This is a genomic window from Priestia megaterium, assembly GCF_009497655.1.
Taxonomy (GTDB): domain Bacteria; phylum Bacillota; class Bacilli; order Bacillales; family Bacillaceae_H; genus Priestia; species Priestia zanthoxyli.
Genome location: NZ_CP023319.1, coordinates 5,001 through 62,671, shown reverse-complemented (window position 1 = coordinate 62,671; position 57,671 = coordinate 5,001). Strand labels below are relative to the sequence as shown.

At 36.0% G+C, this 57,671-nt stretch carries 47 protein-coding genes, 1 rRNA gene and 1 pseudogene (2 of these 49 cut by a window edge); 19 read left to right on the top strand and 30 right to left on the bottom strand.

Features of this window, described 5'->3' with window-relative positions; all coding sequences use genetic code 11:
- Together CEQ83_RS26775 and CEQ83_RS26770 are read right to left on the bottom strand one after the other, a co-directional pair.
- On the bottom strand, positions 1–154 hold the 5' end (the start) of the coding sequence (locus CEQ83_RS26775; protein WP_228123076.1) for a tyrosine-type recombinase/integrase. It extends 788 nt beyond the left edge of the window; only the first 154 of its 942 coding nucleotides appear in the window; it begins with the start codon at positions 152–154; its stop codon lies off the left edge, out of view.
- Between the two features lie 169 nt (positions 155–323).
- Entirely contained in the window at positions 324–1,712 is a 1,389-nt protein-coding gene (locus CEQ83_RS26770; protein ID WP_049166423.1) for a replication initiation protein, read from the bottom strand.
- Positions 1,713–2,704: 992 nt separating this feature from the next.
- Between CEQ83_RS26770 and CEQ83_RS26765 the strand changes: the two genes are divergently transcribed.
- The 3 genes from CEQ83_RS26765 to CEQ83_RS26755 all read left to right on the top strand — a co-directional run bounded on the left by CEQ83_RS26765 (position 2,705) and on the right by CEQ83_RS26755 (position 18,266).
- Entirely contained in the window at positions 2,705–3,598 is an 894-nt protein-coding gene (locus tag CEQ83_RS26765; RefSeq protein ID WP_049166422.1) for a transcriptional regulator, read from the top strand.
- A gap of 176 nt (positions 3,599–3,774) precedes the next feature.
- Positions 3,775–17,586 (top strand): tandem-95 repeat protein, encoded by a 13,812-nt coding sequence (locus CEQ83_RS26760; protein ID WP_155017646.1) that lies wholly within the window; start codon positions 3,775–3,777, stop codon positions 17,584–17,586.
- A gap of 152 nt (positions 17,587–17,738) precedes the next feature.
- Entirely contained in the window at positions 17,739–18,266 is a 528-nt protein-coding gene (locus CEQ83_RS26755) for a P-loop NTPase family protein (protein WP_049166418.1), read from the top strand.
- 420 nt (positions 18,267–18,686) lie between these two features.
- Here the strand turns inward: CEQ83_RS26755 and CEQ83_RS26750 are convergent, their stop codons facing one another.
- The 3 genes from CEQ83_RS26750 to CEQ83_RS26740 all read right to left on the bottom strand — a co-directional run bounded on the left by CEQ83_RS26750 (position 18,687) and on the right by CEQ83_RS26740 (position 20,591).
- Positions 18,687–19,175, bottom strand: coding sequence for a spore coat protein (locus CEQ83_RS26750; RefSeq protein ID WP_033580849.1), 489 nt, complete (start codon positions 19,173–19,175; stop codon positions 18,687–18,689).
- A gap of 108 nt (positions 19,176–19,283) precedes the next feature.
- Entirely contained in the window at positions 19,284–19,985 is a 702-nt protein-coding gene (locus tag CEQ83_RS26745; RefSeq protein ID WP_049166417.1) for a DUF1796 family putative cysteine peptidase, read from the bottom strand.
- 201 nt (positions 19,986–20,186) lie between these two features.
- Positions 20,187–20,591 carry a DUF4183 domain-containing protein gene (locus CEQ83_RS26740; protein ID WP_028412740.1) on the bottom strand — a complete coding sequence of 135 codons (405 nt, stop codon included), beginning with the start codon at positions 20,589–20,591 and terminating at the stop codon, positions 20,187–20,189.
- A gap of 318 nt (positions 20,592–20,909) precedes the next feature.
- Between CEQ83_RS26740 and CEQ83_RS26735 the strand changes: the two genes are divergently transcribed.
- Complete coding sequence (locus CEQ83_RS26735; RefSeq protein WP_028412741.1) at positions 20,910–21,194, top strand: DUF4183 domain-containing protein; 285 nt, start codon at positions 20,910–20,912, stop codon at positions 21,192–21,194.
- Positions 21,195–21,279: 85 nt separating this feature from the next.
- On the opposite strand, the gene CEQ83_RS27530 is transcribed toward CEQ83_RS26735, so the two are convergent.
- Positions 21,280–21,546 carry a DUF4183 domain-containing protein gene (locus CEQ83_RS27530; protein WP_223546856.1) on the bottom strand — a complete coding sequence of 89 codons (267 nt, stop codon included), beginning with the start codon at positions 21,544–21,546 and terminating at the stop codon, positions 21,280–21,282.
- An 11-nt stretch (positions 21,547–21,557) separates the two neighbouring features.
- Between CEQ83_RS27530 and CEQ83_RS27710 the strand changes: the two genes are divergently transcribed.
- From CEQ83_RS27710 to CEQ83_RS26715, 3 genes are all read left to right on the top strand, one after another.
- Positions 21,558–21,914, top strand: a complete 357-nt coding sequence (locus tag CEQ83_RS27710; RefSeq protein ID WP_265589656.1) for a hypothetical protein — start codon at positions 21,558–21,560, stop codon at positions 21,912–21,914.
- 704 nt (positions 21,915–22,618) lie between these two features.
- Positions 22,619–23,095, top strand: coding sequence for a hypothetical protein (locus tag CEQ83_RS26720; protein ID WP_033580848.1), 477 nt, complete (start codon positions 22,619–22,621; stop codon positions 23,093–23,095).
- A gap of 428 nt (positions 23,096–23,523) precedes the next feature.
- On the top strand, positions 23,524–24,036 hold the full coding sequence (locus CEQ83_RS26715) for a hypothetical protein (RefSeq protein WP_048019995.1): 513 nt from the start codon (positions 23,524–23,526) through the stop codon (positions 24,034–24,036).
- A gap of 200 nt (positions 24,037–24,236) precedes the next feature.
- Here the strand turns inward: CEQ83_RS26715 and CEQ83_RS26710 are convergent, their stop codons facing one another.
- The 6 genes from CEQ83_RS26710 to CEQ83_RS26685 form a co-directional block, all read right to left on the bottom strand.
- Positions 24,237–24,797 (bottom strand): hypothetical protein, encoded by a 561-nt coding sequence (locus CEQ83_RS26710; RefSeq protein WP_049166416.1) that lies wholly within the window; start codon positions 24,795–24,797, stop codon positions 24,237–24,239.
- A 140-nt stretch (positions 24,798–24,937) separates the two neighbouring features.
- Positions 24,938–25,993, bottom strand: coding sequence for a phosphotransferase (locus CEQ83_RS26705; RefSeq protein WP_028412743.1), 1,056 nt, complete (start codon positions 25,991–25,993; stop codon positions 24,938–24,940).
- A 5-nt stretch (positions 25,994–25,998) separates the two neighbouring features.
- Positions 25,999–27,174 (bottom strand): carboxylate--amine ligase, encoded by a 1,176-nt coding sequence (locus CEQ83_RS26700; protein ID WP_014462109.1) that lies wholly within the window; start codon positions 27,172–27,174, stop codon positions 25,999–26,001.
- 3 nt (positions 27,175–27,177) lie between these two features.
- Complete coding sequence (locus CEQ83_RS26695) at positions 27,178–28,482, bottom strand: glycosyltransferase family 4 protein (protein WP_049166414.1); 1,305 nt, start codon at positions 28,480–28,482, stop codon at positions 27,178–27,180.
- Complete coding sequence (locus tag CEQ83_RS26690; protein WP_033580846.1) at positions 28,479–29,135, bottom strand: PIG-L deacetylase family protein; 657 nt, start codon at positions 29,133–29,135, stop codon at positions 28,479–28,481. Before CEQ83_RS26690 ends, CEQ83_RS26695 begins: the two co-directional genes overlap by 4 nt.
- Positions 29,136–29,375: 240 nt before the next feature.
- Positions 29,376–29,525, bottom strand: a complete 150-nt coding sequence (locus CEQ83_RS26685) for a hypothetical protein (protein WP_014462112.1) — start codon at positions 29,523–29,525, stop codon at positions 29,376–29,378.
- Positions 29,526–29,694: 169 nt separating this feature from the next.
- Between CEQ83_RS26685 and CEQ83_RS26680 the strand changes: the two genes are divergently transcribed.
- A complete protein-coding gene (locus tag CEQ83_RS26680) occupies positions 29,695–30,438 on the top strand; it encodes a hypothetical protein (RefSeq protein ID WP_099331506.1) in 744 nt (247 codons plus the stop codon).
- Between the two features lie 142 nt (positions 30,439–30,580).
- On the opposite strand, the gene CEQ83_RS26675 is transcribed toward CEQ83_RS26680, so the two are convergent.
- The gene (locus CEQ83_RS26675) at positions 30,581–31,402 is read right to left on the bottom strand and encodes a YncE family protein (RefSeq protein ID WP_099331507.1); all 822 of its coding nucleotides are present in this window, start codon (positions 31,400–31,402) and stop codon (positions 30,581–30,583) included.
- A 296-nt stretch (positions 31,403–31,698) separates the two neighbouring features.
- Here CEQ83_RS26675 and CEQ83_RS26670 point away from each other — a divergent pair, with 296 nt between their 5' ends.
- The 3 genes from CEQ83_RS26670 to CEQ83_RS26660 all read left to right on the top strand — a co-directional run bounded on the left by CEQ83_RS26670 (position 31,699) and on the right by CEQ83_RS26660 (position 33,067).
- Positions 31,699–31,914, top strand: a complete 216-nt coding sequence (locus CEQ83_RS26670; protein WP_014462115.1) for a spore coat protein — start codon at positions 31,699–31,701, stop codon at positions 31,912–31,914.
- A gap of 138 nt (positions 31,915–32,052) precedes the next feature.
- Positions 32,053–32,613: a spore coat protein gene (locus CEQ83_RS26665; RefSeq protein WP_014462116.1), complete on the top strand. Its 561-nt coding sequence runs from the start codon at positions 32,053–32,055 to the stop codon at positions 32,611–32,613.
- 25 nt (positions 32,614–32,638) lie between these two features.
- On the top strand, positions 32,639–33,067 hold the full coding sequence (locus CEQ83_RS26660; protein WP_014462117.1) for a spore coat protein: 429 nt from the start codon (positions 32,639–32,641) through the stop codon (positions 33,065–33,067).
- A gap of 206 nt (positions 33,068–33,273) precedes the next feature.
- Here CEQ83_RS26660 and CEQ83_RS26655 read toward each other — a convergent pair whose 3' ends face one another.
- Positions 33,274–33,708 carry a hypothetical protein gene (locus tag CEQ83_RS26655; RefSeq protein ID WP_014462118.1) on the bottom strand — a complete coding sequence of 145 codons (435 nt, stop codon included), beginning with the start codon at positions 33,706–33,708 and terminating at the stop codon, positions 33,274–33,276.
- A gap of 243 nt (positions 33,709–33,951) precedes the next feature.
- Here CEQ83_RS26655 and CEQ83_RS26650 point away from each other — a divergent pair, with 243 nt between their 5' ends.
- Positions 33,952–35,268: a glycosyltransferase family 2 protein gene (locus tag CEQ83_RS26650; protein ID WP_034327521.1), complete on the top strand. Its 1,317-nt coding sequence runs from the start codon at positions 33,952–33,954 to the stop codon at positions 35,266–35,268.
- Position 35,269: 1 nt separating this feature from the next.
- On the opposite strand, the gene CEQ83_RS26645 is transcribed toward CEQ83_RS26650, so the two are convergent.
- The 3 genes from CEQ83_RS26645 to CEQ83_RS26635 all read right to left on the bottom strand — a co-directional run bounded on the left by CEQ83_RS26645 (position 35,270) and on the right by CEQ83_RS26635 (position 36,890).
- The gene (locus CEQ83_RS26645) at positions 35,270–35,488 is read right to left on the bottom strand and encodes a hypothetical protein (RefSeq protein WP_014462120.1); all 219 of its coding nucleotides are present in this window, start codon (positions 35,486–35,488) and stop codon (positions 35,270–35,272) included.
- A gap of 15 nt (positions 35,489–35,503) precedes the next feature.
- On the bottom strand, positions 35,504–36,028 hold the full coding sequence (locus tag CEQ83_RS26640; RefSeq protein WP_014462121.1) for a hypothetical protein: 525 nt from the start codon (positions 36,026–36,028) through the stop codon (positions 35,504–35,506).
- A gap of 145 nt (positions 36,029–36,173) precedes the next feature.
- Positions 36,174–36,890 carry a glycosyltransferase family 2 protein gene (locus tag CEQ83_RS26635; protein WP_034327523.1) on the bottom strand — a complete coding sequence of 239 codons (717 nt, stop codon included), beginning with the start codon at positions 36,888–36,890 and terminating at the stop codon, positions 36,174–36,176.
- Positions 36,891–37,044: 154 nt separating this feature from the next.
- Here CEQ83_RS26635 and CEQ83_RS26630 point away from each other — a divergent pair, with 154 nt between their 5' ends.
- On the top strand, positions 37,045–38,127 hold the full coding sequence (locus tag CEQ83_RS26630; RefSeq protein WP_014462123.1) for a glycosyltransferase family 4 protein: 1,083 nt from the start codon (positions 37,045–37,047) through the stop codon (positions 38,125–38,127).
- Positions 38,128–38,161: 34 nt separating this feature from the next.
- On the opposite strand, the gene CEQ83_RS26625 is transcribed toward CEQ83_RS26630, so the two are convergent.
- From CEQ83_RS26625 to CEQ83_RS26615, 3 genes are all read right to left on the bottom strand, one after another.
- On the bottom strand, positions 38,162–39,406 hold the full coding sequence (locus CEQ83_RS26625) for a glycosyltransferase family 4 protein (RefSeq protein ID WP_049166413.1): 1,245 nt from the start codon (positions 39,404–39,406) through the stop codon (positions 38,162–38,164).
- Between the two features lie 572 nt (positions 39,407–39,978).
- Positions 39,979–40,710, bottom strand: a complete 732-nt coding sequence (locus CEQ83_RS26620) for a glycosyltransferase (protein WP_049166412.1) — start codon at positions 40,708–40,710, stop codon at positions 39,979–39,981.
- A gap of 277 nt (positions 40,711–40,987) precedes the next feature.
- Positions 40,988–41,878, bottom strand: coding sequence for an NAD-dependent epimerase/dehydratase family protein (locus tag CEQ83_RS26615; protein WP_014462127.1), 891 nt, complete (start codon positions 41,876–41,878; stop codon positions 40,988–40,990).
- A 215-nt stretch (positions 41,879–42,093) separates the two neighbouring features.
- Between CEQ83_RS26615 and CEQ83_RS26610 the strand changes: the two genes are divergently transcribed.
- The 4 genes from CEQ83_RS26610 to CEQ83_RS26595 all read left to right on the top strand — a co-directional run bounded on the left by CEQ83_RS26610 (position 42,094) and on the right by CEQ83_RS26595 (position 45,608).
- Positions 42,094–43,317 carry a glycosyltransferase family 4 protein gene (locus tag CEQ83_RS26610; RefSeq protein ID WP_049166411.1) on the top strand — a complete coding sequence of 408 codons (1,224 nt, stop codon included), beginning with the start codon at positions 42,094–42,096 and terminating at the stop codon, positions 43,315–43,317.
- 114 nt (positions 43,318–43,431) lie between these two features.
- Positions 43,432–44,349: an NAD-dependent epimerase/dehydratase family protein gene (locus CEQ83_RS26605; protein ID WP_028412738.1), complete on the top strand. Its 918-nt coding sequence runs from the start codon at positions 43,432–43,434 to the stop codon at positions 44,347–44,349.
- 137 nt (positions 44,350–44,486) lie between these two features.
- Positions 44,487–45,110 (top strand): DUF1796 family putative cysteine peptidase, encoded by a 624-nt coding sequence (locus tag CEQ83_RS26600; protein ID WP_033580840.1) that lies wholly within the window; start codon positions 44,487–44,489, stop codon positions 45,108–45,110.
- 309 nt (positions 45,111–45,419) lie between these two features.
- Positions 45,420–45,608 carry an SPOR domain-containing protein gene (locus CEQ83_RS26595; protein WP_033580839.1) on the top strand — a complete coding sequence of 63 codons (189 nt, stop codon included), beginning with the start codon at positions 45,420–45,422 and terminating at the stop codon, positions 45,606–45,608.
- 204 nt (positions 45,609–45,812) lie between these two features.
- On the opposite strand, the gene CEQ83_RS26590 is transcribed toward CEQ83_RS26595, so the two are convergent.
- The 6 genes from CEQ83_RS26590 to CEQ83_RS26565 form a co-directional block, all read right to left on the bottom strand.
- Positions 45,813–46,637: a dTDP-4-dehydrorhamnose reductase family protein gene (locus CEQ83_RS26590; protein WP_033580838.1), complete on the bottom strand. Its 825-nt coding sequence runs from the start codon at positions 46,635–46,637 to the stop codon at positions 45,813–45,815.
- The gene (locus tag CEQ83_RS26585; RefSeq protein WP_014462133.1) at positions 46,638–47,624 is read right to left on the bottom strand and encodes a polysaccharide biosynthesis protein; all 987 of its coding nucleotides are present in this window, start codon (positions 47,622–47,624) and stop codon (positions 46,638–46,640) included.
- Positions 47,617–48,708 (bottom strand): non-hydrolyzing UDP-N-acetylglucosamine 2-epimerase, encoded by a 1,092-nt coding sequence (gene wecB, locus CEQ83_RS26580; RefSeq protein WP_033580837.1) that lies wholly within the window; start codon positions 48,706–48,708, stop codon positions 47,617–47,619. Before wecB ends, CEQ83_RS26585 begins: the two co-directional genes overlap by 8 nt.
- A 403-nt stretch (positions 48,709–49,111) precedes the next feature.
- Complete coding sequence (locus tag CEQ83_RS26575) at positions 49,112–49,762, bottom strand: DUF1796 family putative cysteine peptidase (protein WP_309301333.1); 651 nt, start codon at positions 49,760–49,762, stop codon at positions 49,112–49,114.
- A gap of 185 nt (positions 49,763–49,947) precedes the next feature.
- Entirely contained in the window at positions 49,948–50,628 is a 681-nt protein-coding gene (locus tag CEQ83_RS26570) for a DUF1796 family putative cysteine peptidase (protein ID WP_049166409.1), read from the bottom strand.
- A 212-nt stretch (positions 50,629–50,840) separates the two neighbouring features.
- A complete protein-coding gene (locus CEQ83_RS26565; protein WP_033580835.1) occupies positions 50,841–52,088 on the bottom strand; it encodes a S8 family peptidase in 1,248 nt (415 codons plus the stop codon).
- A 567-nt stretch (positions 52,089–52,655) separates the two neighbouring features.
- Here CEQ83_RS26565 and hepT point away from each other — a divergent pair.
- Positions 52,656–53,059 (top strand): annotated as a pseudogene (gene hepT, locus CEQ83_RS26560) (type VII toxin-antitoxin system HepT family RNase toxin).
- A gap of 152 nt (positions 53,060–53,211) precedes the next feature.
- Here the strand turns inward: hepT and CEQ83_RS26555 are convergent.
- The 4 genes from CEQ83_RS26555 to CEQ83_RS26540 form a co-directional block, all read right to left on the bottom strand.
- Positions 53,212–53,400 carry a hypothetical protein gene (locus CEQ83_RS26555; protein ID WP_014462141.1) on the bottom strand — a complete coding sequence of 63 codons (189 nt, stop codon included), beginning with the start codon at positions 53,398–53,400 and terminating at the stop codon, positions 53,212–53,214.
- Between the two features lie 208 nt (positions 53,401–53,608).
- Positions 53,609–53,851: a hypothetical protein gene (locus CEQ83_RS26550; protein ID WP_014462142.1), complete on the bottom strand. Its 243-nt coding sequence runs from the start codon at positions 53,849–53,851 to the stop codon at positions 53,609–53,611.
- A 72-nt stretch (positions 53,852–53,923) separates the two neighbouring features.
- Positions 53,924–54,205 carry a hypothetical protein gene (locus tag CEQ83_RS26545; protein ID WP_014462143.1) on the bottom strand — a complete coding sequence of 94 codons (282 nt, stop codon included), beginning with the start codon at positions 54,203–54,205 and terminating at the stop codon, positions 53,924–53,926.
- Positions 54,206–54,699: 494 nt separating this feature from the next.
- Positions 54,700–56,040, bottom strand: a complete 1,341-nt coding sequence (locus CEQ83_RS26540) for an FAD-binding oxidoreductase (protein ID WP_049166408.1) — start codon at positions 56,038–56,040, stop codon at positions 54,700–54,702.
- 1,029 nt (positions 56,041–57,069) lie between these two features.
- Between CEQ83_RS26540 and CEQ83_RS26535 the strand changes: the two genes are divergently transcribed.
- A 16S ribosomal RNA gene (locus tag CEQ83_RS26535) occupies positions 57,070–57,671 on the top strand; it runs 950 nt beyond the window's last position.

The window sequence follows — 57,671 nt, the reverse complement described above, 5'->3', positions numbered from 1 at the left end:
TTTCTGAAGGGATATTGGGATGAGATTCATTTAACCATTCAAAAAACTGTTTTAGATCATGCTTATACATTGATATTGTAGAAGCCTTTTTTTTAGATTCAACTAAATGAGATAAGAAATCTCCAAGCAAAATAAAGTTATTCAAATAAGACACACCCGATCTTTTAGGTAAATTTAATATACTATTATTATAACAAAAATGTTAAACAAGCTTGCTAAAATGATTTTTTCTTTATGTATATTAAATTTACCTAAGCGCAAAAAAAAAGACGTGTAAAAGCCATCTCTGCAAGGCAAGGTTTTACACGTCTTTTTTTCTATAGCTAATTTCTATTTAAAACTTTACTTTGTAAAAAGTTTTTATACATTTTTTTTAACTCTTTATTTTTAAAATCCTTAACAATTCTTGGTTCTAAGCCTAATTTTTCACGTTTACTATAATCTTCTTCCATATTTCGAATGACTTCTTGTAAGCCTGCTTCTTGGGCTTTTTTTATTTCTTCTTGGGTAGGTTGATCTGAACTTAGAATCAGCATTCTTTTTAATTCTTGAAACTGCAAGAGCTTTTCTTCAAATTCTATTTGAGTTCCATTTTCTTTTAAAAATGATTCTTGCTTCTCTTTTAAAGTTGCATCCTTAAGAATTTGTTCTTTATCTCTAGCTTGTGCTATAAAATCTGGAACTAATTCTTTTTTTGCACCCTTTTTAGAGTTAATGCGTTTTGATTCCTGTGAGACCTGGGCATAATCTTTTTGAATCGCTTTTACTACGTAGGAATGAGGGTGAGTCACATCTCCTGTAATCAAACGATCTTGCGTGTATCTTATATTTCTTTCTAGGTGTTCTTGTGTAAATTCTGATAAAAGCCACTCTATTTTTTCTGGCTTAACCCCTAAGCCTGCTAAATCATTCTCAAGGCTGTTTGTGTTGTCTTCTAATTTCGAGAAGGATTGATTTAATTCTAGTTTTTTCTCTTGAGTAGAGCTAGAACCACTCAATGCAGGCGAACTGGTAATAATAAATTCTATGGACGTTACTTTTCTACCAGTTTTTATTTCCACGAATTCAAAGTGGATATCCGTTTTATTATTGATTTCTTTTTGAGCTACTGCTAATACTTTGCTTTTAAAATGGCCATACTGTTTATACTTGGTAGGTTCAATAGCTAAAAAATGACGTAATTCTTCAAGAGTGAGTTCCCTTTTTCGCAGACGCTCATATTGCTTAAGCAACTCATATATACGAATGGAATAGACCGAATTGAGTCTCACTACATTCTCTAATTGATACGATGTAAATTTTTCCTTAAGCTCTAAAAACAGATACTTTAAGCTAGGATGAAATTGTAATGTTATGTATCCTTCGTTTTCTTCATAAATAGACGTAATTACCCAGTTGTAATTTCTTTGTCTGCCTTTTTCTTTTATCGTAAGAATTTTTGTTTGAAGGCCATTCACGATTTCTTTTAAGTAAGAGTAAAAACCTGTTCCTTTTTTATTGCCTACGATTTCGATAAAGTCTTTAGCTCGAAATCTATAGGTCTTCAACGTTTCATCATTAGGCTGCACTTTAGATGCCATGATTAAAAGAATTCTTTGCTCTTGTAAAGACAATTTATATGTACTCTCAATGAGGATGTTTGATTTAGTTACCCAATTTTTTATATTTATACTTTCCAGATCATATGGTTGAACGACAGTCGTTTTCTTCATAAAATCCCCCATATTTTTCTAAACTATCACTAAAATATCATAAAAGTGATACTGTGTAAATTGCATGTTGAAGAGCAACTTGTCCTTATAATTTAAATATCACGCAAAATTAGTGATACTTCATGAAGGTTTTAAACTCTGAAAACCTTATATATTCTTAATTTATTACGCTCAGTCTGCACTTCAATGCGCAAAATTGGTGATACTTGAAGCGTGTCTGCATTTCCAACGCAAAATTAGTGATACTTAAAGCATTTTTATATTGTCCACGCAAAATTGGTGATAGTTAAGCCATAATTGCATTTCCAACGCAAAATTAGTGATAGTTCGCGCAAAATTAGTGATAGTTTCACGCAAAATTAGTGATAGTTTTGCGCAAAATTAGTGATAGTTCGCGCAAAATTAGTGATAGTTCGCGCAAAATTAGTGATAGTTTAGGCTTATAAACCTTGTAATATCAGTGTCTATAGGCCCTCTAAAACAATAAAACAATAAAACAAATATATAAAACAATATATAAAACAGTAAAACAACATAAGAGAGTAGTTGTTTTTTTACTTTATAACTTCAAAGATTAATAATTAAGTAAAGGAATCCATTTGGAGTGAGGTTTTTAGAACATTAGCAGTATATCCAAGCGAAGACATTTTTAATCATAAGTAAAGAGATCTACAGAGGTTTTATGAGGAGTTCACGAATTCTTATTGAATTATAAGATTAATAGACGGTATAATAGAGTCACCAAAACAGTGCGGAATATAAAAAGACTCCAACGTGTGCAAGTGGTGCGCCAACACCCTTACACCGTTCACCCTAAAACAGCTAGGGAAAACACCTGTCGAAGTCCTAATACATAAATTTAGTTACGCCTTTATTTTATCGGATAATTAAATTTATTTCAAGGGCGTAGTCTATCAAAAAATCCGACATCGTTTTCCTATTTTCTGGGATGCGATGTCTTTTTTTGTTCCTAAAAAGGAGAGGATAGACTAATGTCTACTACGCGTATGCTTACGACAGAAGAATTTGATTATATGAAAAATTATCAGAGTTTCATAGAAAACCGTTCTCAACATCAATCAATGAAACGAAAATTACTTAAAGAAATTATCAACCTTTACGGAGAGAAATTTTACCGTCTCCACGAAGGAACTAGAAAAGCTTTAGACCGGTTTTGTTGGTTTGCTGCAGAAAAAGGATTTTGCTTTCCTGGTAGTACATATTTAGGTAAAACCTACGAAAAGTCAAAAGGAACAATCGATCGTCATTTAAAAGAACTACGAAAACAAGGACAAATTATTACTGTATATCGTCGTTGCCCTCGTAACAATGGAAAGGGAAATCCAGTGCACTTATTTGTGAACCACCCTTTTTTTAATCACTGGGTTAAGTATTTACAGCTTGACTTAGAGTCTAATGTTGAAGCAGATGTTAAAACAGAAAATACTGAGAACGCTTGGGAGAGTAAGAGTAAAGACACAAAAAAACAGTCTACCTATAATTTATCTTTAAAAGATTTAAATAAATATATACGTAGTGATGTTAATTTTAAACTCTCGTCTGATTATGTACCATCTTACATACCAAAATCTTTTAAAAATGCTGTAACACCTTTTTTTTCATGTGCAGATGATATTTATGATTTATGGAGAAAAGTCCGATTAGCTTACAAAGCGAGTTGTTTAGAAAAGCCCCTGGAAGATTTAAGTTTCCTTCCTGTTCAAGCGTTTAAAGAGACTGTTTTTGCTTATAAAAGCAATCGTATAAAAACTAACTTTGCAGCTTATTTTTTTGGAACGATTAGAGGAATATTTGTGATTGAGCGTAGAAAAGAAGTTCAGCGAAACGGTGGGAGTAGGATTTTTTATAACTTTTTAGACTCCTAAATTAGAAAACAGATAATATTATTTATACATATTTTAAGTCAGAACGAGCGTTGTTACGATTTAACAATCTGAAAAATATTATCTTTTGTACCCAAAATAAGACGGGTCTATATACACATTTCTATTGGTACTTTACATATACTGTTACGATTTATTTTGTTATCAGAGGTGAGTAAATGCCATATGTTAATCGGTTTTTAACCAACGCTAATGGGGCTGTTACATTTACAGGAAACACTTTTGGCTTAAATAAGCAAGCCAATGCTAATGCTCCTGGAACAGCAGGCTCAATAGGAACTTTTTTCAGTGTAAATCCAAGCTCCATAGATGGATCGTTTCCTACAGGAACTACGGCAAATTATCTGCAAAACTCTTCTAGTGCAGTTTTAAGACTCCCATCTAGCACTACTCAAATTCTTTATGCAGAATTAATATGGGGTGGAAGCTATCTTTATGGTGGAGAAGATGTTAGCGCAGCTTTAAATAACGCTGTGACTTTTATTACTCCTATCAGAACAGTTAGTGTGCAGCCAGATACAGCAACACGTTTTACCTTAACGACTTCAAGCTTTTATTATGTGCGCAGTGCAAACGTGACAAATTTGATTTCTCAAGCAGGTACGTATTCAGTACAGGGTGTTCCTGGAACACAAAGTACAACAGAAAACAATGCAAATGCAGCTGGGTGGACATTGGCCGTAGTATATGCTGATCCGTTACAGAAATCTCGAAACTTGTCTATTTTTGTTGGAGCAGAATTGACCAGTTCATCTACAGGAAGCTCTACTGCAGCTGTAACTGGATTTGGTACACCTATTACAGGAACAGTAAATGGTAGATTATTAGTAAGTGCTATTGAAGGGGATTCAGCTATAGTAGGTGATCAGCTCCAATTCGGCCCTACGGTTGCAGCTTTGCAACCAGTTTCGGGACCGAATAATCCTATAAATAACTTTTTTGCTTCTCAAATTAATAATGATAGTGGTGTATTAGATACAAGTGGACAATTTGGCAGTTTAAATAGCACACCCGGAGGAAGCTTATCGGGTGCTAGGCAGGGGTGGGATATTACCAATATTGACGTCTCAGCTCGGTTATCAAATAACCAAACCAGTGCCGTCGTACGTGGGACGACAAATGGAGATACTTACGTTATTAGTGCTTTAGCTCTTCAAGTAGATATTAATGCGCCTGTTTTAAATGTATCGAAGTCTGCTAATGCTACATCTGCTCGAACAGGAGATATTATTACTTATACAGTCCAAGTAAGTAATACCGGCACAGCTTCGGCCAATGTTCTAATAGCTACAGATCCATTGTCTTCAGCAACAACCTTTATTCCTAATAGTTTGCAAGTGGATGGAGTTACTCAGACAAATGCAGATATCCGAAATGGTTTGTCGCTTGGTACATTAAATATTAATCAAACTCGGGTTTTGACATATCAGGTTAGAGTAGCTGGCCCTCTAACATCAATCTCTTCTCTTGGCAATCAAGTTTTTATTAATTACCAATTTGAAAGTACACCAGGAAACGTATTAACAGGATCAGGTGCTTCTCCTGTCAATAGTGTAACAGCTATTAACACTCCTCCCACAGTTCCAAATTATACTATTACAAACCCTGAAGATACTGTAGCTATTGGAACAGTCATTGGCAGTGATATTGATGGGAATCCTCTAACTTATCGTGTTGGTACGAGGCCGACTAATGGAATAGTAACTGTTAATCCTAATGGTCAATTTGTCTATACCCCAAATTTAAACTTTAACGGAACGGATCAATTTACAGTTATTGTAGACGATGGGCAAGGAGGAACAGCTACCTCTGTAGTTACCATAATCAATACGCCTGTAAACGATAATCCTGTTACTCAAAACTATGCAGTTATCACTAATGAAGATACCCCTTTAGTTGGTCAGATACAAGCTACAGATGTAGATGGTGACTTACTTACCTTCCAATTACAATCTCCACCAACAAACGGAACAGTTACCGTAACTAATAGTGGAGGTTACACGTATACCCCCAATTTAAATTTCAACGGAAGCGATCAGTTTACCGTGTTGGTCTCAGATGGTCAGGGAGGCACGGCCGTTTCGACAGTAACAGTGACAGTAACGCCGGTGAACGATGCACCGACGGTGCCAAACTACACGTTTACTACACAAGAAGATAGCCCTGTGGTAGGAGCAGTCGTAGGGACCGATGTAGATGGGAATTCTCTTAGCTATCAGCTGCAAAATAGGCCAACAAATGGAGTAGCAGTAGTAAATGCAAATGGAACGTTTAGTTATCAACCAAACTTGAATTTTAATGGAAGTGATCAATTTACGGTATTGGTGTCAGATGGCCAAGGAGGAACGGCGGTTTCGACGGTGACCATCAACGTTATCCCTGTCAATGATCCCCCAATTACGTCCAATGTTAGCTTTACGATTGCGGAAGATAGCACGTTAATCAACCGAGTAGTGGCGGTAGATCCTGATGGAAACCCGCTAACGTTTAGCCTACAAACGGCACCGGGCAACGGAGTGGCCGTGGTGAATGCAGATGGAACGTTTAGCTACCAGCCGAACCTGAACTTTAATGGGACGGATCAGTTTACCGTGTTGGTGTCAGATGGCCAAGGAGGAACGGCAGTTTCAACGGTGACGGTAATAGTCACGCCAGTGAATGATGCACCGACGGTGCCAAATTACACGTTTAGTACGCAAGAAGACAGTCCTGTGGTAGGAGCAGTCGTAGGGACCGATGTAGATGGGAATTCTCTTAGCTATCAGCTGCAAAATAGGCCAACAAATGGAGTAGCAGTAGTAAATGCAAATGGAACGTTTAGTTATCAACCAAACTTGAATTTTAATGGAAGTGATCAATTTACGGTATTGGTGTCAGATGGCCAAGGAGGAACGGCGGTTTCGACGGTGACCATCAACGTTATCCCTGTCAATGATCCCCCAATTACGTCCAATGTTAGCTTTACGATTGCGGAAGATAGCACGTTAATCAACCGAGTAGTGGCGGTAGATCCTGATGGAAACCCGTTAACGTTTAGCCTACAAACGGCACCGGGCAACGGAGTGGCCGTGGTAAATGCAGATGGAACGTTTAGCTACCAGCCGAACCTGAACTTTAATGGGACGGATCAGTTTACCGTGTTGGTGTCAGATGGCCAAGGAGGAACGGCAGTTTCAACGGTGACGGTAATAGTCACGCCAGTGAATGATGCACCGACGGTGCCAAATTACACGTTTAGTACGCAAGAAGACAGTCCTGTGGTAGGAGCAGTGGTAGGAACGGACGTGGATGGAAATCCTCTTAGTTATGAGCTGCAAAATGGTCCAACAAATGGAATAGCTGCCGTGAATGCAAATGGAACGTTTAGTTATCAACCAAACTTGAATTTTAATGGGACGGATCAGTTTACGGTATTGGTGTCAGACGGTCAGGGAGGAACGGCGGTTTCAACGGTGACCATCAACGTTATCCCTGTCAATGATCCCCCAATTACGTCCAATGTTAGTTTTACGATTGCGGAAGATAGCACGTTAATCAATCAAGTAGTGGCGGTAGATCCCGATGGAAATCCGTTAACGTTTAGCTTACAAACGGCACCGGGCAACGGAGTGGCCGTGGTGAATACGGATGGAACGTTTAGTTATCAGCCGAACCTGAACTTTAATGGGACGGATCAGTTTACCGTGTTGGTGTCAGATGGCCAAGGAGGAACGGCAGTTTCAACGGTGACGGTAATAGTCACGCCAGTGAATGATGCACCGACGGTGCCAAATTACACGTTTAGTACGCAAGAAGACAGCCCTGTGGTAGGAGCAGTGGTAGGAACGGACGTGGATGGAAATCCTCTTAGTTATGAGCTGCAAAATAGTCCAACAAATGGAATAGCTGCCGTGAATGCAAATGGAACGTTTAGTTATCAACCAAACTTGAATTTTAATGGGACGGATCAGTTTACGGTATTGGTGTCAGACGGTCAGGGAGGAACGGCGGTTTCAACGGTGACCATCAACGTTATCCCTGTCAATGATCCCCCAATTACGTCCAATGTTAGTTTTACGATTGCGGAAGATAGCACGTTAATCAATCAAGTAGTGGCGGTAGATCCCGATGGAAATCCGTTAACGTTTAGCCTACAAACGGCACCGGGCAACGGAGTGGCCGTGGTGAATACGGATGGAACGTTTAGCTACCAGCCGAACCTGAACTTTAATGGGACGGATCAGTTTACCGTGTTGGTGTCAGATGGCCAAGGAGGAACGGCAGTTTCAACGGTGACGGTAATAGTCACGCCAGTGAATGATGCACCGACGGTGCCAAATTACACGTTTAGTACGCAAGAAGACAGTCCTGTGGTAGGAGCAGTGGTAGGAACGGACGTGGATGGAAACCCTCTTAGTTATGAGCTGCAAAATGGTCCAACAAATGGAATAGCTGCCGTGAATGCAGATGGAACGTTTAGTTATCAACCAAACCTGAATTTTAATGGGACGGATCAGTTTACGGTATTGGTGTCAGACGGTCAGGGAGGAACGGCGGTTTCAACGGTGACCATCAACGTTATCCCTGTCAATGATCCCCCAATTACGTCCAATGTTAGTTTTACGATTGCGGAAGATAGCACGTTAATCAATCAAGTAGTGGCGGTAGATCCCGATGGAAATCCGTTAACGTTTAGCTTACAAACGGCACCGGGCAACGGAGTGGCCGTGGTGAATACGGATGGAACGTTTAGTTATCAGCCGAACCTGAACTTTAATGGGACGGATCAGTTTACCGTGTTGGTGTCAGATGGCCAAGGAGGAACGGCAGTTTCAACGGTGACGGTAATAGTCACGCCAGTGAATGATGCACCGACGGTGCCAAATTACACGTTTAGTACGCAAGAAGACAGCCCTGTGGTAGGAGCAGTGGTAGGAACGGACGTGGATGGAAATCCTCTTAGTTATGAGCTGCAAAATGGTCCAACAAATGGAATAGCTGCCGTGAATGCAAATGGAACGTTTAGTTATCAACCAAACTTGAATTTTAATGGGACGGATCAGTTTACGGTATTGGTGTCAGACGGTCAGGGAGGAACGGCAGTTTCAACGGTGACCATCAACGTTATCCCTGTCAATGATCCCCCAACTACGTCCAATGTTAGCTTTACGATTGCGGAAGATAGCACGTTAATCAATCAAGTAGTGGCGGTAGATCCCGATGGAAACCCGTTAACGTTTAGCCTACAAACGGCACCAGGCAACGGAGTGGCCGTGGTGAATACGGATGGAACGTTTAGTTATCAGCCGAACCTGAACTTTAATGGGACGGATCAGTTTACCGTGTTGGTGTCAGATGGTCAAGGAGGAACGGCAGTTTCAACGGTGACGGTAACAGTCACGCCAGTGAATGATGCACCAACGGTGCCGAACTACACGTTCAGTACGCAAGAAGATAGTCCTGTGGTAGGAGTAGTGGTAGGGACAGATGTGGATGGAAATCCTCTTAGTTATCAGCTACAGGCTGCGCCAGTAAACGGAGTAGCTGTGGTGAATGGAGATGGAACATTTAGCTACCAGCCAAACCTAGATTTTAATGGGACAGATCAATTTACGGTATTGGTGTCAGATGGTCAGGGGGGAACGGCGGTTTCGACCGTTACAATAAACGTAATTCCAGTGAATGACCCTCCAATCACCGCTGATTTAGCATTTACAATTAATGAAGATACACCTCTTACAAATCAAATTCCAGCTTTTGATCCAGATGGGGATCCGTTGACATTTACTTTGCTGAATCCGCCTCCGTCAAATGGAAGTGTTGTATTAGGGGCAAATGGAGTATTTACCTATACACCAAATTTAAATTATAACGGAATGGATACTTTTGGTGTGCTGGTATCAGATGGTAAAGGAGGAACTTCCCTTTCTACTGTGACCTTAACAATCGTGCCTGTAAACGATCCGCCAGTAGGAGGAGATAGAGCTGTTACAACGACCATTAATCTTCCTGTTACAAGCAGCATACCTGCTTCAGACCCTGACAACGTTACTCTAACCTATACTCTTCAACAAAATCCAGATAATGGTACAGCTGTCATAAATCAAGATGGTACATTCATTTATACACCTAATAACAATTTCATAGGTAATGATCAATTCACCATATTAATAACAGACCCAGAAGGAGCCACTGCACTATCGACTATTTTTGTAACGGTCCTTGAAACAAACGGAACTACAACTTCACAGGATTTGCAAATCTCTACTGATGAAGACACACCAGTAACAAATCAAGTAATTGCTACTAATGTAAATGGAAATCCACTTGTTTACACTATTGAAAACCCACCCATTAATGGAGTAGTAACAATTGATTCTAATACAGGAATATTTACGTATACACCGAATGCAAACTTTAACGGTTCAGATGCTTTTGTAGTATATATAACTGATAACTTAGGAGGAAATGCTACTGCATCAGTTATCGTTACAGTTATTCCAATAAATGATTCTCCAATTGTTCCAAATTATCAGTTGACGACTAACGAAGACACACCTGTAACTTCTATGGTAATTGCAACTGATATTGATGGTAATCAGCTGGATTATTCGTTACAAAATGCTCCAGTGAACGGAATAGTAAACGTAGGGTTAGATGGGATGTATACCTATACACCGAATGCAAACTTTAATGGAACTGACCAATTTACCGTACTAGTAAGCGACGGCCAAGGAGGAACAGCCATCTCCACCATCACGATTACGGTTCTGCCAGTAAATGATTCACCAGTAGGTCCGGTGGTGGTGACGTTGGTTACAACCGAAGATACGGCAGTATCGAGTCAAATTACAGCGTTTGATCCAGATGGAGAGGTGCTGACGTACAGCTTACAAGATCCGCCAACAAACGGAGTGGCAGTGGTAAATCCAGATGGTACGTTCACGTATACACCAAATGGCAATTATAATGGTCCGGATACATTTACGGTGTTAATAAGCGACCCGTCGGGCGCATTTATAGTGACAAATGTATTAGTAACGGTTACGCCAGTGAACGATGCACCAGTGGTGCCGAATTATGAGTTTGTGATCAATGAAGACACGAGTTTAAATAGCCAAGTGGTGGCAACGGATGTAGACGGAAATCCCCTAACGTACGGGTTACTGACAGGTCCGGTGAATGGAACGGTGGTAGTAAATCCAGATGGAACCTACACGTATACGCCAAATGAAAATTACAACGGGGTAGATAGCTTTAGTGTCGTAGTAAGCGATGGCCAAGGAGGAACAGCCATTTCCACCATCACGATTACGATTCTGCCAGTAAATGATCCACCAGTAGGTCCAGTGGTGGTGACGTTGGTTACCAATGAAGATACGGCAGTATCGAGTCAAATTATAGCGTTTGATCCAGATGGAGAGGTGCTGACGTACAGCTTACAAGATCCGCCAACAAACGGAGTGGCTGCGGTAAATCCAGATGGTACGTTCACGTATACGCCAAATGGCAATTATAATGGTCCGGATACATTTACGGTGTTAATAAGCGACCCGTCGGGCGCATTTATAGTGACAAATGTATTTGTGACAGTCACGCCAGTGAACGATGTACCAGTGGTGCCGAACTATGAGTTTGTGATCAACGAAGACACGAGTTTAAATAGCCAAGTGGTGGCAACGGATGTAGACGGAAATCCCCTAACGTACGGGTTACTGACAGGTCCGGTGAATGGAACGGTGGTAGTAAATCCAGACGGAACCTACACGTATACGCCAAATGAAAATTACAACGGGGTAGATAGCTTTAGCGTCGTAGTAAGCGATGGCCAAGGAGGAACGGCGGTTTCAACCATTACAATTACGATTCTGCCAGTAAATGATCCACCAGTAGGTCCAGTGGTGGTGACGTTGGTTACCAATGAAGATACGCCAGTGTCGAGTCAAATTACAGCGTTTGATCCAGATGGAGAGGTGCTGACGTACAGCTTACAAGATCCGCCAACAAACGGAGTGGCTGTGGTAAATCCAGATGGTACGTTCACGTATACACCGAATGGCAATTATAATGGTCCGGATACATTTACGGTGTTAATAAGCGACCCGTCGGGCGCATTTATAGTGACAAATGTATTTGTGACGGTCACGCCAGTGAACGATGTACCAGTGGTGCCGAACTATGAGTTTGTGATCAACGAAGACACGAGTTTAAATAGCCAAGTGGTGGCAACAGATGTGGACGGAAATCCCCTAACGTACGGGTTACTGACAGGTCCGGTGAATGGAACGGTGGTAGTAAATCCAGACGGAACCTACACGTATACGCCAAATGAAAATTACAACGGGGTAGATAGCTTTAGCGTCGTAGTAAGCGATGGCCAAGGAGGAACGGCGGTTTCAACCATTACAATTACGATTCTGCCAGTAAATGATCCACCAGTAGGTCCGGTGGTGGTAACGCTGGTTACCAATGAAGATACGGCAGTATCGAGTCAAATTACAGCGTTTGATCCAGATGGAGAGGTGCTGACGTACAGCTTACAAGATCCGCCAACAAACGGAGTGGCAGTGGTAAATCCAGATGGTACGTTCACGTATACGCCAAATGAAAATTATAATGGTCCGGATACATTTACGGTGTTAATAAGCGACCCGTCGGGCGCATTTATAGTGACAAATGTATTAGTAACGGTTACGCCAGTGAACGATGCACCAGTGGTGCCGAATTATGAGTTTGTGATCAATGAAGACACGAGTTTAAATAGCCAAGTGGTGGCAACAGATGTGGACGGAAATCCCCTAACATATGGGTTACTCACAGGTCCAGCAAATGGAACGGTGGTAGTAAATTCAAACGGGACCTACACGTATACGCCAAACGAAAATTACAACGGGGTAGATAGCTTTAGTGTGGTAGTAAGCGACGGCCAAGGAGGAACAGCCATTTCCACCATCACGATTACGATTCTGCCAGTAAATGATCCACCAGTAGGTCCAGTGGTGGTGACGTTGGTTACCAATGAAGATACGGCAGTATCGAGTCAAATTACAGCGTTTGATCCAGATGGAGAGGTGCTGACGTACAGCTTACAAGATCCGCCAACAAACGGAGTGGCAGTGGTAAATCCAGATGGTACGTTCACGTATACGCCAAATGAAAATTATAATGGTCCGGATACATTTACGGTGTTAATAAGCGACCCGTCGGGCGCATTTATAGTGACAAATGTATTTGTAACGGTCACGCCAGTGAACGATGTACCAGTGGTGCCGAACTATGAGTTTGTGATCAACGAAGACACGAGTTTAAATAGCCAAGTGGTGGCAACGGATGTGGACGGAAATCCCCTAACGTACGGGTTACTGACAGGTCCGGTGAATGGAACGGTGGTAGTAAATCCAGACGGAACCTACACGTATACGCCAAATGAAAATTACAACGGGGTAGATAGCTTTAGTGTCGTAGTAAGCGACGGCCAAGGAGGAACGGCCATTTCCACCATCACGATTACGATTCTGCCAGTAAACGATCCACCAGTAGGTCCAGTGGTGGTGACGTTGGTTACCAATGAAGATACGCCAGTGTCGAGTCAAATTACAGCGTTTGATCCAGATGGAGAGGTGCTGACGTACAGCTTACAAGATCCGCCAACAAACGGAGTGGCAGTGGTAAATCCAGATGGTACGTTCACGTATACACCAAATGGAAATTATAATGGTCCGGATACATTTACGGTGTTAATAAGCGACCCGTCGGGCGCATTTATAGTGACAAATGTATTTGTGACAGTCACGCCAGTGAACGATGTACCAGTGGTGCCGAACTATGAGTTTGTGATCAACGAAGACACGAGTTTAAATAGCCAAGTGGTGGCAACAGATGTGGACGGAAATCCCCTAACATATGGGTTACTGACAGGTCCAGCAAATGGAACGGTGGTAGTAAATTCAGACGGGACCTACACGTATACGCCAAACGAAAATTACAACGGGGTAGATAGCTTTAGTGTGGTAGTAAGCGACGGCCAAGGAGAAACAGCCGTTTCCACCATCACGATTACGATTCTGCCAGTAAATGATCCACCAGTAGGTCCAGATGTTATTACGGTTACTACTTTTGAAGAAAGCCCTGTTACAGGCCAAATCGTAGCAACTGATCCCGAAGGAGATCCTCTGACGTACACCTTACAAGATCTACCGACTAATGGAACAGCCGTAATCAATCAAGAAGGGTTATTCACTTATGTACCAAATGAGAATTTTGCTGGAAATGATACATTTACTGTACGTATAGCCGATCCAGCTGGACAGTTTATTATTACGAATGTATTTGTTATTGTTATACCAGTTGAACAGCCACCCACTGTACCTAATTATTCGGTTACCACTCCTGAAAATCAATCTGTAACTGGCCAGGTAGTAGGAAGCGATCCGAATGGGGATTTGCTCACTTATCGTTTAGGCACTTCTCCAGTCAATGGAAGCGCCGTAGTAAATATAGATGGCAGTTTTATATATTCACCTAATTCTAATTATGTAGGTCCAGATTTATTTACGGTTATTGTAGAAGATTCAACAGGTCTCACAGCAGTGTCTATTGTAAATGTTACAGTTATCGACGTGAACAGTTCGCCAATTACAAGTGATGTTATCCTTCAGACTATAGAAAATGTAGCAATTAGTGGGCAAGTTTTTGCCACAGATCCAGACGATAACTTACTCATTTTTAGTTTATCGGGTACTCCTTTTAATGGAACAGCTGTGGTAAATCCAGATGGTACCTTTTTATATACCCCAAATCCTAATTTTATTGGTTTGGATTCTTTCACAGTGGAGGTAAGGGATAGTCGTGGAGCTAGTGCACAATCTCTTGTAACTATCAGTGTAATTCGAGTGAACCAACCACCGATTGTCGTAGATTTATCACTATCAACTGTACAGGGTCAGTTTGTAACAGGGCAAGTTCCTGCCTTTGACCCTGAAGGAGATCCACTAGTATATGGTCTAAATTTAGCACCACTTAATGGTACTGCCATTATTAATTCAGATGGAACATTTACGTACACGCCGAACCCAAGTTTTGTAGGAACAGATTCATTCTCTGTTTTTGCCAGAGATCCTCTTGGAAACCAGGGGTTTGGAACTATTACTGTAGAAGTTCAGTCTCAAGATTTACCGATTAGCGCTGAAGGGCTAACTTTAACTACTTTAGCAAATCAACCTGTAAGTGGGTCTATTGCTACTGTGAATCCAGCAGGCTCTCCATTAAGTTATGCTGTAGCCATTCCGCCATCAAATGGAACTGTTGTATTAAATCAAGATGGAACTTTAGTTTATACGCCCAATCCTGGATTCACAGGAGAAGATATCTTCGATATCGTTGTTATAGATTCAGCTGGAAATCAAAGTATTGCTAATGCTGTTGTGACAGTAGTAGTAGGAGACAGAATTTCAGTGGTAAATAGTGAAATAACGACTTTATTCAATACGCCAGTTTCTGGGCAAGTAAGTGCTACAAATTTGAGTGGAAACCAATTGTTTTATACGCTTACGTCTAATCCAAATAGTGGATCTGTCATAGTTAACCCAGATGGGACATTTATCTATACGCCAAATACTGGATTCTTTGGAACAGATCAATTTCAAGTACTTGTAAGCGATGTTCTTGGCAATACAGCTGTTGCAACTATTTCTGTTGTCACTCAGGGACCGATAGAACAGGCGCCAATTGTAGCTAATCAAGCACTATCAACAACCGAACAGCAGCCTGTAACAGGAAGTATTGTAGCTATTGACCCACAAGGAGAAGCATTAACTTATACCTTACTTGGCGGACCAGTGAATGGAATTTTAATACTAAACCCAGACGGCACTTTTACGTATACACCAAATCCAGGATTCGTCGGAACGGATTCTTTTACAGTGTCTGTTCAAAACGAAACGGGTTTAAATGCAGCTACTACGGTTCAAATAACTGTTACACAATTGGCTAATCAAATTGTAGCCAGTAATACCATTGTTCGAACAGTAGAAGGGCAGAGTGTAAATGGTGAACTTTCAGTTCGAGATCAGCTAAATAGGCCACTAACCTACACCCTTAACAATCTCCCTGCTTATGGAACGGTTATTTTAAATCCAGATGGAACGTTTGTTTATACACCGACTCCTGGTGTGAGTGGAACAGATCAATTTGACGTTCTGGTTCAAAATGATCAAGGAGATCAAGCAATTGCTTCAGTTTCAATTATAATTGATCCGGTTCAAAGTACTATTACACCACAAGACATCACAGTACAGACTCAGCAAGGTGTAACTGTCTCAGGGACGATATCAGCTACTGATAATCTTGGGAGACCAATTAGATTTTCTTTAAATGCATCTCCATCCAATGGAGCAGCTGTGGTAAATGCAGATGGAACGTTTAGCTATACACCAAGTCCAGCATTTTTTGGAGTAGATAGTTTTACTGTATTAATTCAAAATGACAGAGGCGACTCTGCAATTGGTATTGTGCGGATAGTTGTTCAAGAACAACAAGATAGCATTGTTGTTACCCCTCTTACGCTTCAAGGAGTAACGAATCAACCTGTTACCGGTCAGGTTACGGCAGTGGATGCATTGGGTAATCCATTAACCTACCAAGTTCAGAGTCTACCAGCAAACGGAACAGTGAATTTTAATCCGGACGGTTCATTTAGCTATACGTCGAATCCAGGATTTACTGGTATAGATTCTTTCACAGTAATTGTTACAAATAATCTTGGTCAGTCAGCAACAACTAGTGTTACTGTTTTGATTCAGGGAGTTAATGATCTAATTACAGTTGAAAATCAGCTTTTAACCACACCAACTGGTCAAATTATTGAAAGCCAAATCATCGCAACAGATGCACTTGGAAGACCTCTTACCTTTGCTGTGGCTACCCCACCAACAAATGGAGTACTTGTACTACGATCAGATGGAACGTTTAGTTATACACCAAATTTAGGATTTATTGGTCAGGATCAATTTGTGGTATCTGTAAGAAACAGTGACGGACAACAAGCGTTTTCAATTGTTACCATTAATTCTACTGCAAGCAATAATATAATTACTCCAGGAAATAATACCTTTGCTACTTTGCAGGGTGTTCAAGTGGTTGGTAATATTCAGGTAACTAATTTGCTAGAACGTCCATTAAATTACACACTAGCAACAGCTCCTTTAAGTGGTAGCGTAACCGTTGATTCCAATGGAAGGTTTGTCTACCAGCCTGCACCTAATTTTGTAGGAACAGACACTTTTACTGTATTAGTACGAGATGATTTAGGAACAGAATTGCTCGTAGTGGTAACAGTTGTAGTAGGCAGAGACCCTCAGCCTCCTAATGTGGTAGGGCAAGTAATTAAGTTATTTGTTAATACCCTTACTACTGGTCAGCTCATTGCTTTTGATCCAAATTCTTTACCACTAACTTATCAAGCTATAACAGGTCCTCAAAACGGCCAGTTTAGAATTAATCAGAATACAGGCCAGTTCATTTATGTCCCTAATGTTAATTTTGTGGGGACCGATACGGTGATTATAAGAGTTACTAATTCGGATGGAGCTTCAAGTGAAGCAGCACTTACTTTCATCGTGGAAAGAAGAGTGTCGCCGGCACCCACACCAGTTCCTGGTAAATCTAATACTAAAAAGAAATCGTTGCGAGATCCACGCAAAACTAAATCAAAAGGTAAATGTCCTATAAAGGTATCTGATCAATGTATAAAAGGAACCATTAACAAGAAAATATGTGGTGAAATCGATGCTTGTACAGTCAAAAACCTACCTCTTAAATATCAAATCGTCAAAGGGACGAAGAATGGTAAATTTAAACTTAATACGGAGACAGGCGAGTTTATTTACATCCCTAACGTAAACTTTATAGGAGAGGATTCAGCTGTTGTGCAGATAGTTAGTATAGAAGGAGAATCGGTTCAAGTTACTATTAAATTTGTTATAAGAAAATAAGTAACAGTTAAAAAGCTATCCAGCAAGTCATTTGTTGGATAGCTTTTTGAATTAAGATTCACGATGTTTTGTACGTAACGAGCATAATTGAATGTATAGAAATGGTAATAAATAGCTTGATTTAATTTTATACATGAATTGAGGTGATATTTGTGTATAAAATTGTTATATTAGGAAATTCTTGTTCTGGTAAAACTACACTAGCTACACAGTTAAGTGAAAAATTACATATACCTATCCATCATTTAGATTTGTGGTTTAGAGAACCTAAAATGAGAAAAATAACGCAAATTCGGCAAAGAAAGAGATATTTTAAAAAAAGGTTGGAAAAGGTGTTAAATACAGCAAGTTGGATTGTTGAGGGATGGGGATATCTAGATACGTATGATTTACGTTTTAGTAAAGCCGATATTATTATTTTTTTAGATGTTGTCCCTAAAGAATCTAAAGAACGATTTTTAATACGAGAACAGAATAAACAAATGCACATAAAAATAACTGAAAAATTGGTTAAACAAAGCTTTTACAAAATTGATAAATTTCATGAAGAAAACCGACCTATTATATTGGATCTTTTTCAGAAGTATGAAGGAGAACCAGGGAAAAGCTTATTTCCTATTGCGAGAAAATACAATTTAGAACAATTACTTGCTACATTAAGAAATGGGAAATACGGATAGAAAAAACGTTTACTTATAGGTAATTTATAAGTTACTGAATTACTCCATTTCTTTCTTCAAGCGTTACTTATTTGTCCCTAGATATGGAATGTGTGTTAACACGCTTCTTTTTTATGAGTATTACATATGTATTTATGATGAATGAAAAACTCTTTTATAGTTATGGAAAATCGTTTACATAGAGGTTATAAAAAGTGTTTTGCTTTTTGTTGTAATATAGGCATTCTATAAATGTAGTGGCTTTAGATAACTTTCTCTGTAATAAAATAGTGTACAGGCTGTAGTAGCAAAGAATTTTCAATAGCTTGTACACTGTTAGTTAATTTATGAGGATATATTGAAGATACTAATTGTCATAACTCTGTTCGCATAGTATTTTCAACAATTCTATTAACAGGTTATTAAAGGGTCAATGGTTTTCTAAGGAGTTAGTAATAAGGTCAACGCTTGTAAAAAATTTTGTATAAAAACAGCTGTATCGTTATTGGATGTTGTTACATTGACACCTTTACTGTTTTTAACGATAACTCTTTGTCTATTTAATTGAAGTGACCTTGCGGTCTGAGAAACTTCTTGTAAAAACAGCCTTATTGAATTGGCATCGAGACCTATTGAAAGTAAGAAAATGGTTAATATTTGTATGAAGCTTTGAAGAAATATGGTTGTCTGTGTATCTGTTGCAGTAATAGTAACATCACAGGAGTTTTTCACAAGAATGATTGAATCAGAAACTTGATCACTGAGGATCTCTTGTCTTGTATCAGTTTCAATAAGTGCATTATTATATCTATTGGAACAAAAATAATTTTTCTCTGCACATCTTGTTTTTTTACAATTTTTTTCTTTTTTTCTTGAAGGTTTGGAATTTAGACAACTACAGTAGCACTTTCTTTTTTTAGAACAACTCAAAGTGTAACCTCCTTTATATGTTTCTATTATATTAATATGAAAATTAAGGAGGTTTGCTTGTATACTTGTCCCTTTTCTTTTATATATTATAGGAAAAAAGAGTAACGTTTAATTTAATAGTGTTATTCCGCTTAATAAATCATTCCAAACAGAAGTATTGGTGCAATTATCTCGCGAAACTTGAACCCAACAAATTTTGTCTTCAGGTGTTCCAAAATTCATGTCTTTTACTCCATGTAATTCTTCGTCAACAGTCTCAACTAACAGAAGGTTAAAGTTACCGTTAGTCATGTCTGTTAAAATTGATTTTAAGTTAATTACGTCTTCGTAGCTTGTGGGCATCCATTCATATCTTATAAATAACGTACGTTGACTTTGTGCAATTTGATTAAGAAATGTTTGAATACGATGATCTAATCTTATTTTATAAGGTGGGTATTGGACAGACCAGTCTTGGTTAGGAACCATAGGAAAGTCGTGAACAGAGTCAATGTTATATTTAATATCTGTAACATAATGAGCTCTTATTGATTCAGAAGTGCCGGATTTAAAAATAGGATATCCATTATCATCTACATAATTAGCTAGTATGTCTTTTTCAATTATGTTTTCTACTTCCATAAAACCTTGAAATTTGTTTCTTAATAATGTATTTACGTCAGGGAGAAAAGGAGATTGCATCCAATCAAGAGGAAACGAATGCCTTCTCAAACCGTGACGTTCGGAATAAAGCGCTGGGCCACACCAGCTTCCTAAGCCAGCCACCAAATTATAAGAGCCTTTTATATCTTGTAAGTTTATATCAATCACTCCTTTATTTTCTTACACTATAGTATATAGAATAGGGTTTTCAGTTGATTGGACAATAAAAGGCATATTTAAAAAGAATCTTTTTTACGAGTCTATATAAAGAGCAATTATTTATATTGGAAATTCAAATGTTACACTCCAATATAAAATAAAAAACATGACAAGATTAAAGGTTTGTCATGTTTTTTATTTTATATAGGATTACGTATTAATTACGGTAGTGACAGATAACGTACTAGTTGGAGTTGAGGTAGAAGTTGCAGAGTGAGTAACAAATTCTACAATTACAGGTGCTCCAACAGTTACAGTATCATCAATATTTAAGGCTGTAGTAGATAAAGTGTAGACATTAGTAGGTTGCATGACTCCATTGATATATATATTAGCGTAAGAATTAGCTGTTACATCAGGCAAAGCTGTGATTGTTGCTCCTACATCATCAATAAAGCTTCCAGCAGGTATCGATGTGACTCCTCCTGCAACCATTGGGGCCGTTACAAATGTTGTAAATCTTGCTGGGGTAGGAGCCACACTCGTTGCTGTTGCTACTGTAATATCTCCAGCAATTGTACTAGTGGCTGTAAAAACAGGTTTAATAATAGGCATATGTCTTATTCTCCTTTCGAAGCATGGGATGTAGAAAGAATGTTAATATCCCCTCTATCTATTAATAGTCAGATTTCTATTATTTGCCACGGTCAATAGTCTATAGAGGTAGTCCAAATTTTTAAATGGTGAACAATCTTTTTTACCATTTAGGTCTTTTGCCGTTTCTAAATTAAAGTAGAAGAATAATAAATAGAGAATTAGCATTGTTTTATATTTCCTTTAATGATTTCAAAGTGTATTCGTAAAGAAGCATTTTAAAATTTTTAAAAAAGAAGAGCGATAAATAATTCAATAATTAAGAAGGGAGGATCATAAATGCCAATCGTTAAGCCCTTTATGAATTCTTTAAGGTTTAGTAGCACTGCAGGAGCAGGAACAGGTACTGGCGCTACCTATAGTATTCTTGCTACAGCTTTTACTACTGATGGAGGAACAGCTGCTACAGTTTTTCCAACTGCTCCTGCTTATTATAATCTTTATATTAACGGGCAAATTCAAACAGGTGATACTTCAACAGTTACTAATAGTTTTATTACCATTCCTGATGGAGACACCCTTGCATCTGCTACCCCTATTGTGGTTGAATTTGTTGTAAACTAACTAATGTATTCTATTTTTTAGCTGATTTCCCAACTGGGGAAGTCAGTTCTTTTTTTTATGACTATCTTAGAATTTATAAACTTTTTTATACTTCCTTATTAATTAACACAAATTGGATAATAATGGGAACCTCTTTTGAAGGTACTTCTTCTGTGAGTAAAGTTAAGCTTCCTTTTTGAATTTGATAATTAATATCAGGCTGTAGAATACCATTAATAAATAAATTGATATAAGAAGCTTCTTCAGGTGCCAATATTTCAGTGGTTCCATATTGAGCTATCCCATCATTATTGGTATATAGGCGTTTTTGACCATCTGAAAAAGTAAAATATAATAAATTAGTGGAGGGAATTAAATCTGAGAGTGGAGGCCCCTGAGGCCCCTGAGGCCCCTGAGGTCCCTGAGGCCCTTGAGATCCTTGAGGCCCCTGAGGCCCCTGAGGTCCCTGAGGCCCTTGAGATCCTTGAGGCCCCTGAGGCCCCTGAGGTCCCTGAGGCCCTTGAGATCCTTGAGGCCCCTGAGGCCCCTGAGGTCCCTGAGGCCCTTGAGATCCTTGAGGCCCCTGAGGCCCCTGAGGTCCTTGAGGCCCCTGAGGTCCTTGAGGTCCCTGAGGCCCCTGAGGTCCTTGAGGTCCCTGAGGCCCTTGAGGCCCCTGAGGTCCCTGAGGCCCTCTGTACTTTTGATTACAGAGGTTATGGATGGAACAAAATACCAATATAGATTGTGAATTGGAAACATATACAGAATGGGGTGATCTGTAACAATGAGCTTTTCGTTTCTTTTTTTTGTAAGAGATCTTTTTACAGAGAACGTATCTACGTATCAAGTGTCAATACCTCCTTTTATTGCAATTTCATCTACCTTAAATCAGTGAAGGGGAGAGTAGACATACAAGAAGGATAAAAGAAGAAAGGTAACCTTGAGGTTCTTTATACATTAGAGTAGTTAATTATAACTTGACCTTTTATAGCTGTTATAAGGAAAAGATGAAGAAATATTACTCTAGCGACTTTTGTCCAACATATACATTCACACGTGTCTTCTTTATCTGAAATGATTATATATAGGTTTGTTAACAAATATTAAAATAACTGTAAGTTTTTCAGTTGTTTCTTCAAATAGAACTTCCAATACTTATGGTATTCATTTACTTGGTAAATGAGCGCCTAATGATAGTATAAGTGATATAGAATCTATAACCTAAGAGTGAATCCTACTGATAACTAGCATCATCCGGGCTCATTGTTTAGGAGCATTATCGATACAATTTTCACCTCTTCATCCACCAAGTTTATTAAGTAAATAGGTTTCACTCTAAAACGCTTTAACTACATAGCGTATACAGGATGTAGTTAAGGCGTTAGCAGGAACAATAAAGAATTGTATTGAATGTATATACAAATTGTATAAATGAGGTGATAAGGTTGGGGAAATTGGATAAGTACGCTCGGCAATCAAAAGCAAAAGAACCAAGTAAGGTTCTGCCCATTCGGTTACCTGAAAGTATATATGAGCAATTTCGACAACGTTGTGAAGAGTTAGGGTTATCTATGTCTGAAGCTGGATATTTGCTCATTAAAGAAGAATTAGAAGATGGTCTATACAACGCCAGTACAAATGAAGTTGCTGCAACTACACAGCGAATACAAAATCGTATACATCGTGAAAACACTTCGTATACAAAGGAAAATACAGATAAATCTCCTTTTTTTTCTACTAGGTGGACGTCAATTAATTATGAAGTTGAAAACGAATTACCTTGTCCTCTATGTCACCAATGGTATAGCAAAGCGAATTTTTCTCGCCATGCCAAAAACCATAGTGCCACTACTAAAGAGCTTTTAGAAAACAATGAAGATATAGTTTACAAAATGATCAATGAACGTAAACTAACTCTGTAAACAGTTTATTATATGTATTTGTATAGGTGTGGAGATTCACCTTTTGATTCCAGAAAGACACCTGAGAGGGAACAAAAGGTGAATGCTCTAATTGTTAAAGTAATCATGCATGAATGCATTTTCTATTCACCAAATGGTGAGGGGGTGAAATTCTGCAATTAAAGCATTGTATTGTACTTGAATTTTACATCTTTGTTTACGCCTTAAACTTCACTACTACTGTTTCTATTAGCTTATCAAACAACCAACCTCTGCGAAATTTCTACTCTAATTACCTTATCTCTACATACAAATAATTCCTTTACCGTGTTGTTAACCTGAAATTAGATAGTCGAATAATCACTTTTTTTATGAAAATGACTATTATTGGACAAGCACACAAACATTTTATAAACAAATGAATAAAATAGTATATAAATAAAAAAGGAGTGATTATTATAAAAAGCTATCGTCACCATAATAAAAACGATGAAGTATATTATGTAGAAGCAGCTTACCCATCTAAGGGTTCATATAATAAGAAAAAAGAGAATGAAAAATTCTTTGTTGAAAATCATACAATTGAGGGTTCTGGAACCAATTTAACAGGAAATATCCCATTAACTATTGCAGTTCCTGCTAATGCTATAGATGTAACTGTTTTTGAAGACTTTACTAGAAACCATAACAAAACGCTTCTTCAGTTATCAGCTGCAGCTACTGGTGTTGGTGTAGCTACTGGTCTTACGGTATCAATTTTTGTTAGAGGATCTAGGCTACCGATCTCAGCGACTATACCTGCAGGTTCTACAAGAGCTTTTCAAGTTGAAAACTTTGAAAAATTAACTGTTTCGAATCCTTCTGCTACTACGGCTGGAACTTTAAATGTCTTTATACAGAAAACATTTTGTATTGGTTGTAACAGTCAAAATAAAAAATCCAATAAAGGCTGTTGCTTCTAAAATAATAAAAAACCACCATGTACAATTTACTTTGTGCATGGTGGTTTTTTTATTACTAGAAAATTTTAAGTATCTTGATTACTGCAGCTATATTTTAGACATTCTGTCTGTGAAAAAGAAAAGGGCTATTAACCTGAGAGTCAATAGTCCTTTCTTGATACTTATTTAGTTACAAGTAATTAGAGTTAGAATCAAATAGCTTAATTGTAGTAACTTTTACTGCATCTACATTTATTTTTAGCATAGTCTTTCTCGTAAAAGACAACTTTATCTCTACCATGATCTTTTTCATGTTTATCTTTGCATTTATCTCTACCATGATCTTTTTCATGTTTATCTTTGCATTTATCTCTGCCATGATCTTTTTCATGTTTATCTTTGCATTTATCTCTGCCATGATCTTTTTCATGTTTATCTTTGCATTTATCTTTGCCGTAGTCTTTTTCATGTTTATCTTTGCATTTACCTTTGCCGTAGTCTTTTTCATGTTTATCTTTGCATTTATCTTTGCCGTAGTCTTTTTCGTGTTTGTCTTTGCATTTACCTTTGCCGTAGTCTTTTTCGTGTTTGTCTTTGCATTTATCTTTGCCGTAGTCTTTTTCGTGTTTGTCTTTGCATTTATCTTTGCCGTAGTCTTTTTCATGTTTGTCTTTGCATTTATCTTTGCCATAGTCTTTTTCTTCTTTATTTTTACGCATGTCATACATCGCTTTCAAGCAGTGCTTACTTTCTTCATTAGAATCATAATAAAATTTAGTCAAATAAATTCCCTGCCTTTATTTAAAATTGGTGTTTCTATATATTGTATTTTTGAAAAGGGAAATTGCTTGTACATTAAGGTAAAAATAGCTTTTAGACTATTGTTAAATCGATAGTCTAAAAGCTATTTTCCAAAATCTATTTATTCGTATATTCCTAGTTCCCTGCCCCATGTTGAAATTTTTTCAAGGTGATAACTTAAGAGCTCACCTTCACGATTATCAGCAATCCTTCTCAGTTGAGTGTGAAGGCCTCTTTCCAAGGTTCGCTGGAGATAGGCCATTTTATAAAGAATCATAGGGTTTGTTTTAAAGGTAATTCCGTGTTTTTTCATTTCAGCCACGTATAGACCCACACACTGAGTACGTATTTTCTCTGCATTTGGTTGCCAGTCTTTTCTGAAGCCTAACAATAGTTCCACTAATACAACCATGTCAAACCATACTGGAGCGTATTTGGCTGACTCCCAATCAATGAATTGAATAGGCCATGGTGTATGTCCAGTAACATTTTTGCTACATATATTTTGCATGTGTAGATCGCCATGCGTAATAGCTAATCCATTTTTAGTTAATTCAGGAAAGAAATCCGGTCCTTTATTGTATAGCTTAATTAATGATGAATAATAAGGTTTTATAATATGGCCAATACGATCATCTTTCATTGCTGCATGCAATAGGTCAACTGTTTGATTCATAGATTTGGCCCTATTCTTTTTTGTAGAAGTATAAACAGGTAGCCAATCTCTCCAAACGTTTTCATTCTTTTTAAACCTATTTTCAAAAGTTTGACCATGAAGTTTAGCTATACTGGGAATAATATATTGAAAGTGAGACGGAGAGAAGGTCAATTGTCCACGTATTTGATTAACAAATTCCATAAAGACCCAGGTTTCATTTTTGACTGTTTCTACAAGATAAATGCGAGGCAAAAACTCTTTTAAAATGGGGTAAGATTTTTTGTAAATATTAATCTCTACTTCATTTTTGTAGGCTGTCGAATTGTAGACCTTAAAGATAATTGGATAATAACCATTTTTTCTTTGAAGCAGTAATTTATATATACTACTTCGTTTTGTTGATTTTAAACACTTAATTTCTGAAGGGATAACTGTAATTTTCTCACCCATCGAATAAGAAAGTTTTTCTGCTATTTTTAAATCTTTAATCTTATAATAGAGCGCCTTAAGATCATACATAGTAATCATTCCTTTCGCTTACGTTTCCACGTATTAACTAAATGAGACCATGCGCTTCTGAAAAATGGCATTGGATCATTCCATGCAAATAGAGCAAACTCTTTTTGACCTTGCAGCCCCAGATAAAAATCTTTGAATGTCATTTCGGAAGTTTTTTTCTTTTGAAGGAAAGTAAGGTAATACCTTATAAGGTAAATCCATTTAATACCGTCTATTTGATTCAATCTAGGCTCTGGGTTTTGGTTAGTGAGGTATAAATAATAGGTGTAGGCAAAGTCAATACCTGAGGGGCCTGTGAGACTATGGGTAAGCCAAAAGCGAGGGTTTATTTCAATGAATTTATAAATTCCATCTCTTGGATCCTTTTTGAATTCAGCCATGCCTATGCCTTTGAGCTTTATTTCTTCAAAAAATGGGAGACATATATCGATAAGTTCAGGAACTCTTTTGCTGACGATATGAGCACCTGTTCCAAATTCGGCAGGAAACTGATGGTTTTTTTGTAAGGAGAATAATGCAAGTAGTTCCATATTTTCATTATAGAGAGTAGCTACTTTATAAAAGCATTGATTGTCTCCAGGAATCAGTTCTTGAATAACTAATTGTCCGCATTCTCTATAAAAACAATAATCATTCCTTAACTGCTCAGGAGTATCAAATACAATTGCTTTTTTGTTGATTTTCTTTCTGAACTCGTGGCCGAGAACAGGTTTTAAAATACATGGGAATTCAACATTTAAGATAGCCTCTTCAAGTTCCTCTTTACTATCTATTACATATGTTTTTGGACATGGAATATTATGCTTGACGGCGAGCTCGTAAGTTTTGTTTTTATCAAGCACTTGCTCAACTAAATTATCATCAGGTAATAAAAACAAGAAGTAATTTAGCAATTCGTCTCGGTTTTTGGAAATGAATTGTACGTAGTCATCTGCTCCTGTATACAAGACAGGTTTTGAACCAATTTTTTTAGAGAGGTTAATTAAGAAGTTTAATAGTTTCTTTTCCTCAGTTACAGGACTAGGGCATATACTGCAAGTAGCTAGGCGTGATTTTCCTATTTTATATGGTTTTTCTGTGTCAAAAGCGTAAACATTAATACCTTTTGCTGTTAAGCTTCTAATAATGCCAATCCCGTTAGCGCTCAAATCAAGAATAACTGCAGAGTGTTCATGGTTCATACTTTAATTCATCTCCCAAAAATCAGTGTACAAATGTTTTATTTTTCCTACCATGCTGTCTACAGTTAAGTGGTTTTTAGCATGGTTTTTCGCAGTTGTGCTCATTTTATTTCGCACTTCTTTATTTGTAATGAGAAATTTTAATGCATGTGCTAGCTGTTCAGGGTCCCCAGGTTCGACAATAATACCTGTTTTATTATGCTTTATCAGCTCAGGAATTCCTCCGCAATTTGTGGAAATTACAGCAGTACCACTATGCATAGCTTCAATTATTGAAATGGGTAAGCTATCATTGATTGTTGGAAGTACAAAAATGTCAGTTTTATTTAAGAGTGAAGGTACATCGTCTCTAGAACCTAAAAAGTTTACCATTGATAAACCCAGAGCCTTTTTCTGTTTTTCTAATTTCTCTCTCATTTGTCCATCACCGACGATTAATACCTCTACATTGGAAGTATATTTTTTTAGACGTGCCAGTGCGTCAAACAGATAATTATGTCCTTTTCGAGGACCAAGCCTAGCTACGCATGTAATAACTAGCTTTTGTGAATCCTTTTCTTTTCCTTCCCTTTGGTTCACTGGATAATCAATTCCCGTAATAACTGTAGTGATGTTTCTATTTTTTGCTCCTAGCTTTATTAATGGTTCACGAAACGAATCGCTTAAAACAATAATATGACTTGCATATTCTATTGCTTTACTTTCAAGCTCCGTAAAATATGCTTCTTCTACAGACGACTTTTTAATGATGTTAAATTTGAGTCTATTAGATGTGAACATTCCATGGGGCGTGTAAAATAAGGGTTTATTATAGAATTCATTAAATCTTCCCAAGATATTTGCTGTAAATAAATCTTGTGCATGAAGAATATCATATTTTTCTAAATTTATTGTTTCGAGCATTTTTTCATATACATATATAAGTCTTTGATGATTTAAAATTCTGTCATTGTAACTTCCATAACGTTTGGTAAAAAAATGTTTTAAATTTGGGGTAGCAACTTCTCGGAATTGCTTTACTTTTGACATTGAAAATTGATTAGGAGAAATAATGTCTACTTTATGTCCTTGACTTTTTAAACCTTTACTTAAAGTAGAGATATAATTCGACAGTCCACCCACGTGAGGGAAGCTCCAAAAGGTAGCAATTAAAATAGAAAATTTCTTTTTCGAATTTTTTCTTGAAGAGCTTCTTCTTTTCGAATTTTCTTTTGAAATGGTTTTTCTAGAAGAGCGCGACTTAAGTCCATAATATTGGTCTAACGTGTCGATTAGATAGGGGTAGGGAAAGGCAATTTCATGGTTCATTTCCAAACCCTCCTTATAATTTCAAAAGCTTCAGCATAAGGTACGCCAATGCTCATGCCTCTTAGCCTTCCTAAGTACTTAACACCTTCATAAGAACGAGGATGAGGGAACGATCTCATTTCGAGATCATAATGTTTAAGGGCATTAAGTTTACTTTCCATGGTGGCCGTAACATCTACAAAAAAATTTGGTTTAAATGTCTTTTCACAAGAGAAAGCACCCCATTCACTCGACGAAACGGTTTCAAATGTAATTAATTCTATGGGGGAAGTATATGGGAGTGGTCTAGTTGCAGTTAATACCGCCTGAAAAGTGATCTGATGATCTCTATTTAGATCTCCATAGTGATGTGTAAAAATCTTGACCGGTTTGTATTTTTTGATAAGCTGCTCGATTTCTTTCGTTAATTCGTGAAGAGGAATCATTTCTAGTTCCAAATTGACATGCTCAAGAAATACTACTTCTTCAATACCAATTTCTTTATTAGCAAGTCGACCAAATTTCTGAATATGATGAGCTTCTTCCTTTCTGCCCAAAGCAGTAATTACCGAAATTACTTTATACCCTTCATCTACAAATTTTTTTAAGGTTCCTGCGGTTCCTAATAGTTCATCATCAGGATGAGCCCCGATTACTAATATACAATTGCTCATATCTGTGCCTCCTGTAGCTTTTTCTTCTATACTTGTACTATAAACAATATATGAGCTTATCCAGATATTAGAAACCGTCATTGGCGGAGAATTAAAAATTAGAGCTATACTAATTAATATAGAAGGCATATTTGTTGCTTCTTTCATTATGTAATTTTAGTAGTAAGAAAAAGTAGAGCCATAAAAGAAATAAGACCTATTGCTAAATGCCAATAGGTCTTATTTCTTTTTTAGGTAAAATTAATACTTAGAGTTTAATTTCCATAAATTTATAACTCTCATTTCTTTACAAGTATCCTTACAAGAATCATGTTTTTTATGTTTCTCACACTTTTTACAAGGATTTTTATGATCTTTCTCTTCCAAAGTCCAATCTTCTTTATACTTCATATCAATATTCACCTCTTTCATTACTATAGTATGTAACCGTTGGTAACAGGAGAGGGTGCTTGTCTTGGATTTGAACAAAAATTTTTCGCGAACTTATATGTAGATGGATAAGTATACAAGCAATTTATTTATAAACGAATAGAATAACAAATGGGGAAGGAGGAACAGAATGGGAAAATCATATTTTCATTATCGTAGTGATCATGATAGGTGGGATAGGCTTCCGAAAGAAACTCTCTTTAAATGGCACAATAAGAAAAAGTATCAGCTGCTGAGTAATAATAATGTCCAGCTTGTTCCGTCTAACAGCGTTAAAAAATTAGACTTGTTGAATGATAAAGCATTTGGGCACTCTTCTCAGAAATTAATAGGAGAAAAAGAAAATGAACTTATGAATTTTAAAAGGTATAAGGTAGTTGGACAAGGCAAAGATGGTGTTATTTATCAATTGACTGATAATCGATGTGTAAAAGTATTTTTTAAGGAAGAGGTATATAAAAAAGAGTTAGAAGCAATAAAAGTGGGGCAGTCGTCTTTTATTATTCCTCATCTCTACGATTATGGACCAAATTACATAGTCATGGAATATATAAAAGGAATTTCCTTGGCAAAACATCTGAAAAAAAATCAATATATAGAAAAGGCTTTGGTTATACAATTGATAAGCCTCTTTAATGAATTAAAGAAATTAAGTTTTCGTAGACAAGATACGGAATTACGGCATGTTCTAATAACTGAACAGGGAAATTTAAAAATAATTGATCTTAAAAGAGCTTTTAGTTCTAAGCGACCTACTCCTATTAAATTACTAAAAGATTTGAAGGGATTAAACTTATCAAAAGAATTTTTATCTCATGTTAAAGATATTCAACCTTCTCTTTATCAAACATGGAGAAATTTTGATAAAGAGTGAACTCCTTAAGAAATATTTGAAATCATTAATTGTAGCAACAATAATTGTGTTTCTATAAGATTATTGTTGCTACAGGTTATAAAATAAAATCATGGTTATGCCACCTCTTATAGAACATAAGTATCCACGTTATGTTCTTATATTAGGTATCGGTTATTGTATAAGTTGACTGATCACCGACAGGGAGGGTAGCAATGACAATATTAGTGGCACCATCAATGACAGAGACTACACTATTTTCTTCATTCGTTACGTGAATTTGATTATTGGCTGCGTTAACATCAACCATACAAGGTTGTTCTATGACAGGTACTATTCCAATTACAGCATTTGTACCTGCATCAATGACGGAAACGGTATCACTATTTTTATTAGCTACATAAATACGATTGTTAGATAGGTTAGCCCCTAGGTCAGTAGGCTGATCACCGACTTGCACTGTAGCCATTACAGCATTCGTCAATCCATCAATGACAGAGACTGTATTTTTAAATTTATTAGCTACATAAATACGGTTAATATAGGGATGGACATCTAAATTAATTGGGTGGGTTTCTACAGGTATTGTGGCAACAACAATATTGGTTGCACCATTAATGACGGAAACAGTATCATCCCCAGCATTTGTGATATAAACTCTATCCGTGTAGGGATTAACCCCTACACCTGAAGGCTGACTCCCAACTGGAATAATTCCAATAACTGTATTTGCACCTGCATCAATGACGGAAACTGTATTATCACCTTTATTAGTCACATAAATACGATTAGTAGATGGATTGCCATTTACGTTTGCTGGCTGACGTCCTACATTTATAGTGGCAATTAAATCATCAGTTAATCCATCCATCACAGAAACCGTATTGTTATCCTCATTTATTGTATAAATTTGATTAGTAGATGATTTTCCTTTTGGAGATAAAAAATCACCTGCAACATGCACAACCTTTGCTTTTTTTCCCATTTAACTCAACTCTTTTCATAAATACTGTTAAGAAAATTGTTGAAAACATAAGGCACTTACCTTATGTACAAATATATGATGTTAAATTTATTTTATTATCTTAAATTTTTAGGCGACAGAGATGGCTAGTACAGTTAACCTAAGATAGAAATGCTACTGTTTTTATTTAAATGAAAATATTGGTGAGTAAAAAATCGCTTCAACAACATGTGAAAACAAGGGGGAATTGTTTCCTTTTAGGCCATTCCTGCATATGTTGTTATGAATAACGACCTTATATAGAAGGAGCGATTAATATGAGTGATTCACCTAAAAAACCGGAGATTGTTCCAAATAAGTTAATGGACTTATTAGTAAACGATGTTTTTTCTAAACATGGCATAGATAAAGAAAAAATTAAAGGAAACCTATCTGAAGAGAAAAAACAAATGCTTAAAGAAATGGTTGAAGATTTGTCAAAACGAGTGGATGAGTTTGTAAAACAAACAAATGCTACCAACAAAAAAAAATAAATTATATTATTTATAAACGCCGTTAAATAGGCGTTTTTGTTGTTTTTTAAAATGGTTGCACTCAATGGTCAATTGGCCCAATCCTATTGATTGGTATGTTCATATATTAATACATACCATGAAAAAGGAGTGTTAGTTATGTCATCTAAAAAGTATTATTCTTACGATGTAAAGAAAAAATGCAAAAGCAAACATAAAAAAGATGATCCTAAGAAGCATTGTAAAGATGGCTGTAAAGTAGATCACTATGAAAGTGAATCTACGGAATATGATTACTATAATAGTCGTGAGAGTTTCGAAAGTAGGGAGAGTTTTGAAAGTTTTAATGCAGAAGTAGTTCAAGAGGCAGATCAACTTTCTTTAATTGACCAAGAATCAGATGAATTAATTTGGATCAAAGATTCTTGTGATGTTAATGTCACTACAACAGATACTCAAGCAGCTATCGGTATTCAAGTGGCTATCCAAGTAGCCATCGCTATTGTAATTCGTATTGCCATCGGCGATACTGTTCAAAAAGATGGTGTGCTTCAAGACTTATTACAGCTATCTGAAATAGAGCAAACAAATAAACAAAAAATTTATATTGAGAATTCTAAAGACGTAGAAATTACAACGACTGATACAGACGTGGCTCTTAACGTTCAAGTATTGTTACAAGTATTAGTAGCTATTATTGTACTTGTCGATGTTCTTTAATTAAAAATTAAACGAGGTGAGAAAAATGGGTGAAAGAAAATGGAGAGCACTAGACCATTGTGAAAATAAACGGTTCAGTGGTAGAGACGTATGGCAAGAAGCTGATCAAATAGCTGCTACTGAACAAAAATCTTTTGAGAAAATTATTGTTAAAGATTCAGAAGGTGTTAGAGTACAAACGACAGATACTCAAATTGCAGCGACTATTCAAGTAGCTTTACAGATAGCTATTGCAGTAGTAGTTCGTATTACAATCGGTGATAATGTGCAAGGAAACAGCGTCGTTGAAGAACTAAAACAATTCGCTAGCATTAAACAAAAAAATTCTCAAAAAACAATTATTGAAAACTCTACAAATGTAAATGTTACAGCTACTGACACAGATATCGCTGTAAATCTTCAAGTACTATTACAAGTATTAATCGCTATCTTAGTTACATTAGACATCCTTTAATATGTAACTAACCTTCTGAGCGTAAAAACAAGGAAGGGAAATTATTGTAATCCTATATAGGAAAACAGAATAAACAGGGAATTTTATTCTGTGAATGCATTTAGCTAAATTTATTCGTGCGTGTTTTAGTAAATAAAAGAAAGTAAAAAAGCCTTCGCGTTTATAAAAGCGAAGACTTTTTTATTAAATAAAATTGAATAATATTCTTAATCCGAATAAGCAACTCCATTAAAACTTTCTGGTCCAACTCTCACAGTTCCTAGGATGTTACAAGTGATGAAAGCTGTGTAAATTAAAAGATTAGAAGCTGGCTTTGGTACATTAAAATCTGAAGCAGTAAACGTAAAAAGCTGTGGTCCTAAAAGGTTAATATTCAACGCCTCCGATGAAGAGTAGACAACTGGGTCGTTAAAGGCAGTACCTCTTACAATAGTAATTGTAACAGTAGTTGCGACAGGGAGGAGTGGTAATTGGCAAGCTACAGTACCACTTAATTGAGTACGAATAGCACCTGTAGCACTTGTAACGTTGAGGCCAATTTGACCGAATAGACCTGGATTAGAGAGAAGTGTAATAGGGATAGAAATAGAGTTAGCTATACTAGCATTTTGAGATGTTCTAGAATCTAATAATATCGTCATGGTATTTTTAACCTCCTTTCTATGTACTATTACTATATGAAATGGTGACCTGTAGTGATTGGACAAACTAATTACCTTATAGTGTTATTTAAACTGTTATTAATTAGATTAACATCTGATTAAGGATTCTTTTAATGAAAAAGTGTTCGAATTTAAACCATACATACTGAGAGATACACATAGAATGATCATATGTAAAGCAATAAATTAGGTGTCAGGAAAACAGCTTAATGAGGCCTCATGATGGCTAGAATTCTTAAAGGCGGAGGAGTATATATGAAGGATATTCATTTGTTTTTAATTGGATATGTAAACTCAAGTTCGATAAAAAAAGCTATAGATTCGGTGCATCTTATTAATAATCGTATAGATGAAATTATTATCTTGGACATACCGGAGTCTTTAAACCAATTAGGATTGACTTTTGAAGGTGCAAAGACAAAATGTATAAACTTACTTGATAATGATTTAGGGTTAACATTAAATCATCACATTCAATCACTGTCTTGTGAATATGTCATGTTCTTGTATAGTTATGATTATTTAGATAATAGTATTACGAAGCATCAATTAGCATTAGATGATGAGAAAGTTGTAATGACTTACGATATCACAATTAATAATAAAGTTATACAGCGACCGTTTTTGTCAAAGGCTTCTTTTCTCCAACAACATCCCTTCTCTTTGAGATGCCACATTCCATTTAAAGAATCTGTTCTTCCATCTTGGCTTTCAACAGTAGATGAACTATCTATCGCTTCTTCACCGAATAAATTGGTTAATCAAACATTCATAGATAAAACCAGTAGTAATCTTCAAAAGTTAAATTTTATAGAGAAGTATCAGCAAAAGTTAGAGAAACAGAACTTAGCTCCTTCGATTGCTGTTATTATAGCTAATTATAATATGGCTAATTATGTAGGGATAGCTATTAACTCGTGTATTCTGCAAAGTAGTCTTCCAGAACAAATAATAGTAGTTGATGATGGATCAAACGATCATTCCCTAGAGATTATAAAAAGTTTTAAAAACACACCAGGTTTTAGGTTTCTTAGTAAAGATAACGGTGGGAAAGCAAGGGCTCTTAATGCGGCTCTATCATATGTTGAAACAGAATTTGTCATGGAGTTAGATGCCGATGACTGGCTAGACCCAGATGCATTTTACACTATAAGAAGATGTTTAGAAAATTTAAAGGAAGATGTAGCTGTTCTCTACGGTAATTTAAGAGCATGGAAGCAGAATGGAGAAGAAAATATAAGGTATAAAGGGTTAAGGAAAGGACGAGCGATTCTCAATAGAAACGACCTTCTTTCCTATGTATTTCCCTTAGGACCTCGCATCTATCGTACGTCGACTTTAAAACAAAATAACGGGTTTCCTTTAATTGATTTTGAAGGAGGACGAATGTATGAGGATGTAAGTGTATTAAATGATCTAATAAAAACACATCGATTGTTATATAAGGATATGACAGTTTATAACGTAAGGGAACATCCGTTAAGTATCACGAAAAAAAATCACTCCAGTTGGAGTGATTTCTTAAAATACCTTGACTAGTTTACGCAACCGGTGAAATTTTAATTGAAGTAATTGATGGAAGAGCAATAGTTAAAGGAAGAGTAGTTCCGCCATATCCATATCCCACAGTTTGAAGGATTGTAATAAGGCCATTTGTTACAGCAGTGATAATTCCTTCAACAAAGCCATCTGCTAGTGCGATTTCGACTGGTGTACCAATACGCTTTGTTAATTCAGCTACTAAAGTACTTTCAAACATAGTATGACTCCTTCCTTAAAGTGATGATACTGTTTCAACTTTAGAAAGTGGGATATAGTTTAACGATCCGTCACTTTCAGCAACTGCCACGTAGTCTGATAAAACAGCAAGTAAAACACCTGTAATGGTTTCATTTGGTGTAGATAGTTGAACTGTTTGATTAACACGATTTTTTAAGTCGTTTCTAATCGGGGCTGAACCAGATGAAATTGGTAGTCCTGCTAATATGGAGAGAAGATTTCTTAAAAGATCACTAGCAGAAGTAGTAGTAGTACTTACAAGACCCGTAGTAGTGTTTAAGATATCAGTTGTAGTCGTATTAACGGTATTTAAAAGGCCAGTTGTAGTTGTATTAACAGTATTTAAAAGATCTGTTACGACAGTAGTAGGATTAATAGTATTTAAGGCGTTAGTTACAGTAGTAGCAGGGTTGACAGCATTTAAAAGGTCTGTAGCAGAAGTAGTAGTTGTGTTGACTGTTTGAGGTAATGAAAGCAGGTTTTTTAACAACGCTGCTCTTGCTTCACTTGATAGTGCCAATAGAATTCATCCTTTCTTAAAGCAAAGTTTTTGCATTATTATCTATGTTTTATAATATGCTTATCCGATTTTAAGGTGCTCGGCGGTTTACCTAATTTACTTAAAAATCCGCCTTTCTTATACAGTAGCAAGAACTAAATAGTAATTAAGAGTGTTCTTTATATTTTAACGCTAGCTGTTCCATTACGTGTTTATGACGATTAATTACAATTTTGTTTTCTTCTTTTATAAAAGAAGCATATTTTTTGCTCCCCATATTTTCATGTATCCTTGATAACAAAAGGGGCTGAGGGATGTATTGTAAATCGAATATTTGAATGATTCGTAACCATAAGTCATAGTCATGAGTATAAAGAAGTGTCTCGTCAAAAAGACCCACATGGTCAAACACACTTTTGTGAATCATAATTGAGCAGCCGTTAATAATATTTCCTTTGCTTATTCTAGTGATAAGATCTAATTTATTTAACGTCTGAATACCTAAAGGCGGACTAATAATTCGTCCTCTATAATTGATGGCGTAGTAATTTGTGTGACTAAAAAAGGCATTATGAGTTTTCATCGATTCTAGTTGTATGGCGATTTTATGATGATCATAAATATCATCAGAACTAAGCCAACATATATAATCACCTGTTGCTTGCTGAATTCCTACATTTAAAGCACTCGCTGTGCCACCATTTTCTTTTGTAATATAGATGATTTTATCTAAATAGGGAAGGATTTTATCCGTATGCTTAGTAGATCCATCATTTACTACTATAATTTCAATATTGGTGTAGGTCTGTTTAGTTAAACTATCTAGTGCATGATCGATATAAGAGCAATTAAAGAATGGCACAACAATAGATACTTTTGACATATTCACTTCTCCTTTCAAGAATTAAAAATCTGTGATTATGTTTTTAGGGAAAATAACAATTTTTAAATTTACATCGCATTTATTAACATATGTAACACGGTTTACATATGAAATAGAAGTTTATTAATTCTACACGTAAAGGTGGAGAGGGAAAATGAATGTATTATTCGTGTTTTATGTTCCAAGTGGAGGAGTAGAAACGTTAAATCGTCAAAGGTGTAAAGCCCTTAAAAAGTACAACATTAATGCTCATTGCCTTTATTATGAAAATAGAAAGAAAAGCATAAATGACCATGGGACCCAAACGTTTGTAACGAATGAAGACCATGAAATTAAAAAAATACTTGATGAAGGAGATTATAGTCTCATTGTCATTGTCTCAGATTTTCAAGCTCTTCCTCGGTTTAGATCGCTTGGATATCAAGGGAAAATGATTATTGAAATACAAGGGTACGGCCCAAAAAGTACAGCAAAATCTGCTCTTACAGATGCTATACCTCTTGTCACTAACTATGCTTCAGGATTTCTTAATCCCAAGACTCCTCATATCGTGCAATTACTAGATGAACTCTACCCCTCATTTCCAAAGTTTAGTTTCAACAATTGTTTTGATACTAATCAGTTCTCCTATAAAGCTGTACCTACTAGTCATCAGCCTAACGTCGCATGGATTGGGCGAATCGAAGATAACAAAAATTGGAGAGAGTTCTTAAAAATCGGTAGCGAATTAATCCATAATCACAATTCAAACATACGATTACATATGTTTGAAGACCCTACTCTAAGCGAAGCTAAGGAAAGAGGTCAATTTGAAAAATTAATTAAACAGTTAGATTTAGAAAAACATCTTTTTCTTCATGCAAACGTTCCGAATGATCAAATGGCCGTTTATTTTTCCATGATAGGGGAATCAGGCGGGTTTTTATGCTCTACTTCAAAGGTAGAAGGAGCCCCATATTCTCTTCTTGAAGCGATGAGTTGTAAATGTCCGGTTTTAACCACTGACTCCGATGGCGTAAGAAGCTCAATTATTCATAATAAAACGGGGAAATACTATACATTAGGTGACGTTACCGAAGCTGTTAAAGAGGCAAAGGAGTTAATGACGGATTCTCAGTTAAGAGAAAAGATACGTAAAGATGCTTTTGAGCACGTAAAAGTAAATTTCAACCCAGATTTATACTGTGTGAATTTTATTTCAATGATTCAATCACTGGGACTAAACCTCAGTAAGTAAATAAAATACCAGATATTTTCTAGTATCTGGTATTTTATTTTTCTTGATTTTCTGTGTTAAGTTTTTCTGCTTGTTCGTAAAGCGACAAAAAATTAGTAACCATTTTGTTAAGGTCCCATTTATCTTGAGCCCACTCTTTTGTACAAGAAGCTAGCTGGTTTCGAAGTAAATCATTTGCAAGCAAATACTTTAATTGCTCATACAGTTCATAAATATTTCCTACAGAAGAGACTAGCCCGCTCCTTCCCACTTCAATCATTTCAGGTAATCCAGCTGTATTGCTAATAAGAACAGGAAGGCCTGCAAGCTGGGCTTCCATAACAGAATAAGGCTGAGTATCGTGAATACTAGGGTGAACAAAGATATCGGCTTCTCTAAGGAAATGAAGAACATTATTCGAGGCACCTAAAAATCTAACTTTATCTTTTAGATCTAAGTTTGTGCATTGTTTTTCTAATTCCCCTTTAATTTCGCCTTCCCCCAGTATCCAGCATTCCCAATCCTGTCTACCTTCTTTTAAGAGAGCAAGGGCATCTAGGAGGTGATGAATGCCTTTTAAATAGACAAGCCTTCCCATATAAAGGATAATTTTTTTACTCTGCTTGGGTCCGATAAGTGGCTTCTCCATGGCATCCCCAAGGAACTGTTGATTACTAATTCCATATGGAAAGGTAACAATTTTGTCTGAAGGAATAGAAAAATTATCTACAACATTACGAGACATCCATTCGGTTGGACTATGAATGAAATCACTGGCTTGATATCCTAACTTCTCAATCACCTGGTGATATTGATATTCAAATGTAGCTTCTATTTGTTCGTCTGTTTTATGAGGGTGCATGGTTTTGAGTGTGAAAAAGATATCACGTGATAAATTTCCAAGAGCACTAGTAACAAGTGGAATATGAGAAGGTTTAACTCGATTTATAGCGTTTGCTGCTGTGACATCTAGCGCATGTATAAGGTCATATTGCTGAAGGTTGTAATATGCTGCGGAAAGCTCTAAGCTATAACGAAATAATTCAGTGTTGTATATCCAACTCTTCATTGGAAGTGAAGGAAGCTCAGTAAGCAATTTTTCTTCAATATAGGGAGAAAGAACAGCAATATCTATTTCTGGTTTTTGTCCAATGATTCGATATTTATTTAAATCAGGGGTCTGGCTAAGGATATGAACTGTATGACCTGACTCTTTCAGTGACTGTTGGAGTGATGATACAAATGTCCAAACGCCTCCGGTATAGGGGAGTGGGTAATAGGAAACTAATAAAATCTTCATTTTATAATCATCCTTTAATTATTTTCTCTCTATTCAATAGTAAGAGGAGAAGAATAAGAATTTTCAACGCCTAAAGCACCTCATTGAGTATGAGAAAGAATTATACTTACAACCCCAGGATCAGGTATCTTATAATTGGTAGGTAAATTAGTTTTTACTTCATTTAAAAACTCAATTAGATTTTCATCAAATAACGAATCCTTATTATTCTTCATGTATGTCCCTTCTTTTCTCAAAATTGATATATGCTTAAATTTTTTATTATTTTGCAAATTCCTATCTATATAATATGTCCAAAATTTTTAATTGGCACGGACGAGTGCACGCTGATAGTAGATAAATATAATAACAATTTTTGTAAATTATTTTTTACAAAGTTTGTTTATTAAAGTTTCCATACAGATTTGTATGTAATAAACTTTACACATTTCCATGTAAAGTTTTTAGAGTGAAAGATAAACTTGTGTCCTAATAATACGTTTCATTTATTAAATGAAAGTAACGAGTGGAAATACTTGTAATGAAGACTAAATAGGAGGGTGTAAGGAGTAATCATAGAAGGATAAACTCACCTAATCTTGTGAAGGATTTGATTGTGATTTACTTATATATTTTTGCAGCAGAGGGCGGTAATGAAACTCGATAGTTTTCATTTCTTCTCTCATCTCATTTTGGTATCTACTGGTGCCTGATTTTTCATGAGAACGAAATTTTGTGAGTGCTTCATCATAATAATGGATTTCATAGCCATTGACAAGCATACGAAACCACATCTCATAATCATGAGTATAACGAAAATCCGGAGAGAAAATCCCAATTTCATCAAAGATCTTCTTTTTTATAAGAATGGTACATCCATTTATAGCATTATAAGTTAAGTAGGCATTATACACTTCTTCTAAATTAGAAAAACGTTTACAGCACCAAGGTATTAAAACTTGGTTATCTTTATTAATATAGTCAAAGTTAGTGAAGCTGGCATCTATGTGCCTTTGCTTCATAAAGTTTAGTTGTTTAGAAATCTTTTCAGGAACAAAATAATCATCCGAGCTTAGCCAGGCTATATACTCTCCTGTAGCAGTGAATAAACCAGTATTTATTGCAGTAGCCGTCCCGCCATTTTCTTTTCTTATATAAACAATTTTATCTTTAAAGGATTCTATCTTCGCAGTGTGGGATGTAGAACCATCGTCTACCACAATTACTTCAACATTTTCATAAGTTTGGTTTAAGGCACTTTTGATTGCTTGATCGACAAAGGCACAGTTGTAAAAAGGAATAATTATTGATACTTTTGGACCCATTGTTTCCCCTCCGAAAAAAAATTTTCATAGCATAAGTGAAACGTAGTCTAAATTATGACTTTTGTAGGTGGATAAAAGGTGGAGATGATAGTTCTAAGTTCATTAATGAAATCACACTCTTGATTAGAATATGCATAAACCTTCTTAAGTGACATGCTTTCGCAGAAACTTCATTCATATAAAAAACCTGATTTTATAAGAGAATTGCTATTTCTACGCACCTAAACTCTGATTTTCCATAAAGGTGAATAGGTAATTATAATGACAGAAAGAATCTCTAACGATAAAAGTCAATAATGTCCCGGATAGAAGATTCTAATGTCGTAGTTGGTTGCCAACCCAAGTCAGTTAGTGCTGTAGGGTTTGAAGTAACAAAATTATTTAAAGGACTTTTATCATCCACTTTCACTTGAAATTTAATAGGAGTTATCTTTTTGAAAATATTTATAATATCTTGTAAAGAATTACTTTTTCCAGAAGAGACATTGTATGAACGTCCATTTTCTCCTTTTCTGAGCAGAAAATCATAAGCTCTAACAGCATCTCGTACGTCTAAGAAGTCAAAACGATTATTTAAGTTACTCACCCTCAGATACTTTTCCCCCTCTTCTTTCTCCATAGCTATAATTTTTTTAGCGAAAATGGAACAAACTCCTTTAGAGAAGCCAGGACCTATAAGATTTGATGGTTTAGCGACAACAACATTCATATTGTATTGATTTGACCAAAATTGCGAAATGAGGGTTTGAATGGTCTTACTCAGACCATAGGGGTGATTAAACGTGGCTGGAACCGTTGGATCAAACTGAAGAGCAGAACCTACAATAACAGCTTTACAAGAAGGCATCTCTTTTCTAAGAGCATCAAGTAAGTATGCTGTAGCCATTGCATTTACTTCTAGAGATTGAATGGGATTATCCCAGGATAATCCCACAGCGTTTTGACCTGCCAAATGAAGGAGGTAGTCCGGCTTGGTTATTGAAATTAACTCCTTTACCGACTCATTATTAGATAGATTGCATGTTCTGCGTTTAATTTGCTTATTAGAAAATGAATTCATGTTTGTGATAGCTATGACGTCAAACTCTAATCTTGAAAAATAATCACATGCGTGAAGTCCAGTAAATCCACTAGCACCGGTAATTAGTAACGTAGGTTTCTTATCCAATCACGACACCCCACTCTGAATAATAATCTAATAAATAAAACTTATTATAGATGTATGCTTAAAAAGCTAAATATTTCATCTAATGCTCAACAAGACACGATCCTAAAACATAGAGTGAAAATACAGGCAGAGGTCTATAGCATTAACAAATTCCATGAATACCTATATAGAGAGACTTTTAGAACGTGAATGCTACGGGAAGAGGAGAGAACATAATGAAAATACTGCTTGCTACATTCTGGGAAGTTCCCCATGTAGGTGGAGTTTGGAATTATATGCAGCAATTAAAGCAAGAGCTTGAAGGGTTGGGTCATGAAGTAGATTTACTTGGACATGGACTTGGAAATAAATCAGTTCATATTGTTAATAAAAATATAGAGGTAATTAAAGATGAACTATTATTAGTAGAAGAATTGGAACAACATGAGAAAAATACTCCTATTCTATATAAAGATCCAGTAGTGAAATTTTATGAAAAAGAACGTATTGGTTATACAAGAGGTGTTTCTCGTTTAAATATCAACCAATATGATTTAATTCACACACAAGACGTTGTAGCAACTGCGTGTATTCGTTCCTTAAAGAGTGTAAAAACGCCGGTGGTAGCAACTATACATGGTTGTGTTGCTCACGAGTTAAATCGCTACATCAAAGACATTCTGAAGGCTCCTACAGCTGATATAGCTACTAAATATTTTAATGAACTTGAACATACAGGTGCTATGGCTGCTGATTGTACTATAGTTGCAAATCATTGGTTAAAGGAAATTTTAATTCAGGAATTTAGGGTTAATGAGCATCAACTTAAAGTGTTTCATTACGGATATGATATAGATTCTTTTTTAAAGCGAATGCAAACACCATCTAATGTTCATCCACCAGTTGGTCAACAAGTAATTATTTATACAGGGAGATTAGCTGAAATTAAAGGTATTCATCATCTATTAGAGGCTCTCAGTGAACTCAAAAAAATTAAGAAAGGCTGGGTCTGCTGGATCGTTGGAGATGGAGATCAAAAAGCTGAGTTGAAGGCTCAGAGTAGAGCGCTCGGTTTAGGTAAGAGGGTTTTATTTTTAGGTAATAGAAACGATGTGCCTTCTTTACTCTCTCTTGCTAACATTTTTGTTTTGCCAAGTCTTATAGAGAATCAACCTTTATCAGTTATTGAAGCTCAGATTGCTAAAAAACCAGTAATAGTAAGTGACGCAGGGGGATTACCCGAAATGGTTCAGCATGGATCTACAGGTTTAATTTTCCAGGCAGGTGATGCCACATCGTTATGTGAAAACCTTTATAATTTGCTAATAGATCCAGCATATAGAGGCATGTTAGGAGCCAATGCACAAGAATGGGCTTTAAAACATTGGGATCAGAAAGATGCAGTTCAAAAAGTTCTAGATGTTTATAAAGAGGTGCTTTCACATAAGAGTGAAATGTAAATATATCGAAAAGGAAGCTAAATGTCTTTTTTGGAAATGATTGGGTAGGTAGCTTATACAGGAGCCCTATAGGTGACATATACTATTAAAACTTTAAAGAGGAGAGAATAGTATATGAAGGCTGTAGTAACTGGTGGGGCGGGATTTATTGGTTCCCATCTTGTAGAAGAGCTCATTAGACAAGGCTTTAATGTCCACATAATTGATAACTTAATTTCTGGAAAGTATGATAATATACACCCTCTTGCTACTTTTCATATAGAAGATATATGTAGTGATCAAGCCAAACAAATCATTCTAGATGAAAAGCCTGACGTAGTCTTTCACTTAGCTGCTCAGGCAGATGTTTCACGATCTATCCAATCGCCTCAATATGACGCAGATGTGAACATAAAAGGAACTATAAATTTGCTGGAAGCCTGTAGAGATGCTTCGGTAGGTAAGTTTATATTTGCCTCTACTTCAGCTGTATATGGAAATCTACAAAAGGACTTAATTACTGAACAAGATGCAACTGTGCCAGCTTCTTATTACGGTCTGTCGAAACTAGCTGCTGAATCGTATATACGTCTATTTCATTACTTGTATAATTTACCATATACAATTCTTCGATACGGAAATGTATATGGACCACGGCAAACGCCAAAAGGAGAAGGCGGAGTAGTAGCAGTTTTTTTAGAAAGGTTGAGCAAAGGGCTTTCCTTTAATATTCATGGTGATGGGGAACAGACACGTGATTTTATATATGTAAAAGATATTGTTCAAGCTAATATTGCAGCAATTAAAAAAGGGAACCAAGAGGTTGTTCACGCCAGTACTACAAAGAAAACTTCAGTGAACGATTTATTAAAAAACCTTGAGTATATTCATGGTTCTAATATTGATGTTGTTTATACAGAAGGGAGACCTGGGGATATCAAACATAGTTGTCTCGACAGTGAGAAAGCACAAAAGCTATTAGAATGGTCTTCAAGAGTATCTGTTTTAGAGGGGTTAAAGGAAACATATACTTTCTCTAGAAAAAAAGCTTAGTATTTAAGCTTTTCTACATTTCTTAACTAGTTGTCTATTTTATTAACTATATGCTCATTAGCCCTAACATTTTAGGATAGGCCTGCATTTAATATTGTATAGCCTTGTACAATAAGACCCTTTAAGGAGCAACCCATATGAAACTAGAAGATTTAAAAGGGGCATATAGCGCCATTTTTAGTTTAGGCGATTTATGTTTGACATCTCTTCAACTGAGAGACAATAACTTAAGAAACTTTGCGGGGATTTTAGATTGGGTATCCTCACCGGATTTGAAAAAGGTAAACATGCTTTTGAAAAATCAGTTTGCTGACTTTTTAAACCCGGATAATTTAAGGATAATCCAGTACGTATCTGATTGGGATTTATTAGTGTGGGATGAAATTTATAATATAGGGTTTAACCACGATTTTAAGACTGATAAAAATACACTTTCTCACTTAGGAGGATACGGGGAGGTTAAAGAGAAGTACGATAGAAGAATTCAACGGTTTTTAGAGAATTTATCTACTGGCCAGCGTATTCTGTTTATTAGAACGGAAGCTAATAGTGAAGAAGCTGCAGAGCTTGAGAGCATTTTATCTACTATGATTGAAAGTGACTTTAGCATTCTGATTATTAATCATACGGATGTGAATGATTTAGTTGAAAAAGAATGGTCGCTAAATAAAGTTTGTGCTATTGAATTACCCAATCAAGATAAATGGAACGCTAATAATCATTATTGGAAAAGGATACTTGATGGTGTTTCCCTTTTATAAGTACGTTAGCTCTCCCTTTAATGTATTTATAAAAGGTTATGTTTTTCAAATGATATCCTTAGGAGATTTGAATGGGAAGAAAACTTCCATCATACTTACTTGGTGTATGTACTCACTTGCCTCTTGAAGCTTATTTAATATTTTCTATACATATAACCTCTATACAATACTAATGGACAAGTTGTATTAATTGAAATAGATGCAGTGCAAAAAACTTTTCCTTGCTAATGTTAAGGTGCTTTTCGAGGTGCCTATATAAAAGTCAATGTTAAAAAAATTAATTTGTTAACCAGATAAGGGGGAAAGGGTATGGATTATAAGCAAATAGAGTTGCAACAAGGATACGATATAACTGGAAAGCAACGTTATCGAATTATAACAGGAGCATTTATTGATAAGATTATAGCAGAACAAGTTGCAAAGGAAATAAAAGAACGCTACGGTCTTACTGTATACGTGATACCTGAGCACGTTGAAAAAGCTGAGTCTAATCTCTAATGTAACTTTATTTTCATTGTACTATAAATTAGAATAAGAATAGACAGCTAAACTATTTTTATAGAAATAGTCTAGCTGTCTATTCTTATTCTTGTAGAAGTATACAATGAATTTTATTATCTGTTTATCATAAGCTAGTATGAGAGAAATCATTTTTAGTGTTTCCCATCTTATCATGTTTTTCTTACATATGGTGAGTACTAGTTATTTTGACATCCACTCTTTGAGCTCCATTAACATCTGCTGGTAACTAGGAGTTGGATAACAAAGATCTGTTCGAGTACTAATAATAGTACGATCTAATATTACATCCTCATTAGGAATAATTTTGACATCATCTTTTTTAAAGATATCTTTAATCAATTCTAGTAATGCAAACTTTGATATTTTTTTCGGTGAGTGCAAATGATAGAGTCCGCAAGTATTATTTTCTAAGAAGAAATTAATTGCTTTAGCTAATTCTAACGTTGTTACTCCATTCCACAGTGCCTTTTTATACCCTTTAATTGAGCCCTTTTGTGTCATAAACCATAGGAATAAACCAATGCCATCCTTCTTTAACTCGGGTCCTATTATAGAAGTGCGGATTGTTAAATGTTTTTCGTCAATAATTTCACCTAGCTGTTTAGACTGAGCATATACAGAGGTACCGTCTGGAACATCGTTTTCTGTATAATCTCCTTTTTTTCCTGAAAACACACAATCTGTACTAATATGAATTAATTTTCCTTGATGCCGTTCAACAAATTTAGCTAACTGATGTGGAAGTAGGCTATTTACTTGAAAAGCATGCATTGGATTATGGCTAGCGTGTTCATTTAAAATTCCAATACAGTTAATAAGGACGTCTGGCTTAATAGATTCTATGGTCTCCTCAACATGTTTAAAGTTAGTTACGTCCAAGTAAATAGCCTTTTTATCCTTAGGGTCTCTTGATGTACAGAAAACATCATGGTTTGTATGCTGTATGAAATATCTAGTGATTACATGACCTGCCATTCCTTTTCCACCAAGAATTAGTACTTTCATTTAAATAAACCCGCCTTTCAGCAACATCTCTCTAATTTCTTCTTTACTAATTACTTGTTTACTTGAATCATATTTTTCTAGATTTACTTGAGCATAATTTAAATAATGTTCTTTTAAACCTTCAATATGAATTGGAGGTAGGATAACATAATACTCGTCGTCGTAAGTAACAGTTGTTGCACTTTCGTATTCAGATAACAGAAGCTCGTGAATTTTCTCTCCAGGTCTTACACCTAATATCTCAACTTCAACCTTTTCTTTTCCAGAAGCTTCTATTAACACATTAGCTAAGTCAATAATCCGACAAGTGGGCATTTTCATGACAAAAATTTCTCCACCTAGACTTTCAAATGTGGCTTTGAAAACTAGCTTTATTGCATCCTCTAATGTCAAGAAGAAACGAGTCATCCCAGGATCAGTAATACCGATTTTTCCTTTTTCTTGAATCTGTTTCTTGAATACATGAATAACGCTTCCGTTAGTTCCTAACACATTTCCGCCACGTATACAAACAAATTTAGTTTTAGTATTTAATGTGTTAGCGTGAATGATTAATCTTTCTCCCATTGCTTTAGATAAACCATAAAAATTAGCTGGATTTGACGCTTTATCAGTGGAGATATAAACGACTCTATCTACATCACAGCTTATTGCAGCGTCTATTACATTTTGAGTACCATGTACGTTGGTTTTTAAGGCTTCAATTGGTTGATCTTCACATACCGGAACATGTTTTAAAGCAGCTAAGTGAAAAATATAATTGACGCCTTGGCATGCTTCAATTAGCGCTTCTCTTTCTTTAATGTCTCCAATAATAAAATTCAATTTAGGATGGTTATCAAATTCTTGTTTCATGGTAAATTGATTTGATTCATTCCTCGAAAAAATACGTATTTCTTTAGGGTTATGTGTTAGTAGTTGCTTAACAAGTTCATATCCCCAAGAACCTGTGCCACCTGTTACTAAAATTGTCTTATTATTAAACACCTTTCATTCCTCCTAGTACAACTTTAATTACCTTGTCTGAAACATTTACATCACCATATCCTTCAGGGTAATACCAATTTTTTAATTGGTTCACCATTACATGAACACAAGTCAAGATTTGGTTAGCATCTATTCCTGACAGCATGTTACTTCCACATTGAATGGTTTCTGGTCTTTCAGTTGTTTTACGAATAGTTACCGTAGGAACATAAAACAAACAGCATTCTTCTTGAACTGTTCCGCTGTCTGTTAAGACACAAAAAGCATTTTTTTCTAAATTTACGAAATCGAAAAAACCAAAAGGCTCATGAAATTCTACTAACGGATGGACTTCTAGCAGTGAAATATTTTCTATTCGAGATTTAGTACGAGGATGAATACTACATATTATTCTCTTTTGGTAAAACTCAGCTACCATATTGATGCCTTTCATGATTTCCAACAGTCGATCTTCATGATCTACATTTTCCGCACGATGGGCTGTAACCAGAAAGTAGTCATTTTCTTTTAAGGACAGTTTCTCAAGAATGCTGCTTTTTTTTATAGCAGGTTCATAATGTTTTAAAACTTCGTTAATTGGATTTCCAGAAGTAATAATACGATTTGAGGGGATACCTTCTTTAATTAAATTTTCTTTACTTTGAGGAGTATAGGGTAGATTGAAGCTTGAGATTGCATCGATAATCCGGCGGTTTTTTTCTTCTGGCACTTCTAAATCAAAACAACGGTTTCCAGCCTCCATATGAATGACTGATATACCCATTCTTTCTGCTAGAATTGCGCTTAAACCACTATTAGTATCGCCTAATATTAAAACTTTGTCCGGCTTTTCTTTTAAAAATAGCTGTTCGAGCTCTTTATACATCTTCGATAACTGTTCACCTAATGAGAGCTGCTGATTAGCCAATATATAGTCTGGTTTGCGTATGTTTAACTCTTGAAAAAATACCTCACTTAATGAAGGAGTGAAATTTTGTCCTGTATGCACTAAAACGTGCTGTGAAGCATACTCATCTAACTTTTTAATAATGAGGCTTAAACGTATAATTTCGGGCCTTGTACCCAAAATAGTCATAACTTTCATTCTTTACACACCCTATTCACCTTATTTATAAGCATAATTACCCTCTCCTAATTCGCATTCGGCCCCTTATTTATTAAAATATGCTTTTCCTTTTTTCTTGCTATAGGCTAATCTATTAATCTTCCCAATAAAAAGTGATAAGTCTAAAATAATAAGCCTTCCTCTTTAAATTAATAAGAATGATGGCTGCTTTTTTGTGGTTCAATGTTTAAATCTTTCTCTGTAAGTTCTCTTCTAGGGGCTAAAATCTTATATTTTAGGCCGTCAAGTACGAATATTTAAAGAGTAAATACAGGGGGTTGAAAATCAGAAAAGACCTTGCTTCCTTTTTAAAAAGAAACAAGGTCTTTGGTGCTTAATTTTATTCTTATTACATAAAATTGTATGAAAATAGTTGTGGGAATTACGCCCAAAAATTAGTTATACTTAATCCACTCAGTACATAGTCCCAAACAGCTTCATCATTTGGGTTGTCTAGAGGTACTTGAACTGAACAAATTCCATCAATCGTCCAGTTCATATCTATTACGCCTTTTAATCCATCTAGAGGTTGAAGTAGTAGTATATTAAATGAACCGTTTACTAATTCTGATAATGTGGTCTTTAATTCTATCGCTTCTTCTGGAGTAGCTGCTCCCCATCTAATAAATAAAACAGAGGGGCTATTCCCAATTTTTTCAAAAAATCTCGTGATACGTTGATTAAGCTTTTCTTTATAAGAAGGATACATTACAGTCCAGTCTACATTTGGAATGATAGGGAAATCATGAACAGAAATAATGTTATAATGCATGTCGTGAATAAAATGAGCATTAACTGGTTCTGTTCCACCTTCTTCAGGGAAAATTGCGACTCCGTCATCAAGAAAATGAGCATACCCATCAGTTCGCTGCAGATTTTGGAGGTCCATAAATCCACTAAATCTATTTCTTAACAACCTAGTGACATCAGCAATTGAATTAGATATCATCCAGTCTAAAGGGAATGAAAACCTTCTCCAATTATGCCTTCTTAAATTAAGGGAGGGACCACACCAACTACCTAGCCCTAGCATTAAGTCATAAGATCCTTTAATATCCTGTAAATTCAATATAATCATCCCTTTGTATTTAGCAATTCTATTATAGTAAATGCTAAACCTTGTACATTTGATTGGACAAAGTGACTATATCTTTATAAGAAAGTGTTAGTTAAAAAGACACTGAGGCTAAACGGGAGAGATTTTTACATAACGTCCATTTAGTGACGTAGTAATATTCCATCTAGAACATAGTCCCAAGTCAAAACATTATTTGGATCGAGTGGTACATTGACCATACATACATTATTGATTTCCCAGTCAACTTCGGTAGGAGTCTGTATACCGTCTACGGGATTAAGGATAAGTATTCTAATCTGCGCTTTTGTAAGAGAGGATAAGATTTTTTGTAATTCAGTTGCTTCCTCATATTTAGCTCCCCACCTTATAAACAAAATTGATTTACTGCTCATCATCTTTTTCATAAACCTGTTAACTCTGTAATCAAGGTTTTTTTTGAATTTTGGATACATATCGGTCCAATCTTTATTAGGCACTATAGCAAAATCATGAGCTGAGAAGATATTGTAATAAGTGTCCTGTATAATATAAGATTTAGTTGATTTATATAGATTTTGATGAGGAAATCTAAGCATTTTATCATTAAAATATACATAATCTCCGCTGTCATCTACTAAACTCATATTCTCAATCTGCATAAATCCATTAAACTTATTCTGAAGTAGTCTATTTACATCTGAAAGATACGGAGAATAGCTCCAGTCAAGTGGACTTGAGGTAAAACTTCTCAAATTTAATCGATTCAGTTGTAGTGCAGGATTACAAGCACTACCTAAGCTAATGATTAAATCATATTGCCCTTTAACATCCTGTAAATTCACATTAATTCTCCTATTATTTAAATTTTTATATACACATATTTGATTGGTAGATTTACTTAGAAGACATACATGTACATGGTTATTCAGTAAGTTGCTCTTATAATATAAAAAGCACTGATAATCGGGGTTTCAGCGCTTTTTATACCCTTTATAGACCTGTGTTAAATAAAATTGTTAACACCCGCAATAGATGAATTCTTTAAAGTTTAATGCTAGCGAACTGCTCGATTTGCATTAATTCTTCCATAAGTCCAGTATAATCCTGTACCTGGTACTACATCGCACGTGGATTGAATAGTATTTCTAATTTGGAGATTGGTTTTTCCCTGAGCTGCTAGCAAGGCTGCAAGTCCTGAAACATGAGGGGCAGCCATAGAAGTACCGCTTAGATATGCGTAATAGCTGCCTATATAAGTAGACAAAATTGTTGAACCTGGAGCAGCAACATCTACCCAAGTGCCAAAATTGGAAAAATCAGATTTTTGATCATTGCTATCTGTAGAGGCCACAGCGATTACATTTTGATAAGCAGCTGGGTATGTTGGGGTACTAGAAGCTTCGTTTCCGGCTGCAGCTATAACTACTACTCCTTGGCTCCAAGCGTAATTCACGGCATTCTCTAAAGTGATTGAACTTTGAGTTGAACCTAGGCTCAAATTAATAACTTTTGCTCCTGCATTTGTTGAATAGGTAATTGCATTTGCAATGTTACTCAATAGACCATTTCCACTGTTGTCAAGAGCACGAACGGGTATTATTGATGCTGACGGAGCCATTCCTGCAATGCCTAAACCATTCTCTGTAAGGGCTGCAGCTATGCCTGCTACGTGAGTTCCGTGTCCATTACCGTCGTTAGGAACTAGATTTCCATCTACAAAATTATAGCCAGGCCAAAGCTTAATAGATAGTTCAGGGTGATTTAACTGAATTCCCGTGTCTACAATAGCAATTTTTATATTTCCATTACTAGTAGTAACATCCCAAGCATCTGGGGCTTGTACCTTCTGAGGACCATATTGATAAGGAAAAAAGGGGTCATTCGGGGTATATGAAGCTTTAAATGTATAATCTGGTTCTGCGTATTCTACTTCAGTTAATTCACTATAGCGTTTAATTAAGTCATTAATCTTTTTTTTAGAATGTAAGACCTGAAAATCAAGATCTTTGTTGTGATATATCAGTGTACATTTATTCTTACGATGAATATTTACTTGTTTTTCAAAGCACACATTCTTTTTGAACTTTACAATGATTTGGTTTGAGTTCTGAAAATCATCAGCTGTAAATTCCTTAGTACTAGCGTTGATACGGCGCTTAAATAGTGGTGATGCCTTTTTTATTGGAATGGTTTTTAGGTTTTTGACTGATTGTTGTTTTAAAATCTTAATAATATATTTCACTGCATAAAACAACAGGATAACAACAGAAACTGATAAAGTAGTAGTTAATAAATGAAGCATTTGTTCCCTCCTAGAAATCGCACTCTTTATAGAGTATTCACGATGCATTAAAAGGGCTTGGACAGAGTCTTTATTTAAACAAATAATTGTGTATTTTAAGAGAGTTATTAAAAGTGAAAAGTTATCCTATCTGTCATATTACTAATTTATCTTTAGATAATGAGTGTTATGTCTCGCTTTAAAGCACCAAATTTGTAATTAGAAAGAAAGCCACTAGTATATCTAGTGGCTTAGTCTTTAAAAATCGCTAAATTCTTCGAGATCATCGTCATCTAAAGGTCCAGAAACGTGTTCTAAATCTGCAATTTTGCCTTCTTTAATGCCCTGATTTCCTACAGGTTGTTCTACGTCATTTTGTGTATGAGAAAAGCCATTAGCCAAAATTATACGACAGGCATTGTTATTTATTCAGATGATGACACGCTGCGTATGAATGAGCAAATGAAGGCTTTAAAGGTGTGTGCAAAGGTGTGTGCAAAGGTGTACTGCAGAAAGTAGATGAGACTGGGAGTATTTATTTAAAATGATATCATTTTAAATAAAATAAATGTGATTGAAACATGCAATATGTCCTACACGTATACCAGCAAAATTTCCAAAACTTACTGGATTATACGAAACAGGACTCTATTATTTTAAATATACAACGCGCTTGCCAAGCTTTTATTGATTTAGCGATGCACATTGTAGCTGAAGAACGTTTGGGTTTTCCCAAAACGAGCAGAGAAGCTTTTGACATGTAGGAGTCTCAATCTATTATTACAAGCGAGATTGTTTATAGAATGAAAGCTATGGTAGGTTTCAAAAATATTGCTGTTCACGATTATCAAGCCATTAATCAAGATATTCTTCAGCAAATTTTGGACAAACATTTAAGTGATTTTACTACCTATACAAAGCAAATTCTTTATTATGGGCTTTGGAAAGGCATTGGTAAATATAAGATGTATAGAAACTTACATATTATGTAATTAAGTTTGTGTTAGAACCTTTAGGCCTACAATCTTTGTTTTTGTTCTAAATGAATAGTTATATCTCTTAAAGTTGTATCTAATATATATTTAGACAGTAGGGAAGCATACTTTCAAGCTTCCCTACTAAATGCTTGTCCTAATTTAAATAATTAAGCTGTTTGCAGACCTTGGATTTCTTCAGCGTCTAAAACAATCACTCCTGCTGAAGTAGCGAAATAAGCTAAAGATCTTGCCTCATCGAAGCTTGAAAAAATAACGTTATTAATTTGAGTACCGCTTAAAAGTACACTTGCAATCGGTGTGCCAGGATCAAGAATTCTCAAAACCTCTGGAATCATACGCGGTGTCCCCCCTTGCTATACCAAATTAAATACAGATCATATGAATCTATATTTAATTTATTATATGTAAGTTTTAAGCAAAGGCTTGTACTATTTAATCATTTTCATTTAATCTTTTTTTGTGATTGAAAATAAGGACTTTAAGAGGGAATTGTTATATGAAATCTCTTTTAAGCCCTTACATATAATGGAGTTTTCATACTAGCTAAAACTTCATACCGCCATCTATTACAATTATCCTTGAAGAAATTATCTCAGTGTTTGTAAATCCCATTCCTACGTTATAAGCATGAGTAGCTATTTTAGAATTAGGGTTCTTACTGGCTGTTTCTGCTGGGGGATTAATACTTACACTTCTTTTCTTCTTTTTTTGTGGGAAGGACTTGTCTACATAATACATACCATTTTTAAAATTATACTTCATATAATATGTTTGTATTTTAATCACCTTTTCTATACCTCTTATATTTTAGAGGGATCTTGCGAGATATTATTAGAATGGTTTTTTCTTCACTTCTCTTCAAAACTGAACTTTTTTTACTTTAGCATTTTTATTTCTTCTTCCACATTCTTTAACAATTACACCGTCTTGGTTCGCATTTTGTCCCCCATGTTTAGCAACCTGACCGCCCTGATTAGCATTTTGACTGTGGTTACCACTAATCTGTCCTCCAGTTTCTGCATGGTTATAAATATAAATGCTAATATAGGTGCAGTTTTTTTCTCTTTTTTTCTTTTTGTTTTTTGAGCTGCAATTAGATTTTTTATTATGATGAGAATTATTCCTTTCTATTTCGATCACCTCTTTTCTGATAAGTTAGGGAGAAGACGTGAGTAAATTCACTTTTACTCATTAATAGTGTATTCATAGGTAGACAAGCTGCAATATGAAAAAGCCTATATTTGGTAAAAAGAGCCTTTCATATTAGGTCTAGTGGCTGTTGTGATACGAGAGTAAGTACATTTAAATGTACAAGGGGTGTTTTTATTGTTAAAAGATCTAATTGGATGAACATTTCCTTCCTAAGGAAACTACGACTTCTAAAACAGCCTGTTATAAAAGCCAAGGGGGTTTAGGGGTTATATGTAATAGTAAAGCTCTTTTTCATATATTTGGATAAATTTTTTAAGGTGAAAGATTTTTATGTGTGATATACAGGCCATTGTATTGAAGAGATTTCTATACTATATAGGGTTTAAATATAGAAAGAACTATTGCTGCTTTTTTCCGTCAATAGTTCTTTCTATATTAAATATTCAGTTGTATAGGTTGAGGCTTGATTGAATTTTGAGTAATTAACAAGATGGTGGGATGCTTTGAGGGAAATGAAATAAATTTTCAGGATCATATTTAGCCTTTATTTCTCGAAGTCTTGCGAAGTTTGACCCATAATATGCTTTTCCGAACTTTTCAATATTTTGGTCTGGAACATTAACATAGGACCCTTTTACATATGGTTTCATTAGCTGACGTACTTTTTCAACTGATGCAAGATTGGAAGCTTCTTGGGATTTATTTTCCCAACTAGATGTCCATTCTGTATAAAACAATGGACGGCGCCAAAAGAAGGCTGTTTCATTACTTGGTACTCTGCTTAGAGCACCACCCCAATTTATAAAAAAGAAATTGGCTTCTGTACCAGTAGCTTCTTCTAAAAACTTTTTCATAAATGAAATAGGCTCTTCGGACCACAGATCAAGTCCCCAAGCCGATGAAAATTTAACACTCTGATCGGATCTGCCAGGGATTGGTTCGTCAGGGTCTAAGAAATCTATAGCATCTGGATAGGACAATGTTTCTATAACTGTTTGTGTTGGGGTTCCAGCATTTAGTAAAGGCTTTAACAATTTAGTCAGTTCTTTTTTTGAACCTAAGAAAATCCCTTCTGCATGACACAAACCATTTACTTTGCTGTAAATCTCAAGTATGCACCCTAATCGTTCGTCTACAAATGGTGCCCATTCTTGCCAAGTTTTAAATACTGTTTCTAATTGATCCCATGGCCAAATAATATTGAAGACGGTTGCAGTTTTAGGGGCACGGTGAACTTTAAACGTGTATTCGGTATTATATCCAAAGTTCCCACCGCCACCACCTCTAGAAGCCCAAAATAAGTCCTTATTGCAAGATTGGTCTGCTTGAAGAATATGGCCTTTGGCATCTACTGTTTCCAGGGCAAGAAGGTTATCGCTTATAAGGCCAATTGATCGTGAGACTACTCCAAATCCTCCTCCCATCGTAATTCCTCCAATTCCAACAGTGGGGCTATCTCCAAACGGAGCCATAAAGCCTTCTCGAGCTAGCATCTTTACAAGTGGACCCACGTGAATTCCTGTTTGAACCGTTGCAATCTCACTTTTTTTATCAAGGCAAACTCTATTCATGTCACTTACATCAATAACAATTCCGCCATTTACTACTGAAAGGTTCTTATCTAAAGCATGGCGTCCGCTTCTGACACGTAAAGGTACTTTATTTTCCTGAGCCCATTTAATAGCATTACTGACATCGTAAGAATTTTGTGCAAAAACAAAGACAAGAGGATAGACATCAACATAAGGGTTCCAGTTCTTAATCGCTTGTTGATAGCCAGGATCTCCCTTAAAGATGACTCGTCCTGTTAACGGTGTTGACATGTATTTCACTCCCAATAAAGGTTAGATTTCTAATATTAGTATATGTGAAAATAGGACAAACTCTTGGGTGAGTTATCTAGTAACTAAAAAATATATGCCAAGGTTGTTAAAGGTATTGTTTGTAATAAATATGTTTTAGAAAAGAAATTTTTATTATTAGAAAGGTTATGGATTAAGAAAAAAAAGAGGTTGCACCTATTTAGACATGATAAAAATTATTGAACTGAATGATTCTAATTTCTTTGAATGAATTACGTTAATTGAAGATTATGCGATTTAAGGAATTATACTAAGTTTATTTCTATCTGCGTCAATATATTAAGTTAGAAAAATTTCTATGATATTGGACGAGCGTACAAGCTTGTCCTTAGGTTTATACATATAATAAGTAAATGAATATTGAAAAGAGGGACAAAAATGATGCCAAGATGTATACCTGATGTTCCACGTTGTATGCCTAAGATACCGCATTGTCTACCTAAAGTGCCAAACTGTATGCCTAAGATACCAAACTGTGTACCTGACGTTCCAAATTGTGTACCTAATATACCTTGTACTTCTAAAGACTAATCGTTTTTATTTTTTATAGAATAGAGCAATAGTTAATTTAAAGCAAAAAGATTAATCTTTTTGCTTTTTTCTTGTTTCAACATATATTCTGAAGGGTATGGTACCTTAATTAAGTCTCGTTTAAGCTATGGAACACTATTTCATCAAATCTCTTATTTTGGGTTGAGTTATAAATTTTACAACTGAAATATAATCGTTACCAATTCAGGTAGGAGATCAAAATACAACTAAAATAAAAAATAAAAAACTATTGATTTTTAAAAATAAGTGAATTATAATGGTAAAGCGTCGTTAAGAGAGAAAGCGTTGATAACGATTTTTAAAAAAGTTATTGACATTTGTTTAATGGATTGTTATGATATTAAAGTCGCTTAAGGGCGGCGCTTGAACTTTGAAAACTGAACAAAGCGACAAACGTCAACGTTAATTTTTATTTTTTAAATGAGCAAGTCAAACATTTCTTCGGAGAGTTTGATCCTGGCTCAGGATGAACGCTGGCGGCGTGCCTAATACATGCAAGTCGAGCGAACTGATTAGAAGCTTGCTTCTATGACGTTAGCGGCGGACGGGTGAGTAACACGTGGGCAACCTGCCTGTAAGACTGGGATAACTTCGGGAAACCGAAGCTAATACCGGATAGGATCTTCTCCTTCATGGGAGATGATTGAAAGATGGTTTCGGCTATCACTTACAGATGGGCCCGCGGTGCATTAGCTAGTTGGTGAGGTAACGGCTCACCAAGGCAACGATGCATAGCCGACCTGAGAGGGTGATCGGCCACACTGGGACTGAGACACGGCCCAGACTCCTACGGGAGGCAGCAGTAGGGAATCTTCCGCAATGGACGAAAGTCTGACGGAGCAACGCCGCGTGAGTGATGAAGGCTTTCGGGTCGTAAAACTCTGTTGTTAGGGAAGAACAAGTACGAGAGTAACTGCTCGTACCTTGACGGTACCTAACCAGAAAGCCACGGCTAACTACGTGCCAGCAGCCGCGGTAATACGTAGGTGGCAAGCGTTATCCGGAATTATTGGGCGTAAAGCGCGCGCAGGCGGTTTCTT

Coding starts and splice junctions, on each gene's coding strand:
- CEQ83_RS26595 (WP_033580839.1), top strand. CDS start 45,420: ATGGATTATAAGCAAATAGAGTTGCAACAAGGATACGATATAACTGGA.
- CEQ83_RS26705 (WP_028412743.1), bottom strand. CDS start 25,993: ATGTATGATCTTAAGGCGCTCTATTATAAGATTAAAGATTTAAAAATA.
- CEQ83_RS26700 (WP_014462109.1), bottom strand. CDS start 27,174: ATGAACCATGAACACTCTGCAGTTATTCTTGATTTGAGCGCTAACGGG.
- CEQ83_RS26670 (WP_014462115.1), top strand. CDS start 31,699: ATGAGTGATTCACCTAAAAAACCGGAGATTGTTCCAAATAAGTTAATG.
- CEQ83_RS26680 (WP_099331506.1), top strand. CDS start 29,695: ATGGGAAAATCATATTTTCATTATCGTAGTGATCATGATAGGTGGGAT.
- CEQ83_RS26650 (WP_034327521.1), top strand. CDS start 33,952: ATGGCTAGAATTCTTAAAGGCGGAGGAGTATATATGAAGGATATTCAT.
- CEQ83_RS26675 (WP_099331507.1), bottom strand. CDS start 31,402: ATGGGAAAAAAAGCAAAGGTTGTGCATGTTGCAGGTGATTTTTTATCT.
- CEQ83_RS26740 (WP_028412740.1), bottom strand. CDS start 20,591: ATGCCTATTATTAAACCTGTTTTTACAGCCACTAGTACAATTGCTGGA.
- CEQ83_RS26760 (WP_155017646.1), top strand. CDS start 3,775: ATGCCATATGTTAATCGGTTTTTAACCAACGCTAATGGGGCTGTTACA.
- CEQ83_RS26690 (WP_033580846.1), bottom strand. CDS start 29,135: ATGAGCAATTGTATATTAGTAATCGGGGCTCATCCTGATGATGAACTA.
- CEQ83_RS26620 (WP_049166412.1), bottom strand. CDS start 40,710: ATGGGTCCAAAAGTATCAATAATTATTCCTTTTTACAACTGTGCCTTT.
- CEQ83_RS26625 (WP_049166413.1), bottom strand. CDS start 39,406: ATGAAGATTTTATTAGTTTCCTATTACCCACTCCCCTATACCGGAGGC.
- CEQ83_RS26765 (WP_049166422.1), top strand. CDS start 2,705: ATGTCTACTACGCGTATGCTTACGACAGAAGAATTTGATTATATGAAA.
- CEQ83_RS26630 (WP_014462123.1), top strand. CDS start 37,045: ATGAATGTATTATTCGTGTTTTATGTTCCAAGTGGAGGAGTAGAAACG.
- CEQ83_RS26770 (WP_049166423.1), bottom strand. CDS start 1,712: ATGAAGAAAACGACTGTCGTTCAACCATATGATCTGGAAAGTATAAAT.
- CEQ83_RS26645 (WP_014462120.1), bottom strand. CDS start 35,488: ATGTTTGAAAGTACTTTAGTAGCTGAATTAACAAAGCGTATTGGTACA.
- CEQ83_RS26600 (WP_033580840.1), top strand. CDS start 44,487: ATGAAACTAGAAGATTTAAAAGGGGCATATAGCGCCATTTTTAGTTTA.
- CEQ83_RS26735 (WP_028412741.1), top strand. CDS start 20,910: ATGCCAATCGTTAAGCCCTTTATGAATTCTTTAAGGTTTAGTAGCACT.
- CEQ83_RS26660 (WP_014462117.1), top strand. CDS start 32,639: ATGGGTGAAAGAAAATGGAGAGCACTAGACCATTGTGAAAATAAACGG.
- CEQ83_RS26695 (WP_049166414.1), bottom strand. CDS start 28,482: ATGAACCATGAAATTGCCTTTCCCTACCCCTATCTAATCGACACGTTA.
- CEQ83_RS26655 (WP_014462118.1), bottom strand. CDS start 33,708: ATGACGATATTATTAGATTCTAGAACATCTCAAAATGCTAGTATAGCT.
- CEQ83_RS26605 (WP_028412738.1), top strand. CDS start 43,432: ATGAAGGCTGTAGTAACTGGTGGGGCGGGATTTATTGGTTCCCATCTT.
- CEQ83_RS26555 (WP_014462141.1), bottom strand. CDS start 53,400: ATGATTCCAGAGGTTTTGAGAATTCTTGATCCTGGCACACCGATTGCA.
- CEQ83_RS26590 (WP_033580838.1), bottom strand. CDS start 46,637: ATGAAAGTACTAATTCTTGGTGGAAAAGGAATGGCAGGTCATGTAATC.
- wecB (WP_033580837.1), bottom strand. CDS start 48,708: ATGAAAGTTATGACTATTTTGGGTACAAGGCCCGAAATTATACGTTTA.
- CEQ83_RS26565 (WP_033580835.1), bottom strand. CDS start 52,088: ATGCTTCATTTATTAACTACTACTTTATCAGTTTCTGTTGTTATCCTG.
- CEQ83_RS26635 (WP_034327523.1), bottom strand. CDS start 36,890: ATGTCAAAAGTATCTATTGTTGTGCCATTCTTTAATTGCTCTTATATC.
- CEQ83_RS26540 (WP_049166408.1), bottom strand. CDS start 56,040: ATGTCAACACCGTTAACAGGACGAGTCATCTTTAAGGGAGATCCTGGC.
- CEQ83_RS26685 (WP_014462112.1), bottom strand. CDS start 29,525: ATGAAGTATAAAGAAGATTGGACTTTGGAAGAGAAAGATCATAAAAAT.
- CEQ83_RS26665 (WP_014462116.1), top strand. CDS start 32,053: ATGTCATCTAAAAAGTATTATTCTTACGATGTAAAGAAAAAATGCAAA.
- CEQ83_RS26610 (WP_049166411.1), top strand. CDS start 42,094: ATGAAAATACTGCTTGCTACATTCTGGGAAGTTCCCCATGTAGGTGGA.
- CEQ83_RS26575 (WP_309301333.1), bottom strand. CDS start 49,762: ATGCTAGGGCTAGGTAGTTGGTGTGGTCCCTCCCTTAATTTAAGAAGG.